The sequence below is a fragment of the Stenotrophomonas sp. 14P6.2.3 genome (assembly GCF_057799055.1).
Window position 1 is genome coordinate 57499 of sequence record NZ_JBYOLA010000010.1, and the last position, 55898, is coordinate 113396.

The following is a 55898-nucleotide window of genomic DNA, read 5'->3' on the forward strand; positions in this document are numbered from 1 at the left end:
TCGAGCGCATCGAGCAGCTGGCGCAGGCGCTGCCGCAGCGGGATGCCCAGCGGCAGCAGGAAGAGCAGCAGTTGGCCCAGACGCAAGCTCCGCGCATGGCGTAGGCGCGCGGTGCAGGATCGCGCGTCCGCCATGCATCCGCAGGCGGACGCCACGGGCCCCACCTGCTACCATTCCCCCGCTACCCAGCCAGCCCCACCCCGCGCAGACAGATGCAGGGCCGGGCCGTCGAAGAACGGCCCCGCGAGCCAGGACACCCTCCGTGCCCATTGAAGGACGCTCGCATGATCCGCAATTCCCTTTTCCGTTCGGCCGCACTGGCCGTCGCCGTGTCGCTGAGCCTTGGTGCCCCGACCGCCTTCGCCGCTGAAGCCGCCGCCGCCAGCAGCCCCGCCACCGCCGTGCAGCGCCAGGCCATCGCGCAGGGCCTGTACGAGCTGGCTTACAGCCCCAAGCAGAACGCCGTGTTCGTTGCCTCGTCCGGTGGCTTCGGTGACAACGCCGGCCCGGCCCAGGTGCTGCGCCTGAACCCGACTACGCTCGCCGTGGAAACCCGCATCCCGCTGGAGCGCAAGGCGTTCGGCGTGGTGCTGGATGACGCGCACAACCGCCTGTACGTGGGCAACACCGTGGACCTGTCGGTAACCGTGGTCGACACCGCACAGAACAAGGCCATCGGCACCGTGCAGCTGATGGAGAAGAAGACCGGCAAGGACGGCAAGGCCGCCTACACCCACGACCTGCGCGAACTGGTGGTCGACAGCGCCGCCAACCGCCTGTACGTGACCGGCCACAGCAGCCAGCCCGATGTGAGCAGCGTGCTGTTCGTGATCGATACCAACACCTTGAAGGTGATCAACACCATCCCGGGCCTGGGCAATGCCAAGGCGCCGGGCCTTGCGCTGGATGCCGCCAACAAGCGCGTGTACACCAGCAATCTGCTGGCCGATCTGGTGGTGGTCGGCACCGACTCCAACAAGGTGGAAGCCCAGCACAGGATCGCCGCCGAGCAGCCGATGAACATCGCGCTGGACCCGGCCGGCAAGCGCCTGTTCGTGACCGACCAGGGCTCGGAAATGCTGCGTGGTTACCAGACCAAGAGCAGCGGGCTGGTCAGCAAGCACCCGGGCCAGCGCGTGCTGGTGCTCGACCGCAGCAACGGCAAGGAACTGGCCAGCATCCCGACCGACGCCGGCCCGCTGGGCATCCTGCTGGATGCACCGCGCAAGCGCCTGTACGTGACCAACCGCGAAGCGGGTACGGTGACCGCGTACAACAGCGACAGCTACCAGAAGGTGGCTACCTACGCCGTGCCGACGCATCCGAACAGCCTGGCGCTGGATGCGAAGAACAACGTGCTGTACGTGAGCATCAAGAACGGCGAGAAGGATGCCAAGGGCTCGGAAGAGAGCGTGGCGCGGATCCAGCTGTAAAGTGTGAGGATTGGCCGCGCTCCACCAGTGCGCGGCCAATCATCTCAGCACTATGTGATGCGATAGCGATAAGCAAGCGGCTGCAAGTGCTCTTCTGAAATCTGCCAGGGCCTTCGAAGGAACGCGGTACCACCAGTGCCCACGGGTCCTGAACTCTGCACGTGAAGTTGGATGCCATGCACAACGAACAGGCCGTTGTTGGGGTGACATTTCAGGTGGTGCTCAACTTCGTTCTTGGTGAGCACGATGTCTCCTAAGCCACCTGTGGTGCCTTTGACCTCGATGTAGTGCGTCTGACCTTCTTTAACGATCTTCAGATCGTAGGACGCGTTCGCGCTGGTGTCCTCGACCTGGTACCCCGCATCGCAGAAGTGGTCCTTGGCAATAGCCATTGCCCGCAGTTCGACGGCACGACGCTCCGGTTGAGTATGCCCAAAGCCTTGCCCGGCCCTCTTGCGGCCCGAGGCAGCTTCCTCGATTGCTTCCACCACTACAATGACATCCGGCGAGGTTTGCCCACTCCGTTTCTGCGCTGGTTCCCCGCGATAGATGTGCCGCAGCATCCGCGCCATGGATCGCATGTCGGTGCGCAGCTGCTCGTCGGATGGAATATTGTTGTTGGAGTAAAAGTAGGAAACGGCTGTTGTGCTTTCGTAGGCCGTAGCAAGGGAGCCGCTGCCTAAATTCATCGTTTTGACGAGGCGCGGATCCCTGGCGATGTCAGCTTCAAGGATCTCCAGTGCCCACTTCGTTAGGCGCTGCGTTTCATCAGGCGAGCGCTTGATGAAGTCACCATCAATCTTCTCCGTGGATGCGTGGGACAGAGCCAAGTAGACCCCTGAGCCATCCTCCCGAAACAGCCATACGACGTACCAGCCTTCAGTTGCAGTAGGTGAACGCGTTCTGGAGGCAAAACGAACCCAGGGAACCTGGGACTTTCTGCCGATCCCATCGCGCCCCATTAGTAAAAATTCGCCTCGCTCGATACCCGCTGCAATACAGAGTTGCTCTGCGTCCTCTCTAAGGAGCGCGGGTAGTTGGTGCTTGATGATTTGGCCACGCTCCTGCATGGCAGCTGTCGGCAACGAACTGTACTGAGCCTGCAGTTCCATGACGGTTCGCAATTCATCCCTGATACCCACCACGCCCCCTGCGCCCATGTCGATAGGCGCAATTAATGCATGTTGGGAGATCGATTTGCAATGCGTATCAATTTGGGGTCGTTAGCGTCATGCAGTGACGCCTTATGGCGCTTTGTCGAATGTGGAGACACGATGCGGCCGAACGCACCATATTTCTCAGGACATGGCCTGTCCTCACAGGCTTCCGAACTGTGACGAGGTTGTGTTAGATGGCGGCGCGTTCAGCGAACACGATAGCCGCAGGCTGCGGCTGCTTGCAGAGCGTTCGTTTGGCTGCATGGTGCAAGCATCTAATGGCCTATAGAGGCCAGCCATGGCTTGGCATTTGGAGGGACTAGGACTTACTGCCGGGCTTCTGTTCTTCTTTACGCGGGCAGGGGATGAACTCGGCTACTTTCTCTGCCGGTAGCCGATACACCGATCTGGTTTCGTCGCCCACCTTACGCAGCAGTAGAACGGCACTGGTCGAGTACACCTGCTTCACTTCATGAGTCAGGGTACTGGAGCCAGCAAGTAGCTTTGCAGAGATGCCATCGCGGGAGTTCAATTCCAGCGTCATGCAGCCGGAAGAATTGCCACGAGAGGGGGGGTTGACCACTTGGGAAGTCAGGTATCCCCCCGTGAGGGGGAAGAGCATGCCGCAGATGATCAGCATGGCTGCGATAGAGAAGCCAAGCACGCCGACGCCATACTTCTCGCTGAACTCATCGATCACCAAAATAATCAAGGATTGGAGGAGGCCAAGAAACAGCGCGGAAGAGAGCAGCGCGAGCCCGATCAACAGATCGCTTTCATCGTCGGCGAGTCCCAGCGTCAGTCGCATGATGGTGTTGATCGCGAGTAGCTGCACGAAGCCGATCGCCAGAAGGAAATAGGTATCCATCGATACCCACTTGTGCTTAGTCTCACTTGGCTTGGCCCAGCGTGACAGTATGACGAAGACCGCAAGGCAACCGATGACGCTGGCCCATAGCGCGATGTCTGAGACTTTCTCGTGGTACGACGCCACATAGATGCCACTGAAATGCAGTGCGCCCGGCACGATGAGTGCCAAGCTCCATCGCCTCAGCATCCTCTTTCGCTCCTGCTTGCCCTCCGGAAGGAGCTTGATTCCCTTCCCTGGCGAATAGGAGAAGCGATGGGGAGACAATGCGATGGGCGAAAAGAACAGTACCGAAAGCGCCAAGATCCGCAGCACAGTGACGGCCAGCAGCATCGGCAAAGCGGAAACCGCGTCGGATGAAAGCAGGCTGAGCGGCAACTGCTGCTGTACCGCGTAATAGTAGATGCCAGCACTTGGAAGTAAGACAGCAAAGGAAGCCACAAGAACCGGGTGACGCTCGATCCAGGCCAGCACCGGTCGGAGTTCTGCGACAGCGTGGTCGATGATTCTTCTGAGCTCGGAAAGGTTACTGCTCATCAATTTGTCTGTGTCCACATAGCATCTTCCGGACTATTTCGGTGACCATGCTGTCACGGACGGCGGGAGTGAGGCAGCTGGAGCAAACGGATGTGCCAAGACCGCTTGCGTTGCTCACACCGCTTTTCACTCTGGGTGAATGCGATCAATCGATCCGCAACACTGAAAGCCAACATCACCCCAGACGATGCGCAGGATTCTGCTGCTGATCCTGTACCTGTGCATCCAACGTCTGCTGCTCAGCCTGCACCGGCTGCTGCCCACCCAGCCCGAGCTTCTGCAGCGACTCCTCGGCCGGCGTCTGCGCGGCCACGGCAGTCGGCAGCATCGCCCGCAGGTGTGCCGGGTTGGCCGGGTCGCCCTGCACCACGAAGATGTTGTGCCCGGCCGGGTGGTTGGCGGTGGCATTGCTCACCACCACGTGGTCGGCGCGTTCCAGGCCCTGTTCACGGGCCTTGACGGCCAGGCTGGCCGCCACGTTCTCGCTGGTGTCATCGAACGCGCGGCCGTGCTTCTCGTCCAGTGCGGCCACGTTCTGGCGGATCTGCTGGTGAAGGGAATCGTCAGGGGTCATTGGGGGCTCCATGTGGCCGCTACCGTGTGGCCGGATGTGGCCAGTGTAAATCGGTCGCAGGCTGCGCCGGTAACCGCTTTGTTGCTAGCCTGTGGCCCGGCGACGCAGGGGATGGCGTCCGGTGCAATGGCAGCGGGGGAGAGCATGGTGCACGGGGAGACAATCCGGATACGGGGACAGGCGGCCGCGCGGTTGCTGCTGGGCGTGGGGCTGTGGGCCTGCGCCGGTAGTGCGGTGGCTGACACGCCGGTAGCAGCGGACGATCCCGCCTGTCCATCGCAGGACTTCACGCGTTTCCTGCAACGCTTTGCCGATCCGGCCGATGACCGGGTGCGCCTGCGCTACACCTCGGACCCGCTTGAGTACGAGGTGCCCATGCACACCGTGCGCGACGACCACGAGGGGCTGGCGCCCACGCACGTCGTGCTGGAACAGGGCGCCGCGCGATTGAAACGTTTCAGTTACCGCTACCTCGCTGCGTTCGATCTGTTCGTGCCTTCGCCGGTCAGCCGTGATCCGGTTGCGCTGGAGCGCATGCGCGCGGGCACCTACAACGCGCCCACGCAGATCGAGCCGATCGATGACAACGGGCAGCGCGTGACCTTCGGTAGCGACACCGAGCGAGACACCTACACCTTTGCGCGACGTTACGGCTGCTGGATGCTGACGCGCGCCATCAACCTGCGTGACTGAGCGGACGCTGCGCGGCTGACGATCATTTGTCCGCTGGGCGGTGGTCGTAGCTGATCACGCGCTCGGCCTGCCATTGACCGTTCACCCGTCGCCAGATCTGGATGAAACGGGCCTGGCCGGTCCAGCGTTCAACGCCATCGGTGCCACGCTCATGGAAGCGGTGGTCGCCGATTTCCAGGGCGCGATCATCCTGCAGCGGAAAGACCTGCAGCGAGCTCTCCACCAGCTCGCGCCGCAGGTGCCAGCCGCCCTTGCGCGCGTTGTCGCACAGGTTGGCCACGCTGCGGCGGAAGTCGGCGCGACTGCTGGCGGACTTGCCATCCTTGTCATGGAAGAACTCCATGTCCTCGGTGGTCATCGCGGCGGCTTTGTCGGCGTCGCAGCTGTCGAACGCTGCGGCGAACAGTTGCGTGTCGGCTGCGCGGATCTGCTCGCGCAGGGTGTCGCTGGCGGGGGAGGTGCCGGCGACTGCGGCGGCGAGCAGGGGCAGGGCGAGCAGCATGGCGTGGCTCCGTTGAGGACCGGCGCAGACTGGCACGGGGGCCGTCTCACCGTAAGCGGACGCTGACGAAACGGGGCCAGGGCCCGACCAATGCCGCACTGGCGGGTGTGAACCTGTGCGGCCCGGCACCCGTGTACGCGATGTCATGGCCTGAGCCGATTCCATCACGGGCGTCTCCGTCGCGAGTGCCTAGGCTGGGGTCCTCATTCCCCCCCGGAGCTCCCATGCCTACCTCCTCCGTCCGCCTGCACATTGAAGACACCGGCGGCACCGGCCGGCCGGTGATCCTGATCCACGGCTGGCCGTTGTCGGCCGAAGCATGGAAGGCCCAGGTGCCCTTGCTGCGTGATGCGGGTTACCGCGTGATCAGCTACGACCGCCGCGGCTTCGGTCGCTCCGAAAAGCCTGCCGATGGCTACGAGTACGACACCTTGGCCGCTGATCTGGCCGGCCTGATCGACGAGCGTGACCTGCGCGACGTGACCCTGGTCGGCTTCTCGATGGGCGGTGGCGAGGTGGCGCGCTACATCGCCAACCATGGTGAGGATCGCCTGCACAGCGTGGTGTTCGCTTCGGCTGTGCCGCCGTACCTGCTGAAGGGCGCGGACAACCCGGACGGGCCGCTGACCCAGGAAAAGGCCGATGAGATGCGCCAGGGACTGGAGAAAGACCGCGAAGCGTTCTTCGACGGCTTCACCCGTGACTTCTTCAGTGCCGATGGCAAGCTGATGGTCACCGAGGACGAGCGCCAGGCCGCCATCGCGCTAGCCCATCAGTCCGACCAGAACGCCGCGCTGGGGTGCATGAAGGCGTTCGCCACCACCGATTTCCGTGCGGACCTGAAGAAGGTGACGGTACCGACGCTGGTGCTGCACGGTGACAGCGATGCCACGGTGCCGTTCGAAGGTTCGGGCAAGCGCACACACGCGGCCATCGCCGGCAGCGAGGTGGTGGTGCTGAAGCATGCGCCGCATGGCTGCAACACCAGCCACGCCGATGATTTCAATCTGGCCCTGCTGGAATTCCTGAAGAAGTAACACCGACTACGGCATCATCCGCACATGCCTACTGCCCGCACGCCGCCCTGGAAGAAGCCCAACCCAAAGGGCCAGAAGACGCAGCCTCTGACGGAGGCGCAGAAGGCGGCGGCGCGGCAGCGGGCAGAGGAGAACGGGCGTCGTTACCCGAACCTGGTGGACAACATGTGGGCGGCGAAACTGCCGCGTGGTTGACGCGCCACCTGACGCGCCGCAGTAACAGATACAGCCCCACCATCGACAACATGCCCGCGTGCAGCGCATATGCAGCGGACATGATCGCGCGTCATCCGCGATGGTGTCGCATCTGCCAGCCGACAGCGGCCGTTGGCTTGGCTAGCATGCGCGTCACTCGCTGGGGATACACCGATGACTGCCTTCACTGCCCGCCTCGGGCGCTTCTTCGGCGCTGGCCTGATGTTGTTGCTGCTGCAGGTGGTGGCGCTGCTGTCGGTCGGCTTGGCCGCAGGTTACTTCCATCACCGCGTGGACCTGCTGTTGGAGCCACTGTCCTTGGCCTGTGGTGGCACCGATCCGGGCGCGCGCCTGCACGTGGCCGAGCATCTGCTGGCGCGTGCCGGTGCGCTGGATGATTGGCAGCCACTGTGCTGGTTGCCGATGGCAGCGCTGGTGCTTGCTCTGCTGGGTACGCTCCTGGTCTGCGTGCACTGGCTGCGCCATGTTGATGCGCCGCTACGCCGCAGTGCATGGGGCCTGCTTGCCCTGCACGCGGCGGCGCTGCTGCTGGCCAGCGCGATGCTGCGGCTGTATGAGCATGTGTGGGAAGGCATCACCACAGCACTGCCGGCTGCGTGCATGACAGATCTGGCACCGGATGGACATGAGCTGCCGTCCTCGATGCGGCAATGGTTGCTGCAGCTCTTCGCCAGGGCAGACCTTGTGCCGCCGCACGCGCCTGACGCGCTGGCCATCATCCTGTGTGGGCTGTTGCTGGCAGCGATGGTGGTTGGCCTGTGGTTATGGCGCATTACTTCGCGATTGACGCAGCCCTGAGGCCCGGTACGGATATCGCCCGCTGACTCGGCCCAGCGCCGCAACACCTGGCCCACGCTCGGCTGCAAGGCTCAATCGCGCTACAGTCGCTGCATCCTCATCCCATGGATGTACCGATGCGTCTGCTCCTGCGTGCGTTGCCGTTGCTGTTGTTGTCTCTCACCGTCCACGCTGCCGAAGTCGATCGGCGCATTGCGGTGACCATTGACGATCTGCCGTGGGCGCGCCTGGATGAGATCGTGCCGGCGGATCTGCAGGCGCGTCATGCCGCACTGATGGCACAGCTGCGCCAGGCTGACGTGCCGGTGATCGGTTTCGTCAACGGCAACAAGCTGGAAGTGGATGGCAAGGTGCAGCCGGCGCGCGTGCAGATGCTGCGCGACTGGCTGGACGCCGGCTACGCGCTGGGCAACCACACCTGGTCGCACATGGACCTCAATGCCAAGGGCGTGCCGGCATTCCAGCAGGACTTCCTGCGCGGTGAGCAGGTACTGCGGCCGCTGCTGGCCGAACGCGGGCAGGCGCCACAGTGGATGCGTCATCCGTATCTGCGTGCTGGGCGTACGCCGGAAGATCGCGCGGCGATGGACGTGTTCTTCAAGCAGCACGGCTACCGCGTTGCGCCGGTGACGGTCGACAACGGTGAGTGGGTGTGGGCCTTCGCCTATGCCAACGTGATGAACGAGCAGCCCGATTCACCCGAGCGCGAGGCGACGCTGGCGAGCCTGCGCAAGGGCTATGTGCCGTACATGCTGAACAAGGTGGACTACTACGAGAAGCAGTCGCAGGCGCTGCTGGGGTATGCGCTGCCGCAGGTGTGGCTGATGCATGCCAACGAACTCAACGCGGCGACCTTCGCCGAGCTGGTGGCGGCCACCAAGCGTCGTGGCTATCGATTCGTGTCGCTGCAGGAGGCCGTGCGCGACCCCGCCTATGCGCGCGGTGCGGAGGGCTACAGCGGTCGCTATGGACCGAGCTGGCTGCACCGCTGGGCGATGGCCGAGAGCAAGCCCAAGGAATTCTACGCCGGCGAGCCGGAAGTGCCGAAGTGGGTGATGAAGCTGGCCAAGGTGGACGGCGAGTGAGGCTCAGCGCTTGACGGCCAGCACGCCGTCCAGCGCCAGCTCGGCCTTGAAGCCTGCCTTTTCCAGGCGCTTGGCCACTTCACGCGGCACGTCGCGGCCGCTGGTCAGCTTGTTCGGCGCGCCGGTGTAGTGGAACAGGCGCCCCCCCTTGCGGATGACGCGGGCGAGGTGGTCGTAGAACACCTGCGAGTACAGTTCGCCGGCGATGCCGAAGCGCGGCGGGTCGTGCAGGATCGCGTCGACGCTGTTGCTGGCCACCTGTTCGATCTGCTGCGACACGTCGCCGTGGCTGAAGTGCAGGCGACCGCCAGCGGCGGCTGAATCAGGATCGGGCGACCACGGGTTGAGCGTGCGCAGCCACATCACGTCGGCGTTCTTTTCAAACGAGCGGATCTGGCCGACGCCGGCCTCCAATGCACAGGCGGCGAAGTAGCCCAGGCCACCGCAGGTATCGAGGATGATCTTGCCGGCCGGGGCGACCAGCTCGACCTTGCGGCGCGCGTCCTCGAACGGCGACAGCTTCGAGGTCGGCAGCATCTTGATGCCGTCGATCTCGAAAGTCGGTGCGCCCCATTCGGTCGGCACCAGCTTGATCAGCGAGCCGCTGAAGCGGGAAATGGAGGAGAACTCCTCGCCATCCCAGTAGTACAGCGTGCGGTCCTTCAGCTTGCCCGGCCACGGATAGTGCTGGCCACGGAAGGTGAAACCCTCGGCACCTAGCTGCGCTGTCTCTTCGCTGCGCCCCAGGTCGAGCGAGCCCTGCCATTCGGTGGTGCCCTTGTCGTGGGCACGGCGCAGGGTGTCAGCACTGTCGCGGGTCAGCAGGGGGCCGGAGTAGTGGGGCACAGTGGGTACTGGGGTGGTTCGGGGGAGGGCATGGTACCGCAGGCGCTGTGCAGCCGAGCCGGACATGGGCACGGCGCTACCGCAGGTCGGTGCAGCTGAATCCGTGGATGGTTCCTTCTCCTGAGATCATGCCGACGCCTCGTGAGGGCTGCATGCCCTGCAACGCGCACGAACGGCGATGGGCATCCTGGGTGGCGGCTGGCTGCCGATCGAAGTCGTAGCGCATGCTGCCGTCTTCCTGCAGCAACCAATGCACGGTTACACGCTCGGCGCGTTCCCCTTCGATTTCCCAGTCAAAGGTGCGCATCACCACGACCTTGCCGTCATCGGTCTCACGCACCTCGTCATAGGCACCCTGGGTCTTTGCGGTGCCAGCGGCCAGCAGGAGAAGAAAGAGCATCGGTATTCCTCCTCGAAACCGGCAGCGTGTGCCAGCGGCATCGCTGAGGCCATGGGAAGAATTGCAATCTGGCCGTTACTGGCACTTCACCGCATACACCGGCCCCGCCCCGATCAACAGCAGCGCCATGTAGTCGCTGTCGCGTGCCCGGGCCTTCAACGTGGCGCCGTCCTTGACATGGAAGATGCCGAAGCCACCGGCCATGCGGATCAGTGCGCTGTCGATCTGGTCGGCGTCGTCGCGGAAGTACTGCTGGATGTCGCTGCGGCTGGCCTTGTACAGCGCGTTGGGTTCGCGTTGCCATTGGCCGTCGCGCTCGAAGGACACGAAGTACTGGCTTCCTTCCTTTTCGATACGGAACTCGGCGGACTTGCGCGGGCTGGTGGCGAAGCAGCCGAGCATCGGGTCGGAAGAGAACGGCAGCTGGGTGTCGCCGGAACAGGCCACCAGCAGCAGGAGGGCACCGGGCAGCAGCAGGCGGAGCGCGCGCATGGGATGTCCCGACGGGGCAGGTGCGGCCAGTGTAGGCAGTACGCGGTGGCGCCCGGTACAGATTTTCGGCAAGAACCGCGGCCCGCTGGGGTCACGCGCTGCGATGGATCTCCACTGTCACGTGCACCAGCTCTTCATGGATCGCCAAGGCCTGGCGCACGGTATCCGGGTCGAGCGTGGCATCACTGGTGACCACGCAGGCAGCAACGGCGTACTTGCCGCGCCCCACCTGCCACACGTGCAGGTCGGCCAGGCGTGCCGGCCACGGGCCCTGCTCGATCACCTCGCGCGCCTCGGCCACCACCGGCGCGTCCATCTGCGCGTCGAGCAGGATGCGACCGCTGTCGCGCAGCAGACCGATCGCCCACACGGTGACCAGCACCGCACCGACCAGGCCCATCACCGGGTCCAGCCAGGTCAGGCCGAGCAGTTTGCCGCCCAGCAGGGCGACGATGGCCAGCACCGAGGTGGCGGCGTCGGCCAGCACGTGCACGTAGGCCGAACGCAGGTTGAGGTCGTGACCGTGCGAATGGTCGTGATCGTGGTCATGCCCATGATGATCGCCATGGTCGTGCCCGTGTCCGTGGCCATGATGGTGATGCGCATGACCGGGGCTGTCGTGCAGCCACCACGCGCACAGCAGGTTCACGCCCAGGCCGACTGCAGCGATGGCGATGGCCTCGTTGTAGTGGATGGGTGCGGGCACCCACAGCCGTTGCAGCGATTGCACGGCCATCAGCGCGGCAACACCAAGCAGGGCGATGGCGCTGGTGTAGCCGGCCAGGATCTCGATCTTCCAGGTGCCGAACGCAAAGCGCGGATCGTGTGCGTAGCGCCGTGCACAGCGGTAGGCGAACACCGAGAGGCCCAGCGCCAGCGCGTGCGAGCTCATGTGCCAACCGTCGGCGAGCACGGCCATGGAATTGAACCACCAGCCTCCGACGATCTCGACCAGCATCATGCTGACGGTGAGCCACATGGCGCGACGGGTATTGCGTTCGGCCAGCGGGTTGCCGTCGTCGAAGCGGTGTTCGTGGCGGCGGGCAGCGGCGAGGGCGTCCAGGTGCATGGCGGCAGTGATGGATGGATACCCCCATAGGGTATATGATCCGGTCATGGCGCATGTACACCGGAATCGAAAGCAGCTGTTGACCCGGGTCCGTCGCATCGGCGGCCAGGTGGCGGCGTTGGAGCAGGCGCTGAACACGCCCGAGAGCGAGGCAGGCGACTGCGCCGACGTGCTGGTGCAGGTGGCCGCCGTGCGTGGCGCTGCCCATAGCCTGTTGATGGAACTGCTGCACGAGCACCTGCAGGAACACGTGGTGGGCGCGGAAGACCCGGCCCAGCGGGCGGCCGAAGCCGAGGTGCTGGTGGAGCTGCTGCGCCGCTACGGCAAATAGCTGGGTAATGCCGGCCGTTGGCCGGCAACCTCATGAACTGCGGACGTAGCCTGCAGTTGCCGGCCAGCGGCCGGCACTACCCCTGTGGCGTTATCGGTGCCGGTGCCGTGCGTTCCAGATGTGGGTGGCGGCCAACAGCAGGCTGCCGGTGACCGTCAGCGGGGTCTCCCACGCGTGCGAGGGCAGCGCCAGGGCGCCGGCCATCAACAGGGCCAGGCCGATACCGGCGCTCAACCACGCCAGCGCAGGCAGGGGATGTCGGCGTTCGGCCCGCCACAGGGCGAAGCCAGTCATCGGCAGCGCGATGGCCACGAAGACCAGGTGCACCCATTCCGCTTCGGCCCAGACGCCGAACAGCGGCAGCGCGGCCGCCAGCAGGGGCAGCGCCAGGCAATGCAGCAGGCACAGGCTGGACAGGGCGACGGCACCGGCATCAAGCAGGGCGGCTGAGGGCGACTTCATGTGGGGAGGTTCCTTGCGCGACAATTGTTATACAGTAACATTTCCTTTCTGCAGCCAACCCAGCCCCAGATGAACGCTATTTCCCGCGCCGACCGTCGCCTTCCGGTCACCGTGCTCTCCGGCTTCCTCGGTGCCGGCAAGACCACCCTGCTCAACCAGATACTGCGCAACCGCGATGGCCTGCGGGTGGCGGTGATCGTCAACGACATGAGCGAGGTCAACATCGATGCGCAGCTGGTGCGCGATGGCGGCGCGGAGCTGCGTCGCACCGAAGAGACGCTGGTGGAGTTCAGCAACGGCTGCATCTGCTGCACGCTGCGCGATGATCTGCTGCAGGAGGTCCGGCGCCTGGCTGACAGCGGCCGCTACGACTACCTGCTGATCGAATCGACCGGGATCGGCGAGCCGATGCCGGTAGCGGCCACCTTCGCGGTGCGCGATGAGCACGGCTTCAGCCTGAGCGATATCGCGCGGCTGGACACGATGGTGACGGTGGTGGACGGCAGTGCCTTCCTGGCCGATTTCGGTTCGACGCTGCGCTTGGCCGAACGTGGCCAGCAGGCGGGGCCGGACGATGACCGCGGCGTGGTCGACCTGCTGTGCGAGCAGGTGGAGTTCGCCGATGTGATCGTGGTCAGCAAGGTGGACCAGGTGGAAGAGGAGCTGCTGCAGGACACGCTGGCGGTGCTGCGCGGCTTGAACCGCGATGCGAAGCTGCTGCTGTCCAGCTTCGGTGACGTGCCGCTTGCGGAGCTGCTGGATACCGGCCGCTTCGATTTCGAGCGAGCGCAGCAGGCTCCCGGCTGGGTGAAGGAACTGCGCGGCGAGCACACGCCGGAAACCGAAGAGTACGGCATTGCCAGCTTCGTCTACCGCTCGCGACGGCCGTTCCACCCGGCCCGCTTCGCACGCACGTTGCAGCACGGCATGCCCGGGGTGATCCGCAGCAAGGGCTGGTTCTGGCTGGCCAACCGCATGGACTGGGTGGGCGAGTTGAACAGCGTGGGCGCGGCCACGCGCACCCAGGCGGCGGGCTTCTGGTATGCGGCGCGAGAGCGTGTACGTGCCGGACAGGAGGACACCACGCCGCTGCTGCCGCCAACGCCACTGCCTTACAGCGATCTGGGCTGGGCCCGGCAGCAGGCCGACTGCTGGAGCGCGCCGTTGCCCGATGCACAGGAATTCCCGGACGCGGCGGCGCACGCGGCGATGGCACGCCTGTGGCACCCGCTGTGGGGTGACCGCCGGCAGGAGCTGGTGGTGATCGGCGTGCACATGGACGAGCGCGCGGTGCGCTCGGCACTGGATGCATGCCTGCTCAACGACGACGAACTGCAGGCCGGGCCTCTGCTGTGGCAGCAGATGCCGCAGGCATTTCCGGTGTGGAAGCGTGGATGAGTAGATCCACGCCATGCGTGGATGAATGCTCGGCTGGCCAGTAGATCCACGCCATGCGTGGATGCCAGCCGGCGGGAGCCGAGCATGGGCTCGGCTCTACAGCTCATCGCTTCCGATGGACGTGGACGCATTGCCAGCCAGTAGATCCACGCCATGCGTGGATGCCAGCGGGCAGGAGCCGAGCACGTGCTCGGCTCTACAACGCATCGCGCCACTGCCAACCTGCATCACCGACCTGCAGCACCTGCGTTGGCTGCAGGGCCTGCAGGAGGTGGGTGTCATGGCTGACCATCAGCAATGCCCCCGGCCATGCCGCCAGCAGCTCTTCCAGCGCCTGCAGCGCGGCCAGGTCCAGCGCGTTGCCCGGCTCGTCCAGCAACAGCAGCTGCGGGGCAGGGTCGGCATACAGCACGCTGGCCAGCGCACCTTTCACCCGCTCGCCATCGCTGAGGCTTCTGGCCGGGCGCTGGATGCGCTGTGCATCCAGGCCCAGCAACGCCAACCGCGTGCGCAGCTCAGCCGGATCGGCCGTGGGATTGGCAGCCTGCACCGCGTCGAGAATGCTCTCTTCGCTGCGCAGATTCAGCAGCTGCTGGTCGAGCAGGGCCAACGGCGCGTGCCGATGTACCTGTCCACTATCTGCGGGCAGCTCGCCGGCCAGCACGCGCAACAGCGTCGACTTGCCGCTGCCGTTGTCGCCGACCACGGCAATGCGCTGGCCACGACGGATCTCCAGCTGCAGTGGCGCACGACAGCCGCGCGGCAGCACCAGCTCATGCGCCTGCAGCAAACGGGCTTGGCCACGCTCGCCTTCGCCACTGAACAACGCCAGTTCCGGCGCCACGTGCACCGCTGCTGCGGCGGCGCGTACCTGCGCAGCGCTGGCCTGCAGGCGATCGCTCTGGATCTGCTGCGCGCGCCCGTGGCTGGCTTCGGCGCGCTGCTTCTGCCGACCGAGCAGGATCGGTGCCTGGTTGGCCTCGCGCGCCTCGCGGTTGCCGCGTGCCAGGCGCTGCTGCTGGCGCTCGTGCTGCTCGCGCGCGCTGCGTTGCTGCTGCCGGTGCTGGGCGCGGACGTGGTCAAGCTGGGCGGCGGCGGCCTCGCGTTCGGCGGCACGCGCGTCGGCATAGTGCTGCCACGGCCCGCCATAACGTTGCAGGCCGTGCGCATCCAGTTCGACGATCTGCGCCATCTGCGAGAGCAGGCCACGGTCGTGGCTGATCGCCAGCAGGCCGCCCTGCCATTGCTGCAGCTGTGCATACAGTTGGCGGCGGTGATGGGCATCGAGGTGATTGCTCGGCTCGTCGAGGATCAGCCAGTCCGCGCCGCTGGCCCACGCGCCCGACAGGGCGACCTGCATCGCCTGGCCACCACTGAGTCGCGCGGCGGGCTGCGCGGGATCAAGGTCGGCCGGCAGCTGCATTGCCTGCCACTGCTGCTGCAGGCGTTCGCGCAGGTTCCAGCGGTCGCCGATGCAGGTGAAGTCGGCTGCATCGACGCTGCCCGCTTCGATGCGCGCCAGTGCCGCCAGTTCGGCGCCTACACCGGCCAGTTCGCCGACCGTGCCACGTGGTGGATAGCCGGGTGTGGGCAACAGGAATACCTGGCCACTGCGGTGCACGTGGCCCTCGTCGGGCGACAGCTGACCGGCGAGCAGGCGCGCGAGCACGCTCTTGCCAACGCCGTTGGCGCCGACCAGACCGGTGGCCACCGGTTCGAAGGAAAAGGACAGATTGGAAAACAGCGGTCGGCCATCGGCCAACCGATACGACACGCGATCGAGTGTGAGGGAATGCGAAGTCATGCGACCTCCATGGATGCCTGGTTCTCCCCTGCGCGCAGGGGCGGGAAGAGTCGGGCCGTCTAGTGCGAAGACGGCGGCATCACTGGCGCATTGGTCGCGAGCCTCTATGAGGAATGAGCGGGCAGTATAGCGCCGCGAGCTGAATGGTCGCGGCCGCTGCGCCGCGTTACGGCACCGTATCCAGCCGCGCGCCGACGAATTCGATAAACACCCGCAGCTTCGGCAGTACATGGCGGCCCGACGGCCACAGCAGGTGGAACGTGCCGCAGGAATGCACGTGCTCATCAAGCACGGTGACCAGCCGGCCGTCAGCGAGTGCATCGCGTACCGAATGCACCGGCACGAACGCCAGGCCACCGTCGCGCAGTGCCAGTGCCACCCGTGCCTCGATGGTGTTGGCGACCAGGTGCACCGGCAGTTCCTGTGCCGTGTCGCCCTCGGGCCAGAGGATCGGCCACGGTTCGAGTTTGCCGCTGCTGGGGAAGCGGTAGTGCAGCAGGCGGTGCAGCAGCAGGTCCGCCGGCATCTGCGGCGTGCCATGCCGTTGCAGGTAGGCCGGCGATGCGACGACGCGGCGTGGGAACACACCGAGGCGGCGCGCGGTGAGACGTGAGTCGCTGGGCTCGCCGACACGCAGCACGGCATCGAATCCCTCTTCGATGACGTCGACCAGTCGATCGGAGAAATCCAGCTCCAGGCGGATGTCGGGATAGGCGGCCATGAATTCCGCCATCAATGGCAGGGTAAGGTCGCCCACCAGCGGCAGGCTGATGCGCAGGGTGCCGCTGGGGGTTGCATGCTGCTGGGCCAGTTCGGTGCGCGCGGCGTCGCGCTCGTCCAGGATGCGCCGGCAGCGCGCCAGGAACAGCTGGCCCTCGGCGGTGAGGGTGATGCTGCGCGTGCTGCGGTGGAACAGGCGTACACCGAGCGCCTGTTCCAGCCGGGCCACGCACTTGCCGGCGGCCGAGGCGGAGATGCCTTGTACGCGGCCGGTTTCGACGAAGCTGCGGGTGTCCGCGGCGTGGACGAAGGTCTGCAGGTTGGCCAGGTTGTCGAGGACGGACATGGGGAAGATCGCTGCGAAAGAGGGCAGGGTAGGCGGCGGTCGGCATGCGCGGTGACGCAGCCGGTGCAACAGTGCGGTGCGGGTGCTTGGCGGGTCGGTGCGGCCCAGTGGTTCCGGGCATGATGCCGATTGCGGACCTTGCGGTCCATGATGCGCGGAGCCCGGCCCCGCTTTTTGCGGGCGCCGAAGCTGCCTACCGTGGCGGGCCTCTCCCCACGGATCACCCCGATGACACTCGCCTTCCCTGTTGAAACTGCACCGGCACTGCCCGCGGTGAGCGCGCTGCTGCAGGCCGTGCACCCGCAGCGCCTGGTCGGTGCGGTGGTGCTGGTGCGCGAACACGGCGTGCTTCGCCATGCCAGCGCCAGTGGCCTGGCCGATCGTGAATCGAATACACCGATGCGCCGCGACCAGCTGTTCCGGCTGGCTTCGGTGAGCAAGCCGCTGCTGACCACTGTGATCCTGCGCCTGGTGGCAGAGGGTGTGCTCGACCTGGATACGCCGGTGCAGCGCTGGTTGCCGGCGTTCCGCCCGGCACTGGCCGATGGCAGCCAGCCATCGATCAGCCTGCGCCAGTTGCTCAGCCACAGCAGCGGGCTGGGCTACCGCTTTCTGGAAGCCGACGCCGAGGGCCCTTACGCGCAGGCGGGCGTAAGCGATGGCATGGACGCGAGCGCGGTGACGCTGCAGCAGAACGTGCAGCGCATTGCGCAGGTGCCGTTGCTGTTCGCGCCGGGCAGCCAGTGGCTGTACTCGTTGGGCGTGGATGTGGCGGGCGCAGTGGCTGAAGCAGCCAGCGGTGAGACCTTGCAGATGTTGTTCGACCGGCTGCTGGCGCAGCCGCTGGGCCTGCGCGACACCGCGTTCGCCACCGGCGAGGGCAGCCGTCTGGCGACGCCGTATGTCAGTGACGTACCGCAGCCGCATCGCTTGCAGGAGGGCGAGGTGGTGGCGGCGTTCGAGGGCTCGGTAGGCATCGAATACAGCCTGGCACGTGCGACCGATCCGCACCGCTATCCGTCGGCCGGTGCAGGGCTGGTGGGTACCGCTGACGAGGTGATGACCGTGCTGGAGGCGCTGCGCGATTCGCGTGTCTCACAGCTGCTGCCGGACAGCTTGATGGCACAGATGGGAACGCCTCAGCTGGGCGAACTGGGACCTGTCGATCCACCCGGTTGGGGCTTCGGCCTGGGCTTTGCCGTGCTGCGTGATGCAACGGCCAGCGGCACACCACAGACCGTGGGCACATGGCGCTGGGGCGGTGCCTACGGCCATAGCTGGTTCGTCGATCCGGCGCGCGGCCTGAGCGTGGTCGCGCTGACCAATACACTGTACGAAGGCATGCATGGCGCGTTCGTGGATGAACTGCGCGATGCGGTGTATACCGATCTGGAGACGGCGCGATGAGCGGCCACGCGATCGATGCCGGGGCACCGGCCGGTGATGCAACGCGTCTGCCGTGGCGTGGTCTGCTGGCCTTGGCCGGTGGTGGTTTCATCACCCTGCTGACCGAAACGCTGCCGGCCGGTGTGCTGCGGCCGATGGGCGAGAGCCTCGGTGTCAGCGATGCGGCAGCAGGACAGCTGGTGAGCGTGTACGCACTGGGCTCGCTGCTGGCTGCGTTGCCGATGACCGCGCTGACCCAGCGGCTGCCGCGTCGTCCGCTGCTGCTGGCGGCGATTGCCGGCTTCATGGTGGTCAACACCGTGACCGCGCTCAGCCACGACTACGTGCTGACCCTGGTGGCGCGCTTCCTGGCTGGTGTGGGCGCGGGCCTGCTGTGGTCGCTGGTGGCCGGCTATGCCGCGCGCATGGTGGTGCCGGAACTGCAGGGCAGGGCGATCGCGGTGGCGATGATCGGCTCGCCGCTGGCGCTGTCGCTGGGAGTGCCGGCAGGTACCTTGCTGGGCCAGCAGATCGGCTGGCGCTGGGCGTTCGCGTTGATGAGCGTGCTGGCGGTGCTGCTGCTCGGCTACGCGCGATGGGCGCTGCCCGCATTGCCGGCGGCCGGCGCAGGCCGGCGCATGTCGCTGGGTTCGGTCTGGCGCATGCCCGGCATCCGCAGCACGCTGCTGGTGATGGTGCTGTACGTGCTGGCGCACAACGTGCTGTACACCTACATCGAGCCGTTGGCGGTGCAGGCCGGCGCGGGCGGCTGGCTGGACCGGCTGCTGCTGGCGTTCGGCATCGCCGCGATCGTGGGTATCGCCATTGCCGGCTGGGGCGTGGACCGCCATCTGCGCGCGCTGGTATGGGCCAGCGTGATCGGCTTCGTGATGGCGGTGGTTTCGCTGCTGCTGTGGCCGGGCGTGCCGGGTGTGCTGCTGCTGGTGACGATCCTGTGGGGCGTCGCGTTCGGTGCCGTACCAACCCTGTTCCAGACCGCGCTGGCGCGCCGTGCCGGCGCCGCTGCCGACCTCGCGCAGTCGATGCTGGTGACCGGCTGGAATCTCGCCATCGCCGCCGGTGGCGTTGGCGGCGGCCTGATGCTGCAGGCCAGCGGCGCACAGCACCTGGCCTGGTTGCCGTTGCTGCTGCTGGCAGTGTGTGCAGCCTGGCTGTGGGCCCGCCCGAAGGCCTGGGCATAGGCGTCGATCAACGGTGACGGGGTTGCCGGGGTTGCCGGGGTTGCCGGCCAGCGGCCGGCACTACAGAGAGCAGAACGTGCGAGCGCAGCGACCCGCTATTGTTTTCGCTTTTTTTCTCTTGCGTGGTGAGGCGCTGACGAAATGTGTCCGTGGCCGGGTGGGTGGGCTGCGCAGGGGCGTGAGCCGCATGGATGCGGCGACCGAGCTTACATGGACGTACTTGCAGCGCCCCCTGCGCAGCCCACCCACCCGGCCAACCCACGAACAGCTTTACGCGACCCACCACGAGGGGCTGCGCCGTTCGCCGACTACTCCTCCCCCGCCTGCTCGCGCTCGAACGGCACGCTACGCGGATTCTGCATGTGCTCCCGCGCCGCGCCGTACTGCTGCTGGCGCTTGCGGTGGAAGGCGATGAACTCATCGCGCGGCAACGGCCGCGAGAACAACCACCCTTGGCCGAACTGCACGTGCTGGCTGTGCAGGTAGGCCAGCTGCGCTTCGGTTTCCACGCCTTCAGCCACCACCCACAGGCCCAGCTCGCGGGCCATGCCGATGATGTGCGGCGTGACCGGGCTGGTCGCGCTTTCGGTGCCGATCGCATCGATGAAGGACTTGTCGATCTTCAGTGCATCCAACGGCAGCTGCTGCAGGTACTGCAGGCTGGAATAGCCGACACCGAAATCATCGATGGCCACGCTGTGACCCGCGCGTCGCGCCGCCGCCAGCATGGTGCGCGCACGGTCGATGTCGAGGAAGCCATGTTCGGTGGCCTCCAGCCAGATCTGCTGCGGCAGGATGCCGCTGCCGGCCATGCGCTGCGAGATCACCTTCAGCGCCCGCCCGCTGCTGATGTCCTCGGCCGCCAGGTTGATCGCGATGTGTGCACTGCGATCCTCGGCCAACAGTTCACGCATGTCGGCAACCACGTTCTCGATCACCAGATCGGTGATGGCGGCGATCATCCCGGCCTCTTCGGCCAAGGGAATGAACAGGTCCGGACGCACCTGCGTGCCGTCGGGTCGCTGCCAGCGCACCAGTGCCTCGGCGCCGACGCAGATGCCGGTATCCAGTTCGATGATCGGCTGGTAGTGCAGGTAGAGCTCGCGGCGGCGGATGGCGATGCGCAGCTCGCCGCGCATCGACAGCCGTCGTCGCGACAGCCAGATCACCAGGCCGGCACCGGCGGCGGCCATCAGCAGTCCCAATGGCACGAACAACCACGCCTGCTGCCGGAACGTGGCTGCCAGCGCAGTGCGCGGGGCGGTGGCGATCGCCAGCCATTCACCGCTGCGCGCGCTGGCATACAGGGTGCTGCGGTCCAGGCCCTCGCCGGGCTCGCGCAGCAACTGCTGCAACAGGGTCGGGTCCATGCCGTCCTGCTGGGTCAGCAGCCGTCCATCCGGGCTTGCCAGGGCCAGCCGCACGTCCGGGTCGACGATGACATCGACGAAGCGACGGGGGTCGACCAGCACGTCGTACGACCCGTACATGATGGACAGCATCGGCCGCCGGCCCGCCGCCTCGGGGCGCACGTCCACGGTGATGCCGACGCCATCGCTGGTGACGTGGTCCGGCGTGGGCTGGTCCACATCCCGCAGGAATGAGCCCCACGACGTGCAGCGCAGCTTGCCGCCCTCGAAGTAGCCCATCTGGTCGGACGACGGCGTGGTCATCACCAGGGTCTGCATGCGCTGGATGTGTTCGGCCCCGCAGGGCGGCAGCACCGTGGCCTCGGCCGACTTCAATGCCGCCAGCGCTTCCTGGTAGGACACTTCGGTACGGCGCAGGCTGCGCTCGGCGATGGCATGCAGACGCTGTTGCTCGACGCTGACGGCGCGATCCCAGGTGGCATAGACCATGACCGCGATCGGCACTGCAGCGGCCAGCACGGCCAGTACGGTGCCGCCGATGATGACCCGCAGTCGGCTCATGACCGGGGCTCCAGAGAGGTGTGCAGGGCTGGGCACATGGGCGGGGCCGGTCCTTGGGCGATGGCGGTATATGAACACGGCGCCGGGCTGGGCGGAATGGGACAAATGCGGTAACGGGTCACATTGTGGTGAAGGCGACACTTGTTGACGGTCCTGGTCCGTCCGGCGCTGGCGTTGTGGCAGCCGGAGGACTACCGTCGGACGCTTCACCCGCCTCTTCCCGCGCCCATGACCGAGCCCGCCACGCCCCCCGAGCACCTGCGCCGCAGCCTGTCCAACCGCCACCTGCAACTGATCGCCATCGGCGGTGCCATCGGCACCGGCCTGTTCATGGGCTCGGGCAAGACCATCAGCCTGGCCGGCCCGTCCATCGTGTTCGTCTACCTGATCATCGGCGCGATGCTGTTCTTCGTGATGCGGGCGATGGGCGAGCTGCTGCTCTCGAACCTGCAGTACAAATCCTTCATCGATTTCTCCACCGATCTGCTCGGGCCGTGGGCCGGGTTCTTCTGCGGATGGACGTACTGGTTCTGCTGGATCGTCACCGCCATCGCCGATGTGATTGCCATCGCCGCCTATGCGCAGTTCTGGTTCCCCGGGCTGGACGCATGGATACCGGCGTTGGCCTGCGTGATGCTGCTGCTGGCATTGAACCTGGTGACGGTGAAGCTGTTCGGCGAAATGGAATTCTGGTTCGCGCTGATCAAGATCGTGGCCATCTGCGCGCTGATCATCACCGGCGCCGGGCTGGTGGCGTGGGGCTTCACCTCGCCCAGCGGGCACACCGCAGCGCTGTCGAACCTGTGGAATGACGGTGGCATGTTCCCGATGGGCCTGGTCGGCTTCTTCGCCGGTTTCCAGATCGCGGTGTTCGCCTTCGTCGGCATCGAACTGGTGGGTACCACCGCTGCGGAAACGGCCGACCCGGAGCGCAACCTGCCCAAGGCGATCAACTCGATCCCGGTGCGCATCATCATCTTCTACGTGCTGGCGCTGATCGCGATCATGGCGGTCACCCCATGGCGCCAGGTGGTGCCGGACAAGAGCCCGTTCGTGCAGCTGTTCGTGCTGGCCGGCATTCCCGCTGCGGCCAGCCTGATCAACTTCGTGGTGCTGACCTCGGCCACGTCGTCGGCCAACAGCGGCATCTTCTCCACCAGCCGCATGCTGTTCGGCCTGGCCGAGGAAGGCCATGCACCGCGTGGCCTGTCCAAGCTCTCGCGCGCAGCGGTGCCGGCACGGGGCCTGCTGTTCTCCTGCCTGTGCCTGCTGGGCGGCACCCTGCTGATCTACCTGATCCCCAACCTGGTGACCGCCTTCACCCTGGTGACGACCCTGGCGACGGTGCTGTTCATCTTCGTCTGGTCGCTGATCCTGGTGGCCTACATGGTCTACCGCCGTCGCTACCCCGAACGCCACGCGGCCTCGATCTTCAAGATGCCCGGTGGCGTGGCGATGTGCTGGGCCTGTCTGGTCTTCTTCGCCGCCGTACTGGTACTGCTGAGCCTGCAGGCCGACACCCGCCAGGCCCTGGTGGCTAGCCCCGCATGGTTCGTGCTGCTGGGCGCAGGTTACTGGCTGCGGCGGAAGATGGCGCGGTAATCAGGAAGACCCTCGCCAACAGATCTCACAGCCTCGGTGAGTCCCATCCACGCATGGCGTGGATCCATGTGTCGACCAAGGTCGACACCCACCAACAGCCGCGGGGTCGACACCCACCAAGAGCAGCACAGAACACCGTTCCCAGGTCGCGGGGAATTGTCGAAGGCGGGGTGGGTCCGGTTGCGGGGGTGTCCGCGGCATGGATGGCGCGGCCAAGCCCCCACGGATGGGTTCACGGCGTCCCCCGCAACCGGACCCACCCCGCCATCCCACGGATAGCCCGCCGTTGCTGTTGAGGTTGCCGTTGCCGTTGCATCTGCGGGTGCCGGGCGCCGCCCGGCCGAAAACCCCCATTCACTCATTGTTAGCGGCCGCCGCCGGATCATCCGGCCGCCATGTCCCTCCGTCCCGCCCTCGTCGCGCTGTTGCTGCTGTCTGGCCTGTGGCCAGGGCTGGCCGCTGCGCGCACGGTCTACCGCTGCGTGCAGGGCAACACGGTCAGCCTCGCCACCGCACCCGAGCCCGGCTCGCGCTGCACGCCGAAGGAGATCGACGACAGCGCCGTGCAGACCCCCAACCTGTGGGGCAACATGGGCGTCTTCAGTGGCGTGCTGTACGAGCGCGAGCAGGACGGCAAGCTCGTCTATTCCACCCGCAACCTGCCCGGCTCGCGGGTGTTCCTGAAGTTCACCGTGGCCACGCCACCGGGCGAACCGGCGCATGAAGGCCTGGGCAAGGTCGGCAAGCCCCAGCTGGCCCAGCACGCAAAACAGTTCAAGGCGGCGGCCAAGGCCACCGGTGTCGACGATGCCTGGTTGCGGGCGATCGCCCATGCCGAAAGCAACTTCGACGCGCTGGCGGTGTCCAGCAAGGGCGCGCAGGGCGTGATGCAGCTGATGCCCGATACCGCGCTGGAATACGGCGTGCACGATCCATTCTCGCCGCAGCAGTCCATCGACGGCGGCGCCCGCTACATGCGCGTGCTGCTGCGCCGCTACAACGGCGACCGTCCACTGGCAGCGGCGGCCTACAACGCCGGCATCGGAGCGGTGGCACGCTACAAGGGCGTGCCACCGTATGCCGAAACCCTGGCCTACGTGGACAAGGTGATGGCCCTGTACACCCGCTATCGCGAGGCGATGGGCATCCGCATCGAAGTACCGGCGAAGTAGCCGGCGCTCAGCGCGACGTGGCGCTGCCCACCAGGTCGTAACGCTCGATGCGGCCGACGCGCGAGACTTCGGCCTGCACATCGGAACGCTGCTTGAGTTCGCGCCAGGCGGCATCGATGCGTACATCGCCCGGCAACGAGGGATACACGCGCATGTCCTGCAGGCTGGCCAGCGCGTCGCTGCGTTCCAACGGCGAACGCAGCTGCTCGATCAGCACGGCTGCGGCCCCATCCAGATCACCTTCTTCCAGCAGCATCTCGCGATAGAAGAGCCGAGCGTCCTTGCGCTGGGCGACGATGACCGCACGTGCTGCGGCGGTAGCGGCGGCATCACCGCGCTCGCGGGCGGCGGCGAAACGGATCAAGGCCTGTGCGGCCTGGCCATAGCCGCTTAGACCGGTCAGCGTCTCCATCGCGGCCTCTGCTTCCTGCGTCTTGCCGAGTGAGTTGAGCACGAAGGCCACGTTCATCTGATGCTCCAGACCATCCGGTCCGAGCGCGCCGATGCGGGCGGCGAGCTTAGCCGTCGCCAGCGCTTCATCGGTGCGTTGCAGGCGCCGCAGCGCCGCGATGCGGCTGTTGAGCAGCCAGGCAATCCATTCCGCCTCGGCGGCAGGCGGCGATTGTCCTTCTGCGGCGGCCTCGGCCAGCGTATCGGTCAGCGCCAGGACTTCCTCGTTTCGATCCAGCATCAGCAGCGTGCTGCTGAAATCCACCATGCGTGCATCCAGGACGCGGTCCAGCAGGCCCGATACACGCAGGGTGTCCAGATGGGCCTGCGCAGCCTTGAGCGGATCGAAGCGTGCATCGGCACGGTCCACGTAGCGGTCGAAACGCTTGTCGCTGCGCACGCGGATCAGTTCGGCGGGGGTGTCGATGCGGACCAGTGTGGTCGGGATGGCATCGCCGCGCCCGTTGTCAGCCTGCAGCGTTGCCAACGCCAGCCACAGCCCGGTGGGTTCGCTGCCGCCGCTCTTCCAGCCGTTGTCGAACAGCGCCTGCAGCAGCGCCATGCGCTGCGCGGGCTGCTCGCGCAGGTGGTACTGCAGGTAGCTGATGGTGTGGTGGTCGATCGCCAGCGGGCTGTCGGCACGCGCCAGCGCCTGTGTCAGATGCTCGACCGCTGCTGCTGGTTGGTCATCGTTGAGGTCCAGCGACACCAGCGTGGTCAGGATGCTTGCATCGCCCGGCAACGCCAGCAGCGCCTGCTGCAGATAGCGCCGTGCCAGCGCGGGCTGCTTCTGCATGGCCGCCGTCCAGCCGGCAAACTGCGCGGCGCGGCCGCGGCGTTCGGCATCGAAGTCGGCCAGCAGCGGGCTCTCCATCAACCGTTGCATGGCGATCAACGCGGCCAGCGTATTGCCGCTGCGTGACTGTTCGATGGCCGTATCCCACTGCTGCGCGTACGCGGCGTGCGCAGCATCCATCGCCACATCGGGCGGATGCTGCGCGGTAGGAGTGGGCGTGCGGGGCACGTTCGCCGACGCGGTCGCGCTGGTCAGCGCGGCCAACAGCAGCGCGAAGAGTGGGGTACAGCGGGGCATGGTGGGCCTCCGTCCATGGAACGGATATTGAACCCGCTGTGGCAGCGCAGGACAAGCGCCGCGAAACAGACCTGACCATCGGCCATGGCGCTGCACGGGCGCAGCGATTATCGTTCGTGCCTCTTCATGCAAGTACAGGCAAACGGGACGATGGCGCGGTGGCAAGGGATGGCGGTGGGTGCGGTGGTGGTGGCAACAGCGGTGGCCCTGGCGGCAACCTGGTGGGAATTCCCCGCCTCCGGCCCGCAGGTGCCGGCTGGTCCCGTACCGACGCCGCTGGCGTGGACCGCACAGATCGAGCTGCTGGCCGGCGACGGCCATCCGGGTGATCGCGATGGCGCCTCGGCGCAGGCGCGCTTCGCCGACCCCTACGCGCTGCTGGGCAGTGCCGATGGCAGCGTCTATTTCACCGATGCCGGTGACAACAACCGCATCCGCCGCCGCCTGCCCGATGGCCGTATCGAAACGGTAGCGGGGCAGGGCGAGGGACGTGTTGATGGGCCTGCCCTGCAGGCAAGTTTCAACACCCCTTCGGGCATTGCCGCCGATGCGCAGGGCAATCTGTATGTGGCCGACACCGGCAATCACGCGATCCGGCGCATCAGCACCGATGGACAGGTGACGACGCTGGCCGGTGGCCAGCAGGGCTTCGCCGATGGTCCGGCTGCACAGGCGCGTTTCGATGGACCGATGGGCATCGCCGTGGATGCGCAGGGGCAGGTCTATGTGGCCGATACCTGGAACGACCGCATCCGCGTGATCGGTACCGATGGCAACGTGCGTACGCTGGCCGGCGGCGACCGCCCGGGCTTCGCCGACGCACCGGGTATTGACGCCCGCTTCGATACACCGGTGGCGCTCGCCTTCGATGCGCACGGCGCATTGCTGGTGGCCGACCTGTTCAACAACGCGGTACGCCGCGTCGGTGCCGATGGCACGGTCAGCACCGCGGTCGGCAAGGGGGAGGTCATCAACGGACCGCTGTCACTGGCCACTACGCACGACGGTGTGCTGTATGTGGGTGACCTGGACGGGCGCATCGTGCAGGTGACCCCGCAGGGCCATCAACTGGCGCTGCTGGGCAATGACCGCCTGCCACGCCTGGCGCGGCCCAGTGGCCTGGCCGTGGAGGCCGACGGTGCTCTGCTGGTGGCCGACTCCGCAGGCTATCGCCTGCATCGCCTGCGCCCGCTGCCGGTGGGTGAACTGCCTGCACCGGCGCTGGTGGGCCCGGCCTCCGATGCGGCGCTGCCGGACAGCGGTGGGCGCTGGCCACTGGCGCCACAGGACGGCTGGCATGAAGTGGTCGGCACGCTCGGCGAGGTGCGCGGCACCTTCCAAGGAGAGAGCCGCCACCACCTGCACGGCGGCTTCGACGTGCGCGGCGATGTCGGCCAGACCGTGCTGGCGATTGCCGAGGGCAAGATCAGCAGCCCGATTGCCGCGTGGAGCCTGGGTGGGCAGGCTGAAGGCCTGGCCGTGGACCGGTTGAAGTACATCCACATGCGCGTCGGTCGTACGCCACGCGGCGAACCGTTCGACGCGCGCTGGCAGCCGCTGTACGCCGAAGACGGCACGCTGGAACGCATCCGCGTGCGCCGTGGCACGCGCATCCACGTAGGCGACCGCCTGGGCAGCATCAACAGCCAGGCGCACGTGCACCTGGCCGTGGGCAATGGTGGTTTCGAGACCAATGCAGTGGCGCTGGGATTCAAGGATTACGCGGACCACTTCGCACCGCGCATCACCGACGTGGCGCTGCTGGACGACAACGACCAACCGCTGGCCGCCGGCAGCGACGGCGTGGTGATGCTGGCCCGGCAGGGACGTGGCGTGCAGATCGTGGTGGAAGCCTGGGACCAGGTGGACAACAACCTGCCGCGTCGTCGCCTGGGACCGTACCAGGTGGGCTACCAGATCCTGGATGCCGCCGGGCAACCGCTGCAGGGCTACGAGCAGCCACGCTGGAACATCGTCTTCAACCGCATGCCGCCGCAGAAGCAGGCGGTGAAAGTGGCCTATGCCCCGGACAGCGGCATCACCGTGCATGGCAGCGCAGTCACCCGCTTCCGTTATCTGGTGACCAACACCGTGCGTGATGGGCTGATGGAAACCGGTCGCTGGCAGCCGGCGGCATTGCCGCCGGGCGAGTACATCGTGCGTGCCAGTGCGCGCGACTACAGCGGCAACGAAGGCGTAGGCCCGCGCGAGATCAGGGTACGGCTGCTGCCATAGCCGCAGCGGGGGCGCCGCAGCGTTCGCGCTCGGCGTCCATGTCCTCCAGCGGCCGCACCTCGATGCTGCCGAAGCGGGCCCATGGGAAGCCCTGCGCGATACGCATGGCCTCATCGCGGTCGTGGGCGACGATCAGGTTGAAGCCAGCCAGCAGTTCGCGGGTTTCGGCGAAGGGACCATCGAGCACCCGGCTGTGGCCATCGCGCACGCGCAGGGTCTGCGCCGATTCGATCGGCTGCAGTTTCTGCGCGGCCAGCAACGTGCCCTCGGCTTGCAGTTTGTCGGCATGGGCGAGGCAGTCGCGCATCAACGTATTGAAGTCGTCGATGGGCAGTGTGCGCAGCAGTGACGGGTCGATGTAGATCAGAAGCAGGTACTGCTGCATGGCGGAGTCCTGGCGGGGGGCGGGGGTCCATGATCGCGCAGGTTTGCACGGGGGCATGCTGCACTGCGAAAGGCAGAGCGGGAAGCGCGCCTTCGGCGGGGATCGGCGAACGGCGGGGCCCCTCCGTGGTGGGGTGGGTTGGTCGCTGAAAGCTGGCTTCATGAGGGTGGGCCGGGCGGGTGGGATTGGCGGGGACGCCGTGAATCCGTCCCTGGAGGCTTAGCCGCGCCATCCATGGCGCGGATACCCCGCCAACCCCACCCGCCCGGCCCTAGACAGATTCCGGTGGCCGCACCACCACGGGAAATCACAAGCAAGAGCAAAAGCGGGTCGCTTCGCTCGCAAAGCCAAGGCAGCCAGCCAACTGCTGTTGCTGTTGATCTTGCTCTTGCTTCTGCCTTTTTCTTGATCTTCCCGTGGTGGATCGGAGGCAGGAACCTGTCCGTGGCCGGGCGGGTGGGTTGCGCAGGGGCGTAAGCGCCATGGATGGCGCGCCCGAGCCTACAGGGACGTATTCACGGCGTCCCCTGCGCAGCCCACCCGCCCGGCCAACCCGCAGAGATGCAGCTCTTCACGACCAACCGCCACCACGGAGGGGCCCCGCCGTTCGCCGATCCCCGCCGAAGGCGCGCTCTCCGCGACAAAAATAATTTCCCGGAACCTGTCGATCCTCGCGCCCCTGGTTCGTTGTAAGAGAGAAGGGCACGCACCCGCAGCCCAGCGGAGACCGCAATGAAAGTGATGGTGATCGTCAAAGCCAACGCCGATTCCGAAGCCGGGCGCATGCCCAGCGAACAGGAAATGGCCGCCATGGGCGCCTACAACGAACAACTGGTGGCCGCCGGCATCATGCTCGCCGGGGAAGGCCTGCATGCCACCCAGCGTGGCCGCCGTATTCATTTCGGCAGTGGCGCGCCGCGGGTCGAGATCGGCCCGTTCGGCCCGGCCGGCGAGCAGATCGCGGGGTTCTGGCTGTGGGAGGTGCGCTCGCTGGACGAGGCCACTGAATGGGCCAGCCGCGCGCCCTTCAGTGCGGGCGGTGCGCTGGAACTGCGCCCGTTGATCTCCGCCGAAGACTTCGGTGAAGCCTTCACCCCTGAATTACAGCAGCAGGAACAGCGTCTGCGTGAGCAGCTCGACCGCGCCTGAGCACGGTCGCGCATTCATCCCAATCGACGGAGCATTCCCATGAAACTGATTCCCTTCCTCGGCTTCAGCGGCCAGGCCCACGACGCAATGGCGTTCTATGCCAAGGCACTCGGCGGCCAGGTCACGTCGGAAATGAAGTACCGCGACATGCCGCCGTCCGACGGTTCGCCGGGCTGCAATGAGATGCCGGCCGACACGCTCGACCATGTGGCCCACAGCCAGTTGGAGATCGGCAGCGCGATCGTGATGGCGGCCGATGGTCCCGGCGGCGGCGACGGTGGTTCGACCACCATCAACGTCGACGTGGACAGTATCGAAGAAGCCGAGCGCGTGTTCGCGGCGCTGGCTGACGGCGGCCAGGTGCAGATGCCGATCGCCGAAACCTTCTGGGCGCATCGCTGGGGCATGTTGATCGACCGCTACGGCAAGCCGTGGATGGTCAACTGCATGAAGCAGCCCTGATTTTCCTTCTCTCCATCCATCGCAAGGAACCGCACCGATGAGTACACCGCAGCCACAGATGATCTTCGTCAACCTGCCCGTGCAGGATCTGGAAAAAGCCAAGACGTTCTTCGCCGCACTGGGCTACAGCTTCAACCCTGCCTTCACCGATGAGAACGCCGCCTGCATGGTGGTCAGCGAGAGCATCTTCGTGATGCTGCTGGTCAAGCCGTTCTTCCAGCAGTTCACCGCCAAGGGCATCGCCGATGCGCACACGCATACCGAAGTGATCACCTGCCTGTCGGCCGACAGCCGCGCGGCGGTGGACACCATGGTGGACAAGGCGCTGGCCGCCGGTGCCAGCGAACCGCAGCCGGCGCGCGACTACGGCTTCATGTACCAGCGCGGTTTCCAGGACCTGGATGGGCATCTCTGGGAAATCGCACACATGGACGGCGAGCCGGGCTGACCGGCCACCGCAGGGAGAATCCCCATGGCTTACGTGGATGCTTACGTGCTGCCGTGCCCGCAGGACAAGGTGGCGGCCTATCGCCGCCTTGCCCGCCAGGCCGGCGCGGTATGGAAGGATCATGGCGCGCTGCAGTACATGGAATGCGTGGCCGATGACGTGCAACCCGGGAAATCGACATCGTTCCCGCAGGCGGTGAAGCTCAAGCCGGGCGAAACGGTGATCGTGGCCTTCGTGGTATTCCGCACGCGCGCGGCGCGTGATCGCATCAACAAGAAGGTGATGGCCGACCCGCGGCTGGCGCATATCGGCCCCAAGGACATGCCGTTCGATACCAGGCGCATGTTCTGGGGCGGCTTCAAGCCGATCGTGGACGCGTGAACGCCGGCGCTTGTGCAGGCCGGGCCCGCATGCTGTGATCGCTGCATGCACGAGCCCGCCCTGAGCCAGCGCCTGGACACCCTCTGGCGGATGGAATCGCCAGTGTTGATCGCGCGCCTGGCGCGGCTGCTCGGCGGCGACGTCGGTCGTGCCGAAGAGTTGGCCCAGGACACCTGGCTGGCCGCGCTGGAGCGTTGGCCGGTGCAGGGTATCCCGGACAATCCCGGAGCCTGGCTGATGACCACCGCGCGCAACCGTGCCATCGATGTGCTGCGCCAGCACCAGCGGGTGGCGCAGCAGCATGCGCAATGGGGAGAGGAACTGCATCCGGCCGCCTTGCCCGCGCCCGATGACAGCCAGGCCCTGGAAGACGACATCGGCGATGACCTGCTGCGGCTGATGTTCGTGGCGTGTCATCCGGTCCTGCCTGCCGACGCGCGGGTGGCGCTGACCCTGCGCCTGCTGGGCGGGTTGACCACGATCGAAATCGCCCGCGCATTCCTGCAGCCGGAGCCGACCATCGCCCAGCGCATCGTGCGCGCCAAGCGTACGTTGGCGCAGAAGCAGGTGCCCTATGAAGTGCCGCGTGCCGATGCATTGCCGGAGCGACTGGCTTCGGTGCTGGAGGCGATCTACCTGGTGTTCAACGAAGGCTATGCGGCCAGTGCGGGCGACGACTGGATGCGACCGGCATTGTGTGCCGAGGCGCTGCGACTGGCGCGCATCCTCGCCCATCGGATGCCGGCGCCACCGGTGCTTGGCCTGTTGGCGCTGATGGAACTGCAGGCCTCGCGCGCGGCGGCACGGGTGGATGCGCAGGGCGCGCCGATCCTGCTGGACCAGCAGAACCGGGCGCAGTGGGATTGGCTGCAGATTGAACGCGGCCAGCAGGCACTGACGCGCGCAGTGTCCGCAGGCGGCGGCGATGATCCGTATGTGCTGCAGGCACGGATCGCCTTCTGCCATGCCAGTACGCGTCGCGCCGAAGACACCGACTGGGCGCGGATCGCCGCACTGTATGCGCAGTTGCTGCAGGTGATGCCGTCGCCGGTGGTGGCATTGAACCGGGTGGTGGCGGTGTCGCGCAGCGAAGGTGCGTTCGCTGCGTGGGCGCTGTTGCAGCCCTTGCTGGACGAGCCACGACTGCAGGGCTACGCACCGCTGATGGTGGTGCGCGGTGAGCTGCTGCAGCAGCTGGGGCGGGAGCAGGACGCCCGTGACGCATTTGCCTCGGCGGCGGCCCTGAGCCAGAACCTGGCCGAGCGGACCCTGCTGCGGCAACGGGCCGGCCTGCCGCAGGAAAATTGAAGCCGGCAGGGTCAGCACTTGTCGGTTTGCCCCGGAGCGGCTATGTTTCGCGCCCAGCGGGCGTGTTCGCGCCTGTCTTTCGTGTGTCGTGACCGAGGAGCGGTTGGATGTTTTCAAGGACGAAGAGCGCACCGCGCGCTTTTGCGCGCCTGCTTGCCTATGCCCTGTGCCTGGCCGTATGGCCGCTGGCCAGCCAGGCCGCAGACAAATCGCAGCAGGCCTACTGGGCCGGTTTTGCCTATACCGCTGACGCCGCCGCCGTGCAGGCGACCACTCCGCATGCGCATGCAGTGCTGGAGAAGCGTGGCCTGATCCCGCTCAACCAGACCCTGGCACAGGCGCTCAAGCGCCGCGCGCCGGCAAACCTGGAACTGATCGACCAGCCGGTGGCGATGCTCGACGGCACCACCAGTGCCGTGGTCCTGGCCGCTGCGCTGGACCGCGAACTGGTGTCGGTCGAACCGATCGGCGACCAGTACAAGGTGCTGGTGGAAGTGGCCCTGCAGGCGCTGTTCTTCGATTTCCGCGAGCGCCAGGTGATCGCCTCCTATCCGCTCACCCTGCAGCGTATCGACGTGCAGGAGTACCGCCCGGACAGCGACGACATCGACGCGATCGTCGCCGATCTGCTGTACGGCGGTGCCGATACCAGCCTGTCGCAGGTGCTGGCCACGACCCTGGCGCAGGCCAAGCTGCCGGAAGCGGCCACGCGGCGCCTGCAGGTGGGTGCGGTGACCCTGTCCGACGCCACGCTGGCCAAGCTGCCCGACCCGAAGTGGGCCGGTCCGCTGCGTGCCACGCTGGCCCATGAACTGTCCAAGACGCTGTCGTCCAATACCGGTGTCGGCCTGCTGCCGCCGGCCTCGGGCCAGGCGATCGGCGGTGCCATGGCTGCGCGCTTTGCCGACGGCAAGGTCTACCAGCTGAAGATCCCCGAAGCGGACTACGTCATCAGCCTGCAGGTGGATGCGCTGAAGAACGGTGTCATCAGTGAAACGCCGGCGATGAAGACGATGCTGTTCGGCGCCTTCTTCACTGCCAAGGTCACCGAGCCGTTCTCCGGCAAGGTGTACTTCGAACAACCGCTGCGCAAGGGCGCCACCAAGGTGGTGCCGGTCACGCAGTGGCAGGTCGACCAGTGGTCGGCCAGCTACGAAACCCTGCTGGCCGGCTTCGATGCCTTCGCCGGCGCCGCCGCCAAGCGTGCCGATTCGCGCGCCTGGCTGGACGAGCAGAAGCCGGGCGGACGCCCGCTGCAGCAACAGACCCAAGCCCTCCAGGAGTTGATCAAATCATGTCGCTGATGCGTACCATCCTGCTCATCCTCATTGCCCTGGCGGTGGCCTCGCCGGTCGCCGCGCAGACCGCCAGCTCGCGCGGTACCGGTTCGGCCAGCTACAGCCTGCGCCTGAGTGCCGATACCCGTGCCCAGGCCCTGAACAAGGCCAAGGCCAATGCACTGGAGGCGTACATCGCCGAATCCGGTGCGGCCAAGCTGCGCCTGTTCGAATCGCGCCGCGCCGAATTCCTCGGTGAAATCGACCGTTACGTGCTCAGCGCCGTGCAGCTGTCGGACAACGAAGACAAGAAGGCCAAGACCTACAGCGTCACCGTCCGCGCCGAAATCAACACCACTCTGCTGCAGACCAAGCTGGATGCCGGTTCGGCCGTGGCCGGTGCCACCGCGGCGCAGCGCTCGCTGCTGACCTTCCTGTTCATGGCGCGCTCGCAGGACACCGTGCAGTCGTTCCAGGACAAGGAATACCGTCGCGTCGATGCCAGCAGCAGCTACAGCGAGAACACCCGTGAAGGCGACAGCTTCCGCGGCAACTCGGTCAGCACCAACGGCAGCATCAACCAGAACGGCTCGGTGTCGGTCACCGGCGGCGGCAGCACCACCGCGCGCAGCGACAACATCAGCTGGAAGGTGGCCAACGCTGCCGAAGTCAACACGGCCATGACCGGTGCCTTCAGCGCCGCCGGCTACGAAGTGGTTGAAGCCGAATACGTGGAAGGCGAATCGCGCGGCCTGCTCAGCATCGAGCGCATCCGCAAGGACTTCAGCACCGGCAACGATCTGTCCGCCGCCACCCTGCGCGATACCGCCAACGGCATCCGCGCGGCGAACATCCCGTACATCGCCGTCGGCACCCTCGACGTCGGCATGCGCGACCGTGATCCGGCCAGCGGCAACACCCGCGTGTTCGTCACCGTCACCGGCAAGGTGCTGGACGTGACCGGCCGCTTCCCGCGCACCGTGTCGTCGGTGGGCCCGGTGCAGTTCTCCGGTACCGGCCCGAACGAAACCGTCGCCCGTACCAATGCGCTGCAGCTGGCTGCCGAAAAGGCGGCCCAGCAGATGATCAACGAACTGAACGTCAAGGCGGTCCGCTGATACCGGATGTCGCCCGGCTCGGGCTGTTCCGCTGCGCTCGCCGGGCATGGCCCGGCGCTACCAGTGGGCTGACCAGCGCCACCCATTGCTTCCACGTGCCGCATCGCGGCCGTCTCTCCCAAAGGAATCTTCCATGATCCGCAATACCGCTCTCGTCGTTGCCATCGCGGCCGCTACCCTGTCGATGCCGGCGCACGCCCAGTTCGGCAAGCTGAAGGACATCGCCGGCGCCGCTACCGGCACCTCCAGCAGCACCAGCGCTGCCGCCCCGGACGAAGCCGCGCAGGAAGCGCTGGTCCGTCGTTTCGTCAGCTCGCAGTCGCACTCGCTGCAGGCGCAGACCTCCTTCGCCCGCGCCTTCGGCCTGGCCGAGCAGGTGCAGCTGCTGGAAGCCGAGCGCCAGGCGCTGTCGTCGGGTTCGGTGAACGTTGATGCGATGAAGAAGTCGGTCTCGGTCAGCCAGGCTGCACAGGCCGCCATCGACGAGCGCCAGGCCGCACAGCCGGAACTGAACGCTGAATCCAAGCAGCACTACGCCGAAGGCCTGGTCTCGCTGCTGTCCTCGGCTGCCGAAGCCCAGAAGCTGAGCGGCGAAGCCAGCGGCTTTGCGGCCGGCATGAAGAACCTGGGCGCCACCCAGATGGCCACCGTTGGCCGCAAGCTGGCTGCGGGTGCCTGGGTTGCCAAGGAATCGCCGGGCTTCATCAAGGGCCTGTACGGCTCGACCAAGTCGGCCGTGACCTTCGCCAAGAAGAGCAAGGTGAAGGTGCCGTCCAACGCCGATTCGATGCTGGATTCGCTCTGATACGAGGCAGCTCCGCATGCGTACGACGACTCGATTGATCGGCCTGGGCCTGGCCGCGGCCCTGCTGGCAGCCTGCGGCAAGCAGGATGCACCGGCAGAAGCCGCACCCGCCAAGGACAAGGCCGCCAGTGCACTGGCCAGCAATGCGCCGGTGCAGGAAGCGCCCTTGCGTGGCACGCCGGATTTCGGCGGCACCACCCAGGTCGCGCGCGAAGCCGACGGTATCGGCAGCACCCCGGAACTGGCGGTGCTGGCGGCATTGCAGTCGGCCGTGGCCCAGGTCAACGGCGTACGCGTGGCCAGCCAGATGCAGAGCCTGCGCGCAGGCCTGCATGTGGACGTGGATGGTGAGCACGTCGGCGATATCCGCGCCGACGCGTTCTCCCAGCAGATGATTGCCGGCTCGCAGGGCGCGGTGCTGGGCTATGAAATCCTCTCGCAGGATGAAGTGAGCCAGCTCGACGAAGAAACCATCGCCCGCGTGCGCGCCAGCGACGAAGGCTGGAGCTTCAAGGGGTCGGCCTCGGCCAGCGCCTCCGGCGAAGCCTCCGCCAAGGGCGGCTCGGCATCGGCCAGCGTCAAGGAAAACTACGAAGAACAGGTGAAGGTCGACGCCAAGCGCGGTGCCAGCTCCTTCGATTCGGACGTCACCCGGCGCAGCATGCGCAGCTACTGGAAGGTGCGTGTACGCGCGCAGATTGCCCAGTACCGTGCACCGGATGAAGAAGGCAAGCCGAAGATCGTGGTGGCGCTGCCGCGTACCAAGTCGGGCAGTTATGCCGTTGGCGATGGCCGGGTGAATGCCGACGAGGTCGCCCAGGCGATCCGCGCGCGGCTGTCCGACACGCTTACCCAGACCCAGCGCTTCATCGTGCTGGACCGCGAGTTCGGCGACGAACTGCAGGCCGAGATCGACCACATCAACAGTGGCAACGTGCGCCTGCAGGACACCGCACGCGTTGGCCAGCAGCTGGCGACCGACCTGATCCTGATTCCGACCATCGAACGTTTCGAGTACCCGCGCAGCGTGCGCAACCTGCGCATGTCCGATCGCCAGGTGACCTCGTACTCCGGTGGCGGCCGCATCACCCTGCGCCTGGTCAACGCCACCACCGGCCAGGTGGTGATGTCCGACAGCTTCGACCACCAGCTGGCCTCGACCGGCCCGAGCACGCTGCCGCGCGTGGTCAACGGCCGCAGCATGGCTGCCTCGATGATGGATTCGCTGTCCGGCCAGATCGGCAGCACGATCGTCACCACGCTGTTCCCGGTGTCGGTGGTGTCCGTCGATGGCGACCAGGTCGTGCTGAGCCAGGGCGGTGACACCGTGCAGGTCGGTCAGCGCTGGCAGGCCGTGCGCCTGGGCGAAGAGCTGAAGGACCCGCAGACCGGCCGCTCGCTCGGCCGCAGCGAGCATCCGTGCTGCACCATCCGCATCGACCGTGTTGCCGCGCAGACCTCCTACGGCACCCTGGAAGAGGGCGTGGACGCGATGCGCGGTGGTTTCCGCCCGGGCCAGATCGAACTGCGCCAGAAGCTGGGCAGCAAGCCCAAGGCAGCTGCCGGCGCAACCGCATCGGCCGCCCCGGCCGCCGCAGCGCGCCCGGCCAGCAAGCCGAAGCCCAAGCCCGCCGCCGCCCCGGCTGAAGACCCGAACTGGTAAGAACCTCCAGTTCGATGCACGTGGGGGTCAGAGCCCTTTCCCGCCGGGAAAGGGATCTGACCCCTTCTTGTTTCTGGTCATCCACGCATGGCGTGGATCTACCGTGTCGACCAAGGTCGACACCTACCCGAGCAGACCGCCGTTCCGACAGACCGCGGGAGACTGTCGAAGGCGGGGTGGGTCCGGTTGCGGGGGTGTCCGCGGCATGGATGCCGCGGCCAAGCCCCCAGGGATGGGTTCACGGCGTCCCCCGCAACCGGACCTACCCCGCCTACCCACGGATAGCCCGCTGTTGCTGTTGCTTCGGCTGTTGCTGTTGAGGTTGCCGGCCAGCGGCCGGCACTACCGCACGTCCCGGGTGCAGGGCGCAGCCCTGCCGAACCCCTTACACTCCAGAACGATTTCCCTGCTGGAGAGAGCAATGAAGCGAGTAGTACTGGGCGTGCTGGCCCTGTCGGTGTCGAGCGCACTGATGGCGGCCACCCCGAAATTCGATGGCGCGCGGATCTCCGCCGACGTCAAGGAACTGGCCTCCGACGCCTACGAAGGCCGCTCACCGGCCACCGCCGGCGAAGAAAAGACCATCGCCTTCCTCAGCAAGCAGTTCGCCGATGCCGGCCTGCAGCCCGGTGGTGACCTGAAGGACGGCAAGCGCCTGTGGACCCAGGCCGTGCCGCTGCGCAAGGGCGACATCGTCGGTACCCCGCAGCTGTCGCTGCAGCAGGGCGGCAAGACCATCACGCTGGAACAGGGCAAGCAGATTGCCGTGCGTGCAGCCATGAACGGCGCCACCAACGTGGATATCAGCAAGGCACCGCTGGTGTTTCTCGGCTATGGCGTGAAGGCGCCGGAGCGCAACTGGGACGACTTCAAGGGCGTGGACCTGAAGGGCAAGATCGCCGTCGTGCTGATCAACGACCCGGACTTCGAGACCGGCAAGGGCGACTTCGATGGCAAGGGCATGACCTGGTATGGCCGTTGGCCGTACAAGTACGAAGAAGGCGCACGCCAGGGCGCACTCGGTGTGCTGATCGTGCATGAGACCGCACCGGCCTCGTATGGCTGGGCCACGGTGGCCGGCTCCAACACCAACACCATGTTCGACGTGGTGCGCGACAACCCGGCCGACAGCCACCCGCTGCTGGAAGGCTGGATCCAGCGCGATCTGGCGGTGGAACTGTTCCGCTCGGCCGGGCAGGATTTCGAAGCATTGAAGAAGAAGGCGCAGCAGCGCGACTTCACTCCGGTCACGCTGACCGGCGCCAGCCTGGATGCGAAGTACGCGGTCAAGACCGAAGTGATCACCTCGCACAACGTGGCCGCGCGCCTGGAAGGCAGCACGCATGCGGACGAGACCATCATCTACAGCGCGCACTGGGACCACATCGGCGTGGGCGAACCGGATGCACGCGGCGACCGCATCTTCAACGGCGCGCTGGACAATGCCAGCGGCACCGCCTCGCTGATCGAACTGGCGCGCGGTTTCGCCAAGGCCCCGCGTCCGCAGCGTTCGGTCGTGTTCCTGGCAGTGACGGCCGAGGAGAAGGGCCTGCTGGGTTCGGAGTACTACGCAACGCATCCGCTGTATCCGCTGGAAAAGACCGTGGCGATGATCAACATGGATGGCATGGCGCCGTTCGGTCCGTCGCGCGATTTCGGCATCTACGGCGCGGCGCGCTTCGAACTGCTGGACCAGTTGAAGGATGTGGCCAAGGGCTGGGACATCCGCTACACGCCGGACCCGAAGCCGGAGGCCGGCCTGTTCTTCCGCTCCGACCACTTCCCGTTCGCCAAGCGTGGCGTGCCGGCGCTGTCCTGGTCGGCAGGGCAGGACTGGGTGGACGGTGGCGTCGCGGCGGGCAAGAAGGCGTCCGAGGACTACACCGCCAAGCGTTACCACCAGCAGGGCGACGAGTGGCAGCCGGACTGGGTGTTCGCCGGCGCCGCGCGCGACCTGGAAGTGCTGTACACCCTGGGCAACCAGTTGGCCAACTCGCGCAGCTGGCCGAACTGGAGCAAGGACGAGGCGTTCCGCGCCGTGCGTGACGCCAGCGCCGACCAGCGCAAATAAGGGAAGGCGCCGGGTCCGCCCGGCGCCTCCCGGGTAGTGCCGGCCGCTGGCCGGCAACCCTGTGGTGCTTGCGGAGGCAATGGGGAGCCGGCCAGCGGCCGGCACTACGTACGGGGCTTCCATCCACCCTTTCCCGCCCTTCGTCGCACACCGCTTGTTTGCCCGAAGGGCCGCTCTATGCTCGGCTCACCCCTTCCACCAAGGCGCCGCCGTGATCGCCAGCTTCTCCCTCATCATCCGTCACCTGTTGGCCTGGGCCGCGGCGCTGTTCGTTGCCGGCATGGTCTGGAGCGGCATCTTCAGCGGCATGCGCGATGGCCCGGGCTGGGTGTTCGGGCTGCTGGTGATGTTCCTGATGATTTCCGCGCTGGGCAGCGCGGTCACCCACGTGCGCCGGGTCTGGCTGGTGGCCGGTCGCCTCGATGGCGCCACCCTGTCCGGCCGCCAGCGCCGGCAGATCGAACTGCCGATGGATGCCGGCCAGGCGTTTGCGGTGGTCGAAGCAGCCGTCGGCGAACTGCCGCGGGTGGAAGAGGTGGAGAGCTCGGCCGGCAGCCTGCAGGTGCGCGCCTATGTGCGCCGCGTGGATGCCTGGAACGGCCGTCAGCCATCGCGCTGGAACCTGCCTGCGCGGCTGGCGATCAAGCGCAACAGCGTGCTGGCCACGGTTACGCCGGGGCAGGGCACCTGCACCGTCACCCTGCTGTTCGAGCCGGATGCTGGCTGGTGGGCCGATCTGCTGGCACTGGATGAAGGCAGCAACTACGAGAACGCCGAATCGGTGACCCGCGCGATCAGCCGCCGCGTGGCCGACCAGCGCCGCGACGAGCAGGCCGCTGCCGAACAGACCCAGGTGGAAAAGGAACTGTCGGTCGCGCGCTTGAACCTGCTGCACGCGCAGGTCGAGCCGCACTTCCTGTACAACTCGCTGGCCAACGCACAGGTGCTGACCCGCACCGACCCGGCGCGCGCTGACCAGATGCTGGGACACCTGATCCAGTACCTGCGCAGTTCGCTGCCGCAGGTGGATGAGTCGGTGTCCACGCTGGGCGTGGAGCTGGAACGTACCCGCGCCTATCTGGAAATCCTGCGCATCCGCATGGGCGCCCGGCTGGCGGTGGAAGTGCAGGTGCCCACCGAACTGCACGAAGTGAAGCTGCCGGCGATGGCGCTGCAGACATTGGTCGAGAACGCGATCAAGCACGGCCTGGAACCCAAGCCCGGTGGCGGTACGGTCTGGATCCTCGCGCGCGGTTTCGATGACCACGTCACCGTGACCGTCGCCGACGATGGGCTCGGCTTCGGCCAGGGCACCAGCGGTACCGGCATCGGTCTGAAGAACCTGCGCGAACGTTTGCGCCTGACCTGCGGTGAGCAGGCCGGGGTGGCGATCGTGGCCAATTTCCCCAGCGGTGTAGCCGCCACCATGACCCTGCCGCAGTCGGCCAAGGAACCCCGCCATGCCGCTTGAAGCGTTGATCGCCGAAGACGAGGAGCTGCTGCGGCACTCGCTGGTCGAGCAACTCGGGCGGCTGTGGCCGGAGCTGAAGCTGGTGGCCGAATGCGAGGACGGTGCCAGTGCGCTGGAACAGTTGGCCGAGAAACAGCCGGACATCGCTTTCCTTGATATCCGCATGCCCGGCATCAGCGGCATCGAAGTGGCACGGGCATTGGCCGAGCTGAGCCCGCGCACCCAGGTGGTGTTCGTTACCGCCTACGACCAGTACGCCATCGATGCCTTCGAGCAGGGCGCGATGGATTACCTGCTCAAGCCAGTCAGCGACGAGCGGCTGCTGGCCACGCGCGATCGCATTCTTTCGCGGCTGCCATCCACGCGCCAGGACGATGCGGTTCTGGAGCGCCTGCTGCAGCGCCTGGGTGCAGGCCCGGTCGCCAACGATCGGCCACCGTTGGCTTGGATCACCGCCAGCAACGGTCGCGATACGCAGCTGATCATGCTCGACGACGTGATCTATTTCCGCGCTGACAACAAGTACACCACCGTGGTCACTGCTGCCGGCGAAAGCCTGCTGCGCACACCGCTGCGCGAGCTGCTGGAAGTGCTCGATCCGCAGCACTTCCGCCAGGTGCATCGCTCCACCATCGTCAACATGAAGGCCGTCGCAGCGGTCAGCCGAGATGACACCGGGCGCGGTGTGCTGCGCCTGCGCCAGCGTGCGGAAACGCTGGTGGTCAGCCAGCCATTCATGAGCCTGTTCCGCGGCATGTAGCCGCGGCCTTCGCCATCCACCGAGGAACGAACATGCGCCGTATCCTGCTTGTAGGTGCCGCTGTGCTGGCCATCGCCGGCTGCGAAAAATCCAGCAATACCTCGATCACCCGCACCAATGCCAATGGCGTGGACACGCTGTACAGCAAGAGCACGGTGGTCGATGGCGTGGCGCGTTTCGAATGCATCGCCAGCAGCAGTGGGCAATGCCATTACCTGGTGCTGGCCCCGGGCTGCAGCACCGACGCCGCCTGTGCGACGCCGCCGCTGCGCCATTTCGCGGTGGCCGTAGGCAAGACCGAGCAGGTCAGTGGCCTGCCCAAGGACTTCCGCCAGTGCGTCAGCGACGTGCAGAAAGAACAATGCCACCGTGACTGAGCACGGTGGCATTGTGGCTCCCCCCGGATTGCGTTCGGCTCAGTAAGCCGGCTGCAGCGTCATGTCGTGATGGTGTTCGGTTTCACCGACATGATTCAGGCGACCCACCAGTTCGGAGTGCTGCTTCATGCGCCCGATCTCGGTCATGATGCGGATGTCCTCGTGGCGCAACTCGCGCTTGGCGGTGACCGCCTGCTTGTAGTCCAGCACTTCCGGATAGTGTTCAGCCAGGTCCAGCGCTTCGGCCACGTGCTCGACGCTGTCGGCCTTGGAGGTGATGCGGGCGCGGCTGTTGAAGGCTTTCATCCAGCGCTCGAAGCCGGCGGTGCGGTCGAACATGTTGGCCATGAACCAGATCACGAACAGGATCGAGATCCACGAGCCGAACACCACGACCACGCGGGTGAAGGTGATGTGGTAATCGTCGCGCCACAGGTAATTGGTGATCAGGCCGAGGATCAGCAGCGAGGCCGCCTGCCATCCGACGATCGAAGTGATCAGCCACTGGCACTTGGCCTGGGCCAGCACCGCCACTTCATCGCGGATCTGCTGTTCGCTGAGGGTGCGCCAGTGCGCAACCTGTTTTTCGAACGGGCTGCTGTAGAGCTCGTTGTCGCGAAGCAGTAATCCCAAACCCTTGAACAAAGCAATCATGGCTGGCTCCTTGGTGGAACGTGCGGCGATCTGCAGTGGACGGTGTGGCGGGTTCAGTTCTAGCACTTCCAGCGAGCGGTGCAATGGCCTCAAGGCCACGCGGCACAAGGGTTCTGTCTGAACAGGTGAATATTGGTGCGTCGCAACATTGCTCGCGCGGCCTGCGACAAGATGTCGCAGGGTGAAACGTGCTGCGCGCGCACATGAAACCGACGCTGAGCGGCCGGGCTCGCCGTGCCTGTCGTGATCGCCCAGAATCGGGGTGGACCGCGCAGGACGCGGTCCGTCCCTCCGCCGATCTGGACCCGTGATGCCGCCGTTGCTGCACCGTCTTTCCCGCCCCGTCACCGCCCCGATCCGACGCTGGGTACTGGATGCGTTTCCGCGTGATCAGAGTGGCATCGACTACGACCACCCGCTGGGCGATCCCGGCTGGTTCGGTGCGGACAGCGTGACCTGGCGGATGCACGCCGAACTTCCCTCGATGCTGGCCGGCGGCCTGTGTGCACTGATGCTGCAGACCCTGCACCCGCGCGCGCTGGCCGGTGTCTACGATCATTCCAATTTCCGCCAGGACCTGGTCGGCCGCCTGCGCCGTACCACCGCTTTCGTGGCCGGCACCAGCTATGCGCCGGCAGGCGAGGTGGAAGCGCTGGTGGCCAAGGTGCGGCGCATCCACGCGCAGATCCGCGGTCATACCGCGCAGGGCGAGCCCTATGCCGCTGATGATCCGCACCTGCTGACGTGGGTGCATGTGACCGAGGCCTACGGCTTCCTGCAGGGCTATCGCCGCTACGGGCGTGAAGTGCCTGCCGCGATCGCCGACCGCTACTACGACGAATACCGCTGCGTGGCCGAAGCGCTGGGCGCGGTGGATGTGCCGCGCAGCGAGGCGGAAGTGGATGCGTATTTCTGCGCGCGGCAGCCGGAGCTGGTGGTGGACGAACGCTCACGCGAGGTGCTGCAGGTGCTTTCCGGCGTGCGCCTGCCGGTGCCGGTGCCCGGCCTGTCACGCGAAATTTTCCTCGGTGCCGGTGCCGCGCTGCTGCCGGACTGGGCCGAGGGCATGCTCGAGCGCAGCACGCGCCAACGTGCGCAGGCAGCGGCGTCGGCCAAACTGATGCAGGGCATGGCACCGCTGTTCCGCCGCGCGCTGCCCGATGGCTTGGCGACCCGTGCCTGCGCACGGGTGGGTGTGCCGGTGGACGTGTTGCGCGAGTGGCCAGCACTGCCGCGGTAGACGCCGACCTTGGTCGGCGCGCCGCCGCGCGGCGCCGCATCCACGCATGGCGTGGATCTACTGCACGCCGGCACCATGCGCCGATGACACGGCGCATCCATGCCATGCGTGGACGGCACACGATAGATCCACGCCATGCGTGGATGGCACACGGTAGATCCACGCCATGCGTGGATGGCACACGGTAGATCCACGCCATGCGTGGATGGCACACGGTAGATCCACGCCATGCGTGGATGGCACACGGTAGATCCACGCCATGCGTGGATAGGCCTTACCCGGTCGACTTCAGCCCACGCAACAGCATCTCCAGTGCCGCCGTTGCTTGGCGAAGGCGCGCATCGCCATCCTCGCCTTCGGCAATCCAGAACGCTGCTTCGGCCAAGCTGCCGTAGATCAGCGAAGCCAGTGCCTGCGCATCCACCGGTGCGACCACGCTCTGCGCGATCAACTGTTCGATCAATCGCTGCATCGAGTGCACGCAGTGCTGCTGCGATTCCGGTGATGCACCACCGAGCACCGCACGTGCGTCGCGCAGCACGATGCGCTGGATCTCCGGTTCCAGCGCCATCTCCAGGTAGGCACCACAGCGCCGCAGGAAGCCGTCCCAGGCATCGTCGGCGCCATCGCTGATCGCCTGCAGGCGCGCATCCGTCTCGGCGTCGAGCTGGGCGACCACCGCCGCCAGCAGCCCCTTCTTGTCGCCGAAGTGGTGATACAGCGCACCGCGGGTCAGCCCAGCCTGGGCTGTCAGGTCGTCCATCGAGGTGGCGGCATAGCCTTGTTCGCTGAACACGCGGCGGGCAGCAGCCAGCAGCTTGGCGCGCGTTTCTTCCATCTCGGCGCGGGTGCGACGGACCATCCGGAACTCCTTACATACGAAGTGCATGATTATTTACATACGCGCCGTATGAATGTAGCCTCTTATTCATACGCTCTGTATGTATTGTCGTGGCGCCGCGTGCGCCAGACAAGTCTGCCCTGGAGATTTCGATGGCCACCCCGTACCGCGACCTGTTCGCAGCCCCCGGCACCACCGGACTTGCCTTGGCCGGGCTGCTGGCACGCCTGCCGCTGCCGATGACCGGCATCGGCTTCATCACCTTGCTGTCGCAGCTGCGCGGCAGTTATGCGTTGGCCGGCGCGGTGTCGGCCACCTTCGTGCTCACCTATGCATTGCTGTCGCCGCAGGTGTCGCGCTGGGTCGACCGCCATGGGCAGGGCAGGGTGCTGCCGTGGGCCACCTCAGCCAGCGCGACAGGCCTGCTGCTCCTGCTGGCCTGCACGCTGCTGCGGGCGCCGGACTGGACCTTGTTCGCTGCGGCGATGCTGGCCGGCTGCATGCCGAGCGTGTCGGCGATGGTGCGGGCGCGGTGGACCGCGATCCACCGCGGCCGCCCGCAACTGCAGACGGCCTATTCGCTGGAGACGGTGTTCGATGAGGTCACCTTCATCGCCGGGCCGCCGTTGTCGGTCGGGCTGTCGGTGGCGGTATGGCCGCAGGCTGGCGTGCTGGCTGCCGCCCTGCTGCTGGTCGTCGGCGTGGCTTTGCTGGTGCTGCAGCGTGGCACCGAACCGCCGTTGCAGACCTGCGAGGGCGCCGCACCTTCGCGCTCCCTGCTGCGACAACCGGAGATCTGCCTGCTCGCATTGCTGATGCTGGCGATGGGTGTGATCGTCGGCACGGTCGACATCACCAGCGTGGCCTTTGCCGAACAGCGAGGTCAGCCCCTGGCAGCCAGCGCAGTGCTGTCGGCCTACGCGCTTGGCAGCTGCGCGGCAGGCCTCCTGTTTGGTGCGTTGAAGCTGCAGGTGCCATTGCAGCGCCTGTTGCTGCTGGGTGCAGCAGCCACCGCGCTGACCACGTTGCCGCTGCTGTTGGTGGGCACCCTGCCTGCACTGGCCGCTGCGGTGCTGCTGGCTGGGCTGGCTTTCGCGCCGACCATGATCGTGGCGATGTCGCTGGTGGAACAGCGCGTGCCCGAATGGCGCCTCACCGAGGGCATGACCTGGTTGCTGGCTGGCCTGAACATCGGCGTGGCACTGGGTGCTGCGTTGTCCGGGCAGCGCGTCGATGCCGGTGGTGCGCGCAGCGGCTTCGTCGTCGCGTTGGTGGCAGGCAGTGTCGTGCTGCTGGTCGCCCTGCTCGCGCAAGGTGCGCTACGCACTTCTGCTTCGTCCACTTCCTCTGCAGGGATGGTCCCGTGAGTACTTCATCGCCCGCGCACGCCGCGCCTGTGCCCCGCCATCCGTGGTGGGCCATCTCCGCCGTCGGCATCGCCACCTTCTCCGTGGTCACCACCGAAATGCTGCCGGTCGGACTGCTGACCCCCATCGCCGACAGCCTCGGCGCGTCCGTAGGCACCGCCGGTCTGATGATCTCGCTGCCGGCACTGCTGGCGGCGCTGTTCGCACCGCTGGTGGTGATTGCAGCCGGTGGCATTGATCGTCGCCGCATCCTGTGCGCGCTGCTCGGCCTGCTGCTGGTGGCCAACGTCGCCTCGGCACTGGCGCCAGGCATCGCATGGTTGCTGGCCGCGCGTGTGTTGGTGGGCTTCTGCATGGGCGGCATATGGGCCATTGCCGGCGGACTGGCGGCGCGCCTGGTGCCGCCAGCGCGCATCGGCCTGGCCACCTCGATCATCTTCGGTGGCGTAGCCGCGGCCTCGGTGCTGGGCGTGCCGCTGGGTGCGCTGATCGGCGAGGCGCTGGGATGGCGCTGGGCCTTCGTGGTGATGGCTGCGTTCAGTGCAGCCGTCCTGCTGTTGCACCTGTGGGTGGTACCGGCGTTGCCGGTGGACGGCTCGGTGCGCGCGCGCCAGTTCGTGCAGCAGCTGGGCAACCGCGGCCTGCAGCAGGGGCTGCTGCTGACCCTGCTGCTGGTGGCGGGGCACTTCATCGCGTTCACCTATGTGCGGCCGTTGCTCACCACGCTGGCACACATCGATGCGACATGGATCGGAGGCCTGCTGTTTGCCTATGGCATGGCCGGCATCGTCGGCAACTTCATCGTTGGCCTGCTGGCGGCGCGACGTCCGCGCGGGTTGCTGCTGGCCATTGCGCTGGGGTTGCTGCTGACACCGCTGTTGTTCCTGTGGACCGGCGGCACGCCAGCCAGCGGTGTGCTGGTGCTGCTGATGTGGGGCTTGGCCTATGGCGGGGTATCGGTGGGGTTGATGACATGGATGATGGCGGCTGCCCCCAAGGCCGTGGAGATCGCTACGGCGCTTTACGTGGGCGTGTTCAACATCGGCATCGCGCTGGGCGCGTGGGGTGGGGGACTGCTGCTGGATGGCATCGGGCTGCACGCCAATCTGTGGGCGGCGACCGGGTTCGCGGCGGCGGCGACGTTGGTCGTGGCGGGTATGCGCAGGCAATAGATCCACGCCATGCGTGGATGGCGGAAAAGCGCCAACCAAGGTTGGCGTCTACCCATGGAAACGAAACGGGCGCCTTTCGGCGCCCGTTCGCGTTACATCACCAGACCTTGACCCGCTTGTCCGGGGCCAGGTACAGCTTCTGGCCTTCCTTGACGTCGAACGCCGGGTACCAGGCGTCGATGTTGCGCACCGTCAGCGCGCGGAACTGGCCCGGTGCATGCACATCGGTCAGCAGCGAATTGCGCAGCGCCTGCTCGCGGCTCTTGCTGCGCCAGGCCTGGGCGAAGCCGAGGAAGAAACGCTGGTCCGGGGTGAAACCTTCCAGGGTCTGGCCCGGCTTGCCCTGCAACGACAGCTGGTAAGCGTCGTAAGCGGTGCCAAGGCCGGCGACGTCGGCGATGTTCTCGCCCAGAGTCAGCTTGCCGTTGACGTGCACGCCGGCGAACGGCTCGTAGCTGCTGAACTGTGCGGCAAGCGCATCACCGGCAGCGTTGAACTGCTTGAGGTCTTCGGCCGTCCACCAGTTGTGCAGCTTGCCGGTGTCGTCAAACAGCGCGCCCGCGTTGTCGAAGCCGTGGCTGATCTCATGGCCGATCACCGCGCCGATCGCACCGTAGTTCACCGCGTCGTCGGCGGCGCCGTCGAAGAACGGCGGCTGCAGGATCGCCGCCGGGAACACCAGGCGGTTTTCCAGCGGCACGTTCATCGCATTGATGGTCTGCGGCAGCATCGCCCACTCGCTGTGGTCGACCGGCTTGCCCAGCTTGGCGATGTTGCGCTGGTACTCGAACAGTTCGGCGCGCTGTGCATTGCCCAGCGGATCATCACGATGGATTTCCAGGCCGCTGTAGTCGCGCCACTTGTCCGGATACCCCATGCCCACGGTCAGGCCGGCGACCTTGGCCTTGGCGCTGGCCTTGGTCTGCGGTGACATCCAGGCCAGTGCATCGATGCGCTTGGCGAAGGCGGCGATGATGTTCTTCGCCATCTCGTCGGCACGTTCCTTGGTCTTGGCATCGAAGTGCTTTTCGACGTAGCGCTTGCCGATGGCCTCGCCGACGGCATGGTTGGCGTCATCCACAGCGCGCTTCCAGCGATCGCTCTGCTGCGGCGTACCGCTCAGCGCGGTGCCGTGGAAGGCGAAGCGCGCATCGGCGAACTTCTTTGGCAGATAGGCGGCGGCGCGGTCCAGCGCGTGGAAGGTCATGTAGTCCTTCCAGGCATCCAGCGGCTCGGTGGCCACCAGCTTGGACAGGCCGGCCACGGCCTTCGGCTGCCACACGATGAAGTCCTGCTGCTTGCCGAGTGCGGCTGCGTCCAGGAACGCGGCCCAGTCCATGCCCGGCGCCTTGGCGTTGAAGTCGGCCTGGGTCCAGGGGTTGGCACCCTTGGTCACGTCATTGGTTTCTTCCTGGGTGGCATGCGCCTGCGCGATCTTCGTTTCCAGGGCGAGGATGCGCTGCGCCTTGCCGGCCGGGTCGGCCACGCCGGCCAGCTGCAGCACCTGCGCGATGTAGGCCTGGTACTGCTTGCGCAGGTCGGCCATGCGGCCACCCCCCAGGTAGAAATCGCGGTCCGGCATGCCCAGGCCGCCCTGCACCAGGTACGGCGCGGTGCGGTCGGGCTGCAGCAGGTCCACCGAGACCCAGAGGCCGAACAGGCGGTCGGTGTAGAAGTTGGTGGCATTGAGCAGGTCGACATCGGCGCGCACGTCGCCGCCCAGGGCGCGGGCCAGGCCGGCCTTGTCGGCGATCGCATCGATGTTCTTCAGCTGCGGCTGCACTGGCGCCAGACCGCGCTGCTCGATGCCTGCCTCATCCATGTAAGCGGCGTAGTAGTCGCCGATCAGCTTGTCTTCGCCGCTGGCCTGGGCGTTGCCGGCAGCGCCTTCCAGGATCGCGCGGGTATCAGCCTGGGTCTTCTCGGCGATGACGTTGAAGCTGCCGAAGCGCGAGCGGTCCGCCGGGATCTCGGTGTTCTTCACCCAGCTGCCATTGGCGAAGCCGAAGAAGTCGTCACCGGCGGCGATGCTGCGGTCCATGCCACTGGCATCGAAACCAAAGCTGCCCAGCATCGGCTTGGCGGCAGCGGGTGTCGCCTCGGCCGGTGCGGCGGTGCCGGCGGCCGGATCGGCCGGGCGGTCGCAGGCGGCCAGGGACAGGCTGGCAACGATGGCCAGTGCCAGGGTGGGGCGGCGCAGCTTGGACATGGACTTCTCTTGCGGCGGAAAACTCCAAGTCTAATCCGCTGCGGGCCGGCTGGACGTGCCCGGCAGGGCCAGCACTGTGCGTGATCTGGCTGAACACGCAGCAGCGACCTTCACGCGGTCATCGGCGTGGTGCATGCTGCGGGCTGGATGTCTGCAGCACCCGGGGGAGGGCGCATGCAGGACAGGTTGAGGCGTCAAGAATGGCGTCCGCCGGCCGTTGAGGTCGGGGACGTGGAGGAATCGTTCGCGCATGAAGCCAGCCGACTGCCCAGGGAAGACCGACCGATGCCGGCGCTGAGACACGCGCTGGCCCGGCCGTTGCGTGCCATTACCTGGGGCGGCGTGGTGCTGGGCGTGCTGCTGGCGGTCGGCCTGGCCGCGATGCTGGCCAACGATTACCAGCGTCGGCTGGAAGCCGCGCAGCGGCAGAGCCGGGCGTTGGCGGTAGGCAGCGAGCGCCTGCTGGCACTGGAACTGCGCAACCTGGAGCGGGCGATGGGTGGCATCGCCGCCGATGCGGCCGAGCTGTTCCGCACGGTGCCTGCGCAGGCGCCCGCGCTGCTGGATGCCGCCATTGCCGGCGTGCTGCGCCGCCACGCCGAACTGCACAGCATTGTCGTGCTCGATACCTACGGCCGCGCCCTGACGGCCGGCAAGGGCGACCTGCAGCTGCCGCTGTGGACCGATCCGCAGCGACGCGGGCAGGGAAGCGCGCTGTACATCGGGCCGCCGCAGCGTGCCAACGACGGTGGCTGGGTGGTGCCGCTGGCGTTGCCGATGGAGGGTGATCGCTGGCTGCTGGCGCGGCTGCGCTGCGGCGAACTGCAGCGGATCGTGGGCGGTCTTGATGTGGGGCCCAGTGGCCTGGCCTCGATCAGCGACGCCGATGGCTACATGCTGGCCCGTGTCCCCGATCCGCATGGCACCGTCGGCCGCCGTTACACGCTGCCGGCACGCAAGCTGCTGGGCCGGCAGGCCGTGGTTGAACTGGGCAGCATTCCCGGCGCGGTGGACCACATTCCGCGCATCTCCACCATCAGTACCCTGGAACGCAGCCCGTTGGCGGTGCAGGTCGGCCTGGCCAACGAAGATGTGCTGAAGCCCTGGTGGCCGTATCTGCAGGCGGCGATCGTGATCGTGCTGGCGTACGTGGCGCTGCTGCTGGTGCTGCTGTACGCGGTACGCCGCAGCACCCATCGGCAGCAGTCGATGGCCGAAGAGCTACGGACCGGCCACGCCGAGCTGCGCCTGGCCCATCAGGTGGGCCGCGTGTGCACCTGGTACGTCGACGAAGACGCTGCCCTGCTGCGCTGGTCACCGCTGGCGCGTGAGATCTTCGGTGTGCAGACCGATGCGCTGCCGGTGGCCGAATTCTTCGCCCGCGTGCATCACGATGACGGCGCACGCATGCAGCAGGCCTTCGACCAGGCCTTCGCCGGCACCGCGGTACTCGACGAGGAATTCCGTCTGGTGTTGCCCGGCGGTGCAGTGCGCTGGGTTGCTGCGCGTGGCCAGCGGGTAGCAGTGGCTGATCGGCAGCGGCGCATGATCGGCGCATTGACCGACCTCAGCGAGCGCTACCAGGCACGCGAACAGATGCGCCAGGTTGAGCGCCGCTTCCGCCTGCTGTTTGATCGCAACCCCGCGCCGTTCTGGGTGTTCGATCCGGACACATTGCGCTTCATCGAGGTCAACGAGGCGGCCGTGCAGCAGTACGGCTACAGCCGCGATGAATTCCTGGCGATGAGCATCCTCGACATCCGCCCGCGCGAGGGCTGGGACGAGGTCAAGGGCGCCATCGCGCAGGTGCGCAGTGGTGAACTGCAGGACGCCGCGGTGCGCCTGCACCAGCGCAAGGATGGCACGGTGTTCGAAGTGCGCGTGCACCTGTCGCAGCTGGATTTCGATGGCCAGCCCGCGTGCCTGGTGCTGGCTGAGGATGTCAGCGAGCGCCTGGCCTACGAACGCGACCTGGCCTATCACGCGCGCCACAACCCGGCCACGGGCCTGCTCAACGTACGCGCGCTGAGCGAACAGCTGGACGAGCAGTCCGGCGCCTACACCATCGCCTATGTACAGCTGCGCGGCCTGCAGCTGGTGGCCGATACGCTGGGCCGCGAGATCGGCGATGCGGTTCTGCAGTCGATGGCCTCGCGCCTGGGCGGGCTGGGCGCGCGCTTCGGCCTGCTGGCGTTCCAGCCGGCAGAAGACTTCGTGCTGGCGATCGCGCCGGAACACAACACCCAGCGCGTGCTGGACGATCTGCTGCAGATCGTCTCGGCACCGATGCGCGGCCAGGATTCGCTGCACCAGTTCGAACCCCGCATTGGTGTGGCGGTACATGACGCCAATGCAGGCCACAGTGCGGAACAGGCGATCGGCATGGCCGCGCAGGCGGCGCACGCGGCCCGCGCCGAAGGCAACGTCGTGGCCTGGTTCGATGCGGCGGTGACCACCCGCCTGGCCGACCGCCTGCGCCTGGCCGGTCGCATCCACGCGGCCATCGACAACGAGTTCCAGCTGTACTTCCAGCCGATCCGGCACGCCAGCGATGGCAGCCCGGCGTCACTGGAGGCCCTGCTGCGCTGGCCGCAGTCCGACGGCAGTTTCATCCCGCCCAGCGAGTTCATCCAGTTGTGCGAGGACACCGGCCTGATCCTGGCGTTGGGACGCTGGGTGATCCGCGCGGCGGCACAGGCGCAGCGGCGTCTGGTCGAAGCGGGATGGGGCGAGCTGTCGATCGCGGTCAACGTGTCGGCGGTGCAGTTCTTCAACAGCGATCTGGTGGCCGAGTTCGCCCGCGCGCAGCAGGATTTCGGCCTGGCCCGCGGTGCACTGCACGTGGAGCTGACCGAGAGCAGCCTGATGCGCAAGCCGGCACAGGCGATGCAGACCATGCAGCGCCTGCACGAGCAGGGCATCAGCGTGTCGCTGGACGATTTCGGTACCGGCTACTCGAGCATGTCCTACCTGCAGCACCTGCCGCTGGACATTCTCAAGATCGATCGCAGCTTCGTCGCCGACGTGGAGACCAATCCGCGCAACGCGTCGATCTGCCGCGCGCTGCTGTCGCTGGGCCACAGCATGGGGCTGACGATCATCGCCGAAGGCGTGGAGACGCCGGGACAGCTGGACTGGCTGGCCGCGCATGGCTGCGACCAGGTGCAGGGCTACCTGCTGGGGCGGCCGGCACCGCTGGAGAAGATCATTGCGCAGCTGGATGAGGTGGCCGCCTAGGCCGCGCTGCGCGCTCGCCGGGCATGGCCCGGCGCTACCGTGTCATGGGCGCGTCTCTGGTAGCGCCCTCACACCCCGGTTTCCACCAGGTAATCGATGAAGCTGCGCACCTTCGGCGCGAGGTGGCTGCGGCTGGTGTAGACGGCGAAGATGCCGATCGGCGCGGCTTCCCATTCGGGCAGGATGCGCACCAGGCGGCCATCGGCGAGGGCCTCGTGCAACAGGAAGTCGGGTTGCAGGATCACGCCCATGCCGGCAATCGCCGCTTCGCGCAGGACGTCGCCGTTGTTGGCGCGCAGCAGGGTTGTCACTGCCACCTTTACTTCGCCGCCGGGTCCCTCCAGTGGCCAGTGGTCGCCGGCTGCCCAGTAGCTGTAGCCGAGGCAGGCATGCGTCTGCAGATCCTCGGGTGCCTGCGGTGTTCCGTGCGCGGCCAGGTAGGCCGGTGCGGCACACAGGCTGATCCGCGATTGGCCCAGGCGCCGTGCGATCAGGGTCGGGCCCGGCTCGCGGGTGATGCGGATGGCCACGTCGTAGCCTTCTTCGACCATGTCCACCAGGCGATCGGACAGTGCCAGGTCCAGTTCGACCTGCGGGAAACGCTCGCGGTAGCCGGCCAGCAAGGGACCGAGGCGGGCGATCCCCCAACTGACCGGCGCATTGATGCGCAGCATGCCGGACGGTTCCAGCGCCTGTGCGCCGATGCTGGCTTCCAGCGCATCGAACTCGGCCAGCAGGCGCACGCACTGCGCGTAATAGGCGGCGCCGGCACTGGTCGGGCTGACCCGGCGGGTGGTGCGGTGGAGCAGGCGGGTGGACAGGCGTTTTTCCAGCGCAGCGACCTGGCGGGTGACCCCGGCCGTGGACATGTCCAGCGCTTGTGCGGCGGCGCTGAAGCCGTTGCGTTCGACCACCGCGACGAACACGCGCATGGCATCCAGGGTGTCCATTGTTGCGCCTTTTGAAATAAATACGGTCGATTCATCGTATTTATCGGTGGGGAAGAGCGCAATAACCTGTGCCCTGTCCCCACCGAGGTGCCCCATGAACGCTACCGCCACTCCCGTGTCCCCGCTTGCCCCGTATGCCGCGACCCTGCTGCGGCTGGCCCTGGGCGTGTTGTTCCTGGTCCATGCACTGACCAAGCTGCTGGTGTTCACCCCGGCAGGTACCGCTGCCTTCTTCGAGTCGCTGGGCCTGCCCGGCGTCCTGGGCAACCTCACCATCGCCGTTGAGCTGACGATTTCCGCAGCGCTGCTGCTCGGCATCTACGCGCGCTGGATCGGCCTGCTCGGTGTGCCGCTGCTGCTGGGCACCATCGTGACCGTGCACGGCGCCAACGGTTTCAGCTTCGCCAACGCGGGTGGTGGTTGGGAATATCCGGCGTTCTGGGCGCTGGCCCTGGTCGTGCTGTTCCTGCTTGGCGATGGCCGCTGGACTCTGCGTTCGCGCTGATCGTCCCCCGGCCCGCTGCCAGTTCCTGTCATTGGAGAAGATCATGTCCCGCCTGCCTTCGCTGTACATCTCCCACGGCTCGCCGATGACCGCCCTGCATCCGGGCCAGGTCGGCGTGCGCCTGGCCGAGCTGGCCCACGACCTGCCCACGCCGCGTGCGATCGTCATTGCCTCGGCGCATTGGCTGGCCCGGCAGCCGCTGGTCGGCAACCATCCGCAGCCGCCCACCATCCACGATTTCGGTGGCTTCCCACGCGAATTGTTCGAGCTGCAGTACCCGGCGCCCGGTCACCCGGCGTTGGCCGAAGACGTGGCGGGTCGCATCGCCGCCGCAGGCCTGCCGGTGGCACTCGATCCGCAGCGTGGCCTCGACCACGGCGCGTGGGTGCCGCTGCGCCTGCTGCACCCGCAGGCCGACATCCCGGTGGTACCGGTGTCGATCCAGCCGATGCTGGGCCCGCAGCATCAGTTCGCGCTGGGCCGCGCACTGGCGCCGCTGCGCGAACAGGGCGTGCTGCTGATCGGCTCGGGCAGCATCACCCACAACCTGCACGACTGGGGCAACTACCAGGACGGCAAGGAAGCGCCCTACGTGCGTCCTTTCATCGACTGGGTGGAGCAGCGGCTGGCCGCCAACGACCGCGATGCCCTGTTCGATTACCGCCGACAGGCACCGTTTGCGGAGCGTGCGCACCCCACCGACGAGCATCTGCTGCCGTTGTACTTCGCGATGGGCGCGGCGGGCGAGGGCGGCTTTGGTGCCAAGCGCATCGATGCCGGTATCGATGCCGGCTTCCTGGCGATGGACCTGTACCGCTTCGATGGCGCCGAGCGCGCTCAGGATGCGGCGTGAACCCGCTGCTGCAACCGGTGCTGGAGCGCCCTGCGCAAGGACCGGCGCAGGGCCTGGTGGTGCTGTTGCACGGGGTGGGCAGCAATGAGCAGTCGCTGCTTCCGCTGGCCTCGGCCATCGACCCGCGCCTGCACGTGCTGCTGCCGCGCGGTCCTGTGGTCTTCGGGCCACAGGCGTTCGGCTGGTTCACGGTGCGCTTCGATGCGCAGGGGCCGGTGATCGATCCGGCGCAGGCCGAGACTTCGCGCCTGCTGCTGGCGGATTGGCTGGCTGGCCAACAGCAGCGGTTGGGACTGGATGCGCGGCAGACTGCGCTGGCCGGCTTCAGCCAGGGCGGCATCATGGCCGCCAGCGTCGCCCTGACCCAGCCGCAGCGGGTGACGTCCTTCGCGATCCTGTGCGGGCGCATCCTGCCGGAAATCGCGCCGAGCATCCCGGCTGATGTGGGCCAGGCCGGGCTGGACGCGCTGGTGGTGCACGGCTACGACGACGACAAGCTGCCCTACGCCCTGGCCGAAGCCGCATCGCACCGGTTGCAGGCACTGGGCGTGGCCCATCAGCTGCGTGGCTACCCGGTCGGCCATGCGTTGTCCGCGGACATGCAGCGGGACACGCTGGCGTGGCTCGAGCGGCGCTTGCTGTCGCGGTCCTGACGCGCATTCAGATGGCTGGCCGCAGTGGCGGCCTGCTGTGTTAAGTTTTTTCCCGTCCCCCGGCGCACTCCGGTTTTTCCGGCCCCACGCGCCGCTCCTGTGGAAGAAGCATGCACACCATCGAAGTCGTCCTGGCGATGCTGGTGGCCGTTGTCGCCAGCGGTTACCTGGTTCGCGTCCTGCCATTCTCGTTGCCGCTGCCGCTGGTACAGATCGGCCTCGGTGCGGTGATCGCCGGGGTATTCAACCGCGGCCACGCGCTGGAACCGGAAGTGTTCTTCCTGCTGTTCCTGCCGCCACTGTTGTTCCTCGACGGCTGGCGCATTCCCAAGCAGGGCCTGTTCCGCGACAAGGGCGCGATCCTCGAACTGGCGTTCGGGCTGGTGGTGTTCACCGTGATCGGCGCCGGCCTGCTGATCCACTGGATGATTCCGGTGATGCCGCTGGCGGTGTGCTTCGCGCTGGCCGCGATCGTGTCACCGACCGACCCGGTGGCCGTCGGTGCGATCGCCGCCAAGGCGCCGATTCCCAAGCGCCTGATGCACATCCTGGAAGGCGAGTCGCTGCTCAACGATGCCTCCGGCCTCGTCTGCTTCCGCTTCGCGGTGGCGGCGGTGATGACCGGCACCTTCTCGTTGGCGACCGCGTCGCTGACCTTCCTGTGGGTGGCGGTGGCCGGCCTGGCCGTCGGCGTGGCGGTCAC

At 66.8% G+C, this 55898-nt stretch carries 52 protein-coding genes (2 of these 52 only partly in view); 34 read left to right on the forward strand and 18 right to left on the reverse strand.

All coding sequences use genetic code 11. The features are described from left to right. Together AC27VL_RS10160 and AC27VL_RS10165 are read left to right on the forward strand one after the other, a co-directional pair. Positions 1-104, forward strand: partial view of an XVIPCD domain-containing protein gene (locus AC27VL_RS10160; protein ID WP_488766246.1) — the final stretch only. It extends 910 nt beyond the left edge of the window; the window shows 104 of its 1014 coding nt (coding positions 911-1014); the start codon falls outside the window, past its left edge; the stop codon is at positions 102-104. Positions 105-284: 180 nt separating this feature from the next. Next, a complete protein-coding gene (locus AC27VL_RS10165) occupies positions 285-1433 on the forward strand; it encodes a YncE family protein (protein ID WP_488766248.1) in 1149 nt (382 codons plus the stop codon). Between the two features lie 50 nt (positions 1434-1483). Here AC27VL_RS10165 and AC27VL_RS10170 read toward each other — a convergent pair whose 3' ends face one another. From AC27VL_RS10170 to AC27VL_RS10180, 3 genes are all read right to left on the reverse strand, one after another. Continuing rightward, positions 1484-2545 (reverse strand): MrcB family domain-containing protein, encoded by a 1062-nt coding sequence (locus AC27VL_RS10170; RefSeq protein WP_488766250.1) that lies wholly within the window; start codon positions 2543-2545, stop codon positions 1484-1486. A gap of 364 nt (positions 2546-2909) precedes the next feature. After that, positions 2910-3995 carry a hypothetical protein gene (locus tag AC27VL_RS10175; RefSeq protein ID WP_488766252.1) on the reverse strand — a complete coding sequence of 362 codons (1086 nt, stop codon included), beginning with the start codon at positions 3993-3995 and terminating at the stop codon, positions 2910-2912. A gap of 175 nt (positions 3996-4170) precedes the next feature. Next, the gene (locus AC27VL_RS10180; RefSeq protein WP_488766253.1) at positions 4171-4569 is read right to left on the reverse strand and encodes an XVIPCD domain-containing protein; all 399 of its coding nucleotides are present in this window, start codon (positions 4567-4569) and stop codon (positions 4171-4173) included. Positions 4570-4716: 147 nt separating this feature from the next. On the opposite strand from AC27VL_RS10180, the gene AC27VL_RS10185 reads away from it, so the two are divergent. Further along, complete coding sequence (locus tag AC27VL_RS10185; protein ID WP_191078674.1) at positions 4717-5262, forward strand: hypothetical protein; 546 nt, start codon at positions 4717-4719, stop codon at positions 5260-5262. Positions 5263-5284: 22 nt separating this feature from the next. On the opposite strand, the gene AC27VL_RS10190 is transcribed toward AC27VL_RS10185, so the two are convergent. Then, positions 5285-5764 (reverse strand): nuclear transport factor 2 family protein, encoded by a 480-nt coding sequence (locus AC27VL_RS10190; protein ID WP_191078673.1) that lies wholly within the window; start codon positions 5762-5764, stop codon positions 5285-5287. Between the two features lie 224 nt (positions 5765-5988). On the opposite strand from AC27VL_RS10190, the gene AC27VL_RS10195 reads away from it, so the two are divergent. The 3 genes from AC27VL_RS10195 (at position 5989) to AC27VL_RS10205 (ending at position 8900) form a co-directional block, all read left to right on the forward strand. Then, on the forward strand, positions 5989-6801 hold the full coding sequence (locus AC27VL_RS10195) for an alpha/beta fold hydrolase (protein ID WP_367786157.1): 813 nt from the start codon (positions 5989-5991) through the stop codon (positions 6799-6801). A gap of 369 nt (positions 6802-7170) precedes the next feature. After that, on the forward strand, positions 7171-7815 hold the full coding sequence (locus AC27VL_RS10200) for a hypothetical protein (protein WP_488766256.1): 645 nt from the start codon (positions 7171-7173) through the stop codon (positions 7813-7815). A gap of 116 nt (positions 7816-7931) precedes the next feature. Next, the gene (locus AC27VL_RS10205; protein ID WP_488766258.1) at positions 7932-8900 is read left to right on the forward strand and encodes a polysaccharide deacetylase family protein; all 969 of its coding nucleotides are present in this window, start codon (positions 7932-7934) and stop codon (positions 8898-8900) included. Positions 8901-8903: 3 nt separating this feature from the next. On the opposite strand, the gene AC27VL_RS10210 is transcribed toward AC27VL_RS10205, so the two are convergent. The 4 genes from AC27VL_RS10210 to dmeF all read right to left on the reverse strand — a co-directional run bounded on the left by AC27VL_RS10210 (position 8904) and on the right by dmeF (position 11707). Continuing rightward, positions 8904-9812 (reverse strand): class I SAM-dependent methyltransferase, encoded by a 909-nt coding sequence (locus AC27VL_RS10210; protein WP_488766260.1) that lies wholly within the window; start codon positions 9810-9812, stop codon positions 8904-8906. Positions 9813-9822: 10 nt separating this feature from the next. Continuing rightward, positions 9823-10146 carry a hypothetical protein gene (locus AC27VL_RS10215; protein WP_230113083.1) on the reverse strand — a complete coding sequence of 108 codons (324 nt, stop codon included), beginning with the start codon at positions 10144-10146 and terminating at the stop codon, positions 9823-9825. A gap of 75 nt (positions 10147-10221) precedes the next feature. Further along, positions 10222-10638: a hypothetical protein gene (locus AC27VL_RS10220; RefSeq protein WP_089238360.1), complete on the reverse strand. Its 417-nt coding sequence runs from the start codon at positions 10636-10638 to the stop codon at positions 10222-10224. A 91-nt stretch (positions 10639-10729) separates the two neighbouring features. Further along, complete coding sequence (gene dmeF / locus AC27VL_RS10225; protein ID WP_488766263.1) at positions 10730-11707, reverse strand: CDF family Co(II)/Ni(II) efflux transporter DmeF; 978 nt, start codon at positions 11705-11707, stop codon at positions 10730-10732. A gap of 79 nt (positions 11708-11786) precedes the next feature. On the opposite strand from dmeF, the gene AC27VL_RS10230 reads away from it, so the two are divergent. Further along, complete coding sequence (locus AC27VL_RS10230; RefSeq protein ID WP_488766265.1) at positions 11787-12038, forward strand: metal-sensing transcriptional repressor; 252 nt, start codon at positions 11787-11789, stop codon at positions 12036-12038. 90 nt (positions 12039-12128) lie between these two features. On the opposite strand, the gene AC27VL_RS10235 is transcribed toward AC27VL_RS10230, so the two are convergent. Beyond that, positions 12129-12500, reverse strand: coding sequence for a MerC domain-containing protein (locus AC27VL_RS10235; protein WP_089238366.1), 372 nt, complete (start codon positions 12498-12500; stop codon positions 12129-12131). Between the two features lie 69 nt (positions 12501-12569). On the opposite strand from AC27VL_RS10235, the gene AC27VL_RS10240 reads away from it, so the two are divergent. Beyond that, positions 12570-13898, forward strand: a complete 1329-nt coding sequence (locus tag AC27VL_RS10240) for a GTP-binding protein (RefSeq protein WP_488766267.1) — start codon at positions 12570-12572, stop codon at positions 13896-13898. A gap of 196 nt (positions 13899-14094) precedes the next feature. Here the strand turns inward: AC27VL_RS10240 and AC27VL_RS10245 are convergent, their stop codons facing one another. Further along, on the reverse strand, positions 14095-15702 hold the full coding sequence (locus AC27VL_RS10245) for an ATP-binding cassette domain-containing protein (RefSeq protein ID WP_488766269.1): 1608 nt from the start codon (positions 15700-15702) through the stop codon (positions 14095-14097). A 166-nt stretch (positions 15703-15868) separates the two neighbouring features. Then, positions 15869-16768, reverse strand: coding sequence for a LysR family transcriptional regulator (locus tag AC27VL_RS10250; protein ID WP_488766271.1), 900 nt, complete (start codon positions 16766-16768; stop codon positions 15869-15871). A gap of 228 nt (positions 16769-16996) precedes the next feature. Here AC27VL_RS10250 and AC27VL_RS10255 point away from each other — a divergent pair, with 228 nt between their 5' ends. Then, entirely contained in the window at positions 16997-18175 is a 1179-nt protein-coding gene (locus tag AC27VL_RS10255; protein WP_488766273.1) for a serine hydrolase domain-containing protein, read from the forward strand. After that, entirely contained in the window at positions 18172-19356 is a 1185-nt protein-coding gene (locus tag AC27VL_RS10260; RefSeq protein WP_100554605.1) for an MFS transporter, read from the forward strand. Before AC27VL_RS10255 ends, AC27VL_RS10260 begins: the two co-directional genes overlap by 4 nt. Before the next feature lie 308 nt (positions 19357-19664). On the opposite strand, the gene AC27VL_RS10265 is transcribed toward AC27VL_RS10260, so the two are convergent. Continuing rightward, complete coding sequence (locus AC27VL_RS10265) at positions 19665-21287, reverse strand: EAL domain-containing protein (protein ID WP_100554606.1); 1623 nt, start codon at positions 21285-21287, stop codon at positions 19665-19667. 228 nt (positions 21288-21515) lie between these two features. Here AC27VL_RS10265 and cycA point away from each other — a divergent pair, with 228 nt between their 5' ends. Both cycA and AC27VL_RS10275 read left to right on the forward strand, forming a co-directional pair. Beyond that, positions 21516-22889 carry a D-serine/D-alanine/glycine transporter gene (gene cycA, locus AC27VL_RS10270; RefSeq protein WP_089238380.1) on the forward strand — a complete coding sequence of 458 codons (1374 nt, stop codon included), beginning with the start codon at positions 21516-21518 and terminating at the stop codon, positions 22887-22889. A gap of 395 nt (positions 22890-23284) precedes the next feature. Then, positions 23285-24061: a lytic transglycosylase domain-containing protein gene (locus AC27VL_RS10275; protein WP_191078662.1), complete on the forward strand. Its 777-nt coding sequence runs from the start codon at positions 23285-23287 to the stop codon at positions 24059-24061. Between the two features lie 7 nt (positions 24062-24068). On the opposite strand, the gene AC27VL_RS10280 is transcribed toward AC27VL_RS10275, so the two are convergent. Next, complete coding sequence (locus AC27VL_RS10280; protein ID WP_488766275.1) at positions 24069-25604, reverse strand: hypothetical protein; 1536 nt, start codon at positions 25602-25604, stop codon at positions 24069-24071. A 150-nt stretch (positions 25605-25754) separates the two neighbouring features. On the opposite strand from AC27VL_RS10280, the gene AC27VL_RS10285 reads away from it, so the two are divergent. Further along, positions 25755-27839: an SMP-30/gluconolactonase/LRE family protein gene (locus tag AC27VL_RS10285; RefSeq protein WP_488766276.1), complete on the forward strand. Its 2085-nt coding sequence runs from the start codon at positions 25755-25757 to the stop codon at positions 27837-27839. On the opposite strand, the gene AC27VL_RS10290 is transcribed toward AC27VL_RS10285, so the two are convergent. Continuing rightward, positions 27817-28224 carry a YciI family protein gene (locus AC27VL_RS10290; protein WP_089238385.1) on the reverse strand — a complete coding sequence of 136 codons (408 nt, stop codon included), beginning with the start codon at positions 28222-28224 and terminating at the stop codon, positions 27817-27819. The genes AC27VL_RS10285 and AC27VL_RS10290 overlap by 23 nt on opposite strands. Before the next feature lie 732 nt (positions 28225-28956). Between AC27VL_RS10290 and AC27VL_RS10295 the strand changes: the two genes are divergently transcribed. From AC27VL_RS10295 to AC27VL_RS10355, 13 genes are all read left to right on the forward strand, one after another. After that, entirely contained in the window at positions 28957-29373 is a 417-nt protein-coding gene (locus AC27VL_RS10295) for a YciI family protein (RefSeq protein ID WP_100554610.1), read from the forward strand. 39 nt (positions 29374-29412) lie between these two features. Further along, positions 29413-29835, forward strand: coding sequence for a VOC family protein (locus AC27VL_RS10300; protein WP_488766279.1), 423 nt, complete (start codon positions 29413-29415; stop codon positions 29833-29835). 37 nt (positions 29836-29872) lie between these two features. Then, a complete protein-coding gene (locus AC27VL_RS10305; RefSeq protein ID WP_488766281.1) occupies positions 29873-30283 on the forward strand; it encodes a VOC family protein in 411 nt (136 codons plus the stop codon). Positions 30284-30307: 24 nt separating this feature from the next. Further along, the gene (locus tag AC27VL_RS10310; protein ID WP_100554612.1) at positions 30308-30664 is read left to right on the forward strand and encodes a DUF1428 domain-containing protein; all 357 of its coding nucleotides are present in this window, start codon (positions 30308-30310) and stop codon (positions 30662-30664) included. A 45-nt stretch (positions 30665-30709) separates the two neighbouring features. Further along, a complete protein-coding gene (locus tag AC27VL_RS10315) occupies positions 30710-31972 on the forward strand; it encodes an RNA polymerase sigma factor (RefSeq protein WP_100554613.1) in 1263 nt (420 codons plus the stop codon). A gap of 107 nt (positions 31973-32079) precedes the next feature. Beyond that, positions 32080-33276, forward strand: a complete 1197-nt coding sequence (locus AC27VL_RS10320) for a hypothetical protein (RefSeq protein WP_025878385.1) — start codon at positions 32080-32082, stop codon at positions 33274-33276. Beyond that, complete coding sequence (locus AC27VL_RS10325) at positions 33267-34367, forward strand: hypothetical protein (protein WP_488766283.1); 1101 nt, start codon at positions 33267-33269, stop codon at positions 34365-34367. Before AC27VL_RS10320 ends, AC27VL_RS10325 begins: the two co-directional genes overlap by 10 nt. A 133-nt stretch (positions 34368-34500) precedes the next feature. Beyond that, positions 34501-35172, forward strand: a complete 672-nt coding sequence (locus tag AC27VL_RS10330; protein WP_488766285.1) for a hypothetical protein — start codon at positions 34501-34503, stop codon at positions 35170-35172. Between the two features lie 16 nt (positions 35173-35188). After that, positions 35189-36835 carry a CsgG/HfaB family protein gene (locus AC27VL_RS10335; RefSeq protein ID WP_346579520.1) on the forward strand — a complete coding sequence of 549 codons (1647 nt, stop codon included), beginning with the start codon at positions 35189-35191 and terminating at the stop codon, positions 36833-36835. Between the two features lie 421 nt (positions 36836-37256). Next, a complete protein-coding gene (locus AC27VL_RS10340) occupies positions 37257-38906 on the forward strand; it encodes a M28 family metallopeptidase (RefSeq protein ID WP_100554615.1) in 1650 nt (549 codons plus the stop codon). Positions 38907-39117: 211 nt separating this feature from the next. Then, a complete protein-coding gene (locus tag AC27VL_RS10345) occupies positions 39118-40377 on the forward strand; it encodes a histidine kinase (RefSeq protein WP_488766288.1) in 1260 nt (419 codons plus the stop codon). Then, positions 40367-41137: a LytR/AlgR family response regulator transcription factor gene (locus AC27VL_RS10350; protein WP_100462764.1), complete on the forward strand. Its 771-nt coding sequence runs from the start codon at positions 40367-40369 to the stop codon at positions 41135-41137. The genes AC27VL_RS10345 and AC27VL_RS10350 overlap by 11 nt, the downstream gene beginning before the upstream one ends. Before the next feature lie 32 nt (positions 41138-41169). Further along, positions 41170-41514 carry a hypothetical protein gene (locus AC27VL_RS10355; RefSeq protein WP_100462765.1) on the forward strand — a complete coding sequence of 115 codons (345 nt, stop codon included), beginning with the start codon at positions 41170-41172 and terminating at the stop codon, positions 41512-41514. Positions 41515-41553: 39 nt separating this feature from the next. On the opposite strand, the gene AC27VL_RS10360 is transcribed toward AC27VL_RS10355, so the two are convergent. Continuing rightward, a complete protein-coding gene (locus AC27VL_RS10360; protein WP_033832034.1) occupies positions 41554-42168 on the reverse strand; it encodes a hypothetical protein in 615 nt (204 codons plus the stop codon). A 310-nt stretch (positions 42169-42478) separates the two neighbouring features. Between AC27VL_RS10360 and AC27VL_RS10365 the strand changes: the two genes are divergently transcribed. Further along, positions 42479-43408 carry an oxygenase MpaB family protein gene (locus tag AC27VL_RS10365; RefSeq protein WP_488766291.1) on the forward strand — a complete coding sequence of 310 codons (930 nt, stop codon included), beginning with the start codon at positions 42479-42481 and terminating at the stop codon, positions 43406-43408. 274 nt (positions 43409-43682) lie between these two features. Here the strand turns inward: AC27VL_RS10365 and AC27VL_RS10370 are convergent, their stop codons facing one another. Beyond that, on the reverse strand, positions 43683-44270 hold the full coding sequence (locus AC27VL_RS10370) for a TetR/AcrR family transcriptional regulator (RefSeq protein ID WP_488766293.1): 588 nt from the start codon (positions 44268-44270) through the stop codon (positions 43683-43685). Positions 44271-44401: 131 nt separating this feature from the next. Between AC27VL_RS10370 and AC27VL_RS10375 the strand changes: the two genes are divergently transcribed. Then, complete coding sequence (locus tag AC27VL_RS10375; protein ID WP_488766295.1) at positions 44402-45616, forward strand: MFS transporter; 1215 nt, start codon at positions 44402-44404, stop codon at positions 45614-45616. Then, complete coding sequence (locus AC27VL_RS10380; RefSeq protein ID WP_488766296.1) at positions 45613-46788, forward strand: MFS transporter; 1176 nt, start codon at positions 45613-45615, stop codon at positions 46786-46788. Before AC27VL_RS10375 ends, AC27VL_RS10380 begins: the two co-directional genes overlap by 4 nt. Before the next feature lie 97 nt (positions 46789-46885). Here AC27VL_RS10380 and AC27VL_RS10385 read toward each other — a convergent pair whose 3' ends face one another. After that, positions 46886-48997 carry a M13 family metallopeptidase gene (locus tag AC27VL_RS10385; RefSeq protein ID WP_100554623.1) on the reverse strand — a complete coding sequence of 704 codons (2112 nt, stop codon included), beginning with the start codon at positions 48995-48997 and terminating at the stop codon, positions 46886-46888. 174 nt (positions 48998-49171) lie between these two features. Here AC27VL_RS10385 and AC27VL_RS10390 point away from each other — a divergent pair, with 174 nt between their 5' ends. Further along, positions 49172-52234 (forward strand): bifunctional diguanylate cyclase/phosphodiesterase, encoded by a 3063-nt coding sequence (locus AC27VL_RS10390; RefSeq protein ID WP_488766298.1) that lies wholly within the window; start codon positions 49172-49174, stop codon positions 52232-52234. A 68-nt stretch (positions 52235-52302) separates the two neighbouring features. Here the strand turns inward: AC27VL_RS10390 and AC27VL_RS10395 are convergent, their stop codons facing one another. Further along, entirely contained in the window at positions 52303-53184 is an 882-nt protein-coding gene (locus AC27VL_RS10395) for a LysR family transcriptional regulator (protein ID WP_488766300.1), read from the reverse strand. 94 nt (positions 53185-53278) lie between these two features. Between AC27VL_RS10395 and AC27VL_RS10400 the strand changes: the two genes are divergently transcribed. From AC27VL_RS10400 to AC27VL_RS10415, 4 genes are all read left to right on the forward strand, one after another. After that, the gene (locus tag AC27VL_RS10400) at positions 53279-53689 is read left to right on the forward strand and encodes a DoxX family protein (protein ID WP_488766302.1); all 411 of its coding nucleotides are present in this window, start codon (positions 53279-53281) and stop codon (positions 53687-53689) included. A 43-nt stretch (positions 53690-53732) separates the two neighbouring features. Beyond that, on the forward strand, positions 53733-54542 hold the full coding sequence (locus AC27VL_RS10405; protein ID WP_488766304.1) for a dioxygenase family protein: 810 nt from the start codon (positions 53733-53735) through the stop codon (positions 54540-54542). Next, positions 54539-55195 carry an alpha/beta hydrolase gene (locus AC27VL_RS10410; protein ID WP_488766306.1) on the forward strand — a complete coding sequence of 219 codons (657 nt, stop codon included), beginning with the start codon at positions 54539-54541 and terminating at the stop codon, positions 55193-55195. Before AC27VL_RS10405 ends, AC27VL_RS10410 begins: the two co-directional genes overlap by 4 nt. Positions 55196-55305: 110 nt before the next feature. Next, positions 55306-55898, forward strand: the start of a protein-coding gene (locus tag AC27VL_RS10415) for a Na+/H+ antiporter (RefSeq protein WP_089238427.1). The gene runs 1051 nt beyond the window's last position; 593 of the gene's 1644 nt are visible here — the first part of the coding sequence; it begins with the start codon at positions 55306-55308; its stop codon lies beyond the right edge, outside the window.

Excerpts from the sequence above, each read along its gene's own strand:
- AC27VL_RS10165 (WP_488766248.1), top strand. The coding sequence starts at position 285 with ATGATCCGCAATTCCCTTTTCCGTTCGGCCGCACTGGCCGTCGCCGTG.
- AC27VL_RS10170 (WP_488766250.1), bottom strand. The coding sequence starts at position 2,545 with ATGGAACTGCAGGCTCAGTACAGTTCGTTGCCGACAGCTGCCATGCAG.
- AC27VL_RS10175 (WP_488766252.1), bottom strand. The coding sequence starts at position 3,995 with ATGAGCAGTAACCTTTCCGAGCTCAGAAGAATCATCGACCACGCTGTC.
- AC27VL_RS10180 (WP_488766253.1), bottom strand. The coding sequence starts at position 4,569 with ATGACCCCTGACGATTCCCTTCACCAGCAGATCCGCCAGAACGTGGCC.
- AC27VL_RS10190 (WP_191078673.1), bottom strand. The coding sequence starts at position 5,764 with ATGCTGCTCGCCCTGCCCCTGCTCGCCGCCGCAGTCGCCGGCACCTCC.
- AC27VL_RS10195 (WP_367786157.1), top strand. The coding sequence starts at position 5,989 with ATGCCTACCTCCTCCGTCCGCCTGCACATTGAAGACACCGGCGGCACC.
- AC27VL_RS10200 (WP_488766256.1), top strand. The coding sequence starts at position 7,171 with ATGACTGCCTTCACTGCCCGCCTCGGGCGCTTCTTCGGCGCTGGCCTG.
- AC27VL_RS10205 (WP_488766258.1), top strand. The coding sequence starts at position 7,932 with ATGCGTCTGCTCCTGCGTGCGTTGCCGTTGCTGTTGTTGTCTCTCACC.
- AC27VL_RS10210 (WP_488766260.1), bottom strand. The coding sequence starts at position 9,812 with ATGTCCGGCTCGGCTGCACAGCGCCTGCGGTACCATGCCCTCCCCCGA.
- AC27VL_RS10215 (WP_230113083.1), bottom strand. The coding sequence starts at position 10,146 with ATGCTCTTTCTTCTCCTGCTGGCCGCTGGCACCGCAAAGACCCAGGGT.
- AC27VL_RS10220 (WP_089238360.1), bottom strand. The coding sequence starts at position 10,638 with ATGCGCGCGCTCCGCCTGCTGCTGCCCGGTGCCCTCCTGCTGCTGGTG.
- dmeF (WP_488766263.1), bottom strand. The coding sequence starts at position 11,707 with ATGCACCTGGACGCCCTCGCCGCTGCCCGCCGCCACGAACACCGCTTC.
- AC27VL_RS10235 (WP_089238366.1), bottom strand. The coding sequence starts at position 12,500 with ATGAAGTCGCCCTCAGCCGCCCTGCTTGATGCCGGTGCCGTCGCCCTG.
- AC27VL_RS10240 (WP_488766267.1), top strand. The coding sequence starts at position 12,570 with ATGAACGCTATTTCCCGCGCCGACCGTCGCCTTCCGGTCACCGTGCTC.
- AC27VL_RS10245 (WP_488766269.1), bottom strand. The coding sequence starts at position 15,702 with ATGACTTCGCATTCCCTCACACTCGATCGCGTGTCGTATCGGTTGGCC.
- AC27VL_RS10250 (WP_488766271.1), bottom strand. The coding sequence starts at position 16,768 with ATGTCCGTCCTCGACAACCTGGCCAACCTGCAGACCTTCGTCCACGCC.
- AC27VL_RS10255 (WP_488766273.1), top strand. The coding sequence starts at position 16,997 with ATGACACTCGCCTTCCCTGTTGAAACTGCACCGGCACTGCCCGCGGTG.
- AC27VL_RS10260 (WP_100554605.1), top strand. The coding sequence starts at position 18,172 with ATGAGCGGCCACGCGATCGATGCCGGGGCACCGGCCGGTGATGCAACG.
- AC27VL_RS10265 (WP_100554606.1), bottom strand. The coding sequence starts at position 21,287 with ATGAGCCGACTGCGGGTCATCATCGGCGGCACCGTACTGGCCGTGCTG.
- cycA (WP_089238380.1), top strand. The coding sequence starts at position 21,516 with ATGACCGAGCCCGCCACGCCCCCCGAGCACCTGCGCCGCAGCCTGTCC.
- AC27VL_RS10275 (WP_191078662.1), top strand. The coding sequence starts at position 23,285 with ATGTCCCTCCGTCCCGCCCTCGTCGCGCTGTTGCTGCTGTCTGGCCTG.
- AC27VL_RS10280 (WP_488766275.1), bottom strand. The coding sequence starts at position 25,604 with ATGCCCCGCTGTACCCCACTCTTCGCGCTGCTGTTGGCCGCGCTGACC.
- AC27VL_RS10285 (WP_488766276.1), top strand. The coding sequence starts at position 25,755 with ATGGCGCGGTGGCAAGGGATGGCGGTGGGTGCGGTGGTGGTGGCAACA.
- AC27VL_RS10290 (WP_089238385.1), bottom strand. The coding sequence starts at position 28,224 with ATGCAGCAGTACCTGCTTCTGATCTACATCGACCCGTCACTGCTGCGC.
- AC27VL_RS10295 (WP_100554610.1), top strand. The coding sequence starts at position 28,957 with ATGAAAGTGATGGTGATCGTCAAAGCCAACGCCGATTCCGAAGCCGGG.
- AC27VL_RS10300 (WP_488766279.1), top strand. The coding sequence starts at position 29,413 with ATGAAACTGATTCCCTTCCTCGGCTTCAGCGGCCAGGCCCACGACGCA.
- AC27VL_RS10305 (WP_488766281.1), top strand. The coding sequence starts at position 29,873 with ATGAGTACACCGCAGCCACAGATGATCTTCGTCAACCTGCCCGTGCAG.
- AC27VL_RS10310 (WP_100554612.1), top strand. The coding sequence starts at position 30,308 with ATGGCTTACGTGGATGCTTACGTGCTGCCGTGCCCGCAGGACAAGGTG.
- AC27VL_RS10315 (WP_100554613.1), top strand. The coding sequence starts at position 30,710 with ATGCACGAGCCCGCCCTGAGCCAGCGCCTGGACACCCTCTGGCGGATG.
- AC27VL_RS10320 (WP_025878385.1), top strand. The coding sequence starts at position 32,080 with ATGTTTTCAAGGACGAAGAGCGCACCGCGCGCTTTTGCGCGCCTGCTT.
- AC27VL_RS10325 (WP_488766283.1), top strand. The coding sequence starts at position 33,267 with ATGTCGCTGATGCGTACCATCCTGCTCATCCTCATTGCCCTGGCGGTG.
- AC27VL_RS10330 (WP_488766285.1), top strand. The coding sequence starts at position 34,501 with ATGATCCGCAATACCGCTCTCGTCGTTGCCATCGCGGCCGCTACCCTG.
- AC27VL_RS10335 (WP_346579520.1), top strand. The coding sequence starts at position 35,189 with ATGCGTACGACGACTCGATTGATCGGCCTGGGCCTGGCCGCGGCCCTG.
- AC27VL_RS10340 (WP_100554615.1), top strand. The coding sequence starts at position 37,257 with ATGAAGCGAGTAGTACTGGGCGTGCTGGCCCTGTCGGTGTCGAGCGCA.
- AC27VL_RS10350 (WP_100462764.1), top strand. The coding sequence starts at position 40,367 with ATGCCGCTTGAAGCGTTGATCGCCGAAGACGAGGAGCTGCTGCGGCAC.
- AC27VL_RS10355 (WP_100462765.1), top strand. The coding sequence starts at position 41,170 with ATGCGCCGTATCCTGCTTGTAGGTGCCGCTGTGCTGGCCATCGCCGGC.
- AC27VL_RS10360 (WP_033832034.1), bottom strand. The coding sequence starts at position 42,168 with ATGATTGCTTTGTTCAAGGGTTTGGGATTACTGCTTCGCGACAACGAG.
- AC27VL_RS10365 (WP_488766291.1), top strand. The coding sequence starts at position 42,479 with ATGCCGCCGTTGCTGCACCGTCTTTCCCGCCCCGTCACCGCCCCGATC.
- AC27VL_RS10370 (WP_488766293.1), bottom strand. The coding sequence starts at position 44,270 with ATGGTCCGTCGCACCCGCGCCGAGATGGAAGAAACGCGCGCCAAGCTG.
- AC27VL_RS10375 (WP_488766295.1), top strand. The coding sequence starts at position 44,402 with ATGGCCACCCCGTACCGCGACCTGTTCGCAGCCCCCGGCACCACCGGA.
- AC27VL_RS10385 (WP_100554623.1), bottom strand. The coding sequence starts at position 48,997 with ATGTCCAAGCTGCGCCGCCCCACCCTGGCACTGGCCATCGTTGCCAGC.
- AC27VL_RS10390 (WP_488766298.1), top strand. The coding sequence starts at position 49,172 with ATGCAGGACAGGTTGAGGCGTCAAGAATGGCGTCCGCCGGCCGTTGAG.
- AC27VL_RS10395 (WP_488766300.1), bottom strand. The coding sequence starts at position 53,184 with ATGGACACCCTGGATGCCATGCGCGTGTTCGTCGCGGTGGTCGAACGC.
- AC27VL_RS10400 (WP_488766302.1), top strand. The coding sequence starts at position 53,279 with ATGAACGCTACCGCCACTCCCGTGTCCCCGCTTGCCCCGTATGCCGCG.
- AC27VL_RS10405 (WP_488766304.1), top strand. The coding sequence starts at position 53,733 with ATGTCCCGCCTGCCTTCGCTGTACATCTCCCACGGCTCGCCGATGACC.